This is a genomic window from Streptomyces sulphureus DSM 40104, assembly GCF_000381025.1.
In the GTDB taxonomy this organism is placed as follows: Bacteria; Actinomycetota; Actinomycetes; order Streptomycetales; family Streptomycetaceae; genus Streptomyces; species Streptomyces sulphureus.
Genome location: NZ_KB905822.1, coordinates 221,898 through 266,554, shown reverse-complemented (window position 1 = coordinate 266,554; position 44,657 = coordinate 221,898). Strand labels below are relative to the sequence as shown.

Genomic DNA, 44,657 nt, shown 5'->3' with positions numbered 1-44,657 from the left:
ACCGCAGGAACACCGGGAACACGGAGGCCACGACCACACGCACGGCGAAGGGTGCGGACATGTGGCCGTACCGCACGGCGACCACGTGGACTACGTGCACGACGGCCACCGGCACGCCGCACACCAAGGCCACTGGGACGACCACTGACCCATGGAACGCGCCCTGCATTCCTGGTACTTGGCGCCGCCGGCTCTTTCCTGGAAACGGGCCGCTAAAAACGGAGGGTTACCGATCCTCTCTCGGCTGCGCGCAAAGCACGGCCTACCGCAAAGGCACCTCTCCCCCATCGGCAATCGCCTCGACCCGCTTCCGAGTCGGCACGCCGGAATACCGGCCGCACTCGTCACCCAGGAGTAATCCCCGGGTTTCGAGCGGGCGCACGAGGACCGTGGTATTCGGCCCTCGTGCGCCCTGCCGCCCGTCAGGACTCCGACCGTGGCGAGCACCGGCAGCGAAACGGATCGGTCCGGGTTGCGGGTCACCAGGAGGACTTGGTCACTCCCGGCAGGTGACCCTTGTGCGCGAGTTCGCGCATGCGCACACGTGAGAGTCCGAACGCCCGAAGATGCCCCCGCGGTCGACCGTCGACCGCGTCGCGGTTGCGCACCCGCGTAGCACTGGCGTCGCGTGGCTGACGGCGCAACTCCCGCTGCGCGGCCTCCCGTTCGGCCTCCGTCGTGGAAGGGCTGCGAAGGATCTCCTTCAGTTCGGCCCGACGGGCTGCGTACCGCTGGACGACAGCCTTTCGCTTCTCGTTCTTGGCGATCTTGCTCTTCTTCGCCATCAGACCTTCCCTCCTCGTGCGCGGATGCGTGCGACGGCGGCCTCGATCCCGATCGCGTCGACCGTCTTGATCCCCTTGGTGCTGAGGGTCAGCCGCACATGACGACCCTCGCTCGGCAGCCAGTAGCGCTTGCGCTGGATGTTGGGATCGAAGCGCCGCCGGGTCCGACGGTGGGAGTGGGAGATGGTGTTGCCGAACGCGGGTCCGGCGCCTGTCAGTTGGCAGCGAGCGGGCATGAGTGGCCTGCCTCTCGTAGTGCGGGCATCGTGGTGTTAATGGAAATCATTTCCATATGCTACATGCGCGCCGCTCCCCCAGCCGCGTCGGATGGCTCGCACCCGGCCACCGCATCGCGTCGACGAGGACAGCGCTCGCACAGCCTCTCGTCACAACGCCTGCTCGTGCGCCGAGAGTTGGCGGAGCAGAGCGTTCTTGTCGACCTTGCCGAGCGGGGTGCGGGGCAGTGCCCGCAGTACGCGCACCTCGTCCGGGATCTTGAATCGCGCCAGCCCCCTCCCTCGGAGATGGGCGGACACCTCGGCGTAGGTGGGCGGTTCCCCCTGGACTATGAGGCAGGCACAGCTCCGCTCCCCCAGCGAGGCATCCGGCAGGGGAAGGAGCGCCACGTCGGAGACGGCCGGGAGGCTCAGCAGGTCGTTCTCGACCTCTTCGACCGGTATCTTCTCGCCGGCCCGGTTGATGACTTCCTTGGTCCTTCCCTCCACGACCAGATGGCCGCTCGGAAGTCGGCGCACCAGGTCCCCGCTGCGGAAGAAGCCGTCCTCGGTGAAAGCCGTCGCGTTGTGCTCTTCGGCGCGGTAGTACCCGCAGAGCGTGTAGGGGCCGCGGACCTGGAGCTCACCGATCTCTCCGGCCGCGGCCTCGGCACCGTCCGGCCCCACGACGCGTACCTCGTCGTCCGGGGACAGGGGGCGGCCCTGCGTGTGCAGCACGAGGTCCTCGGGATCGTCGAGACGGGTGTAGTTGACCAGTCCTTCCGCCATACCGAAGACCTGCTGGAGACGGCAGCCCAGAGCGGGAGCGACGCGGACGGCCACCTCCGACTTGAGTTTGGCCCCGCCGACCTGGAGAAGGTCCAGGGAGCTGAGGTCGTCGTCGCTCCACTCGACAGCCTCCAGCCAGAGCAGCACCAGCGAGGGAACGAGGGCCGTGCTCGTCACTCGCTCCGCGGCGATGAGGGGAAAGGCCGCGTCGGGACTCGGGTGCGGACACAGCACGACAGTGCCTCCGCTGAACAGCGTGCCGAGGATTCCCGGACAGGCGAGGGGGAAGTTGTGGGCGACGGGCAGGACCGCCAAGTACCGGGTGTGCGCGTCCACTCCGGCGACCCGGGCGCTGGCCGTCGCGTTGTAGAGGTAGTCGTCGTGCGTGCGGGGGATGAGCTTCGGGGCTCCCGTGGTGCCGCCGGACAGGAGGAGCAGCGCCACGTCGCTCGCCGCCGGACCGGCGGGAGGCTCGCGATCGGCGTACACCTCGGCCAAGTCCGTGAATTCGGCTGCGTCGCCGTGCACGAGCACGTGCTCGAGGCTGGGCGCGCGGTCGAGCAGCGTGCGGGCGAGGGGGAGGTAGTCGAATCCGGCGTGGGTGTCGGCGACAGCGAAGGCGACGGCTTCTGAAAGGTCGGCCAAGTGTCGCAGGTCCGCTTCCCGGTGGGCGGGGAGCGCCATGACGGGTACGGCGCCGAGTCGGAAGAGTGCGAAGGACAGCACGACGAACTCGGCCGAGTTCGGCATCTGCACCAACACCCGGTCCCCTGCACGCAGACCGAGGCGGTACAAGCCCGCCGCCTGCCGGTCGGCGGCCAGATCCAGGTCCGCGTACGACCACCGGCGGCCGCCGTCCACCAGGGCGACGGCGTCCGGTGTGGTGAGCGCTGTCTCGTGCAGCGCGCTTCCGAGAGTGCGACCCTTCCAGTAGCCGCGCTCGCGGTAGGTCCGGGCCCTCGTTTCGGGCCAGCCGGTAAAGCCTTCCATCATGCTCACTCCTGCTCCTCCGGCCGGCGCACGGCGCCCTCTCCCTGTTGGTGTCCTGCGACGACGTAGGGGGCGACGCTGGCGAGCTTCTCGCAGGTCTCCTCGTACTCTCTCTCGGGCCGTGAGGGGGCCACCACGCCTGCTCCGGCGCGGAGCCAGGCGTGCCCCTCGTGTTGGTAGACGGCTCGTAGCACCAGTGCGGCGTCCAGTGCACCGTCGGCGGTGGCGCGCAGCACCGTGCCTGCGTACAAGTCCCGCGGCTCTTCCTCCAGTTCGTGGATCAAGGCGAACGCGGCCTGCTTGGGGATGCCGGAGGCGGTCACGGGCGGGAAGACGGCTCCCAACGCCTCCCAGCTCGTGCGCCCCTGCGGCAGGCGCGTGCTGACGCGGGAGGCGAGGTGCTGGACGCTGCCGCGGGGCTTGACCGTGAGGAACTCCTCGACATGGGTGTGTTCCGGACCGCCCACCGACGACAGTTCGTCGAGGGCGACGCGGACCGAACTCGCGTGCTCGTAGACCTCTTTGGGGTCGGTGAGGAGGTCCTCGCGTGCGGCGCGGTCGCGGAGCGGGTCGGCGCTGAGCGCGCGGGTTCCGGCCAGCGGCTGTGTGGTCACCCGCCCCTCGGCGGAGACCTCGATGACGGTCTCGGGGCTGAACCCGGCCGCTTGCCGGCCGTCGAGGTCCAGGAGGAACGAGCGCGCGGGCGCGTTGTGGGCACGGCCGAGGGCGTAGGTGGCCGGCATGTCCACCTGGTGGGGTATCGGCACGGTGCGAGAGACGATCACCTTCTCCAGTGCTCCCCTGCCGATCTCGGAGACCGCGTGCGCCACGTCAGCCTGGTAAGTGCCCGCGTCCGTCCGGACGTTGACCGGGCTGGGCGGGCGGGGCGCCGCCTGGGCGGGGACGCCCGTCAGCGTCTTGTCGAGTCGCGCGGGAAGGTCCGCGTCGAGAGTGCGTACGTCGATTCCGTCCGTCGTGACGGTCAGCTCGGTGGCCGGAACGATGAGGTGGCCCAACAGGCCGTCGCCTGCCGGGGGCCCGCCGCTGGCCAGTTCGAAGGAGAGCCATCCGTAGGCGCGCCAGTCATGGACGGGGAGATCGGTCAGCGCGTCGGACAGCGCGCCCCAGGGGCTCGCAGTCCAGGGCAGAACGGTGCGGGTTCCCGCGACCGCCGACTCGACACGGTCGCTGTGCACCCGGAGGTCGACGACCGGGTCGCCGGCCAGGTACCAGCGGTTCTCGCATTCGTAGACGACGTAGTCGGTGAGGAGGCCGGCGGTGGCCAGATGCGTGAGGACGGCCAGGGGGTCGAACGGCCCCTGAACATGGTGGCGTTGGTAGTGCGGTGTCATGGGTTCTCCTGCTGGTCCGGTTCAGTCCTGCGGGGCTGCGGTGCGCAGCGGGGAGGAGACGAGGTCGGCGACGTGGGCCACGTGAGGCTCCTCGATGCAACTGAAGTGGTTGCCTTCGATCGCTGTGAGGGGCAGGTCGCCGAGGCACACGTCACGCCAGAAGTCGAGAGTGGTCTCGTCCATGCCGGGGGCGAACCCGGACTCACCGCGCGGGAGCAGGAAACGCACGTCTCCCGCGTACGGCGGCGGCGTGAACCGGGCGGCGAGGAAGCTCTGCCGGAAGACCGTGAACATCGACTCGACCATCTCGACCGGCATCTCCCTCCCGTCCGCCGCACCGGCGGCACGGGCGTACTCGGCGAACCTCTCCCGCCGCGTCCATCGCGAGAGGCTGCGGAAGTAGTCGCCCGCTCGGTCGAGGTCCGCGTCCCCGCCGACCTCGGCGAGAGAGCCGGCGGGCACCTTGCCGTCGTTGCGTGCCAGAACGTCCATGAAGCCTCGGGTGAGGAGATCCCCGTCGATGCCGCCGAACGCCGTCTGCTCCAGGGAGATGTGCAGGTTGGGGACGAAGAGGATCTCGATCATGAGATCGTCCTCGACGTCGTAGACGACGGGGTGGCTGCTGATGAGGATCAGGTCCGCCACCTCGATTCCGCGCTCGTCCAGGCGGCGGGCCACTTCCGTGGCGTACAGCCCGCCGAGGCAGTAGCCGACGAGCTGCACGCTGTCGTGCCCGAGAGCCGCCAGGCGCTCGGCGTAGTCGTCGGCGGCGCGCTCGACCACGGTGGCCGGGTCTGCGGCGCAGTACCGCTCGGTGTCGTCGATGACCACACCGATGACCGGGCCGAGGTCCTGAGCGACGAGCCGCGCGGCCAGCGGACGGTAGCAGTCCATGGTGCCCAGCCCCGCATGGAAGAGCACCCGCAGCGGGCCTTCGCCCTCGGAACTGAACGGCAGGAGTGCGGCGTTCCCCCCGCCCGCGTGCGGGAGCGCGGGGACCGCGTCGGATCGGTCGGCGGCGCTCTCCAGGTACGCGGCGAGCTGCGCGATCGTCGGGTGGTTGAGCAGGTGTCTGAGCACCTGCTCGAACGGGAACTCCCTTGCCTCCGGCAGCTCTTCACGGAGCCGCCCCGCCATCCTGGCCATGATCAGTGAGTCGGCGCCGTGGTCGTAGAAGCTGTCGTGGCGGCCGATGCCCGGGGCCGAAAGCGCCGTGCCCCACAGGTCGCCGAGCCTGGTCTCCAAGGCGTTCGCCGGTGGCTCCGCCGTCTCCCGGCGCTGCTCCTCGGTGGCGGCCGGTCGCCACTCGCGCAGCGTGCGCCGGTCGACCTTGCCGTTGGCCGTGAGCGGCAGCCGGTCGGCGATCTGGAGGTGGGAGGGGATCATGTGTGCCGGAAGCCGCTCGGCGAGGAACGCGGCCAGTTCCGACTCGGTGACATGGGCCCGGTCGGTCTTGAGGCGGGCGGCGAAGAGGTGCATGCCGTGCGGGTCGAGGTCGTGGCCGTCCTCGGGGAGGCACAGGACCTCCTCCGCGCCTGCCCGGGTGAGCAGGTCGATCCATGCGTCCCGGTCGTGGTACGAGGAGCCGCCCAGCGACCGACTGTCCTCGGGCTCGGTCATCATGAACGCCTGCGAGGCGAGGACCCAGGGGTGCTCCCGAGTGGGTTCGGTGATCACCAGCCAGCCGCCGGGGGCGGTGAGCAAGGCGAGGCGGGCCAGTGCGGCCGGGATGTCGCGGGCGTTCTCCAGCACCCCGGCCGCGAGCACCACGTCGTGGGCGTTGGGCGCCAACCCCTGTGCGCGTGGCTCGGTGTCGACGTCGAAGACGCCGAACCGCATTCCGGGTCGCTCGCCGAAACGACGTCGCGCCTCGGGGAGGAAGAACGGAGCCGCGTCGGTGAAGAGGTACTCCCCCGCTTCCCCTGCCTCGGCGGCCAGGACCTCCAGGGCCCCTTCCGTAGTGGCGCCGGTGCCCGCGCCCACCTCCAGTACGCGCGGTGGCGACTGGGGCGGAAGGGAGCGCGCGATGTTCTCCAGCAGGGTGGCGACGGCCCGGTTGAGGTAATGGGCCATCGCATGGTGCCGGTACAGGGCGTCCGCGGTCTCCAGCGCTCCGTCCGGGAAGAGCAGAGCGACCGGGTCCTGACGTCCCGTGAGAAGTTCGGGGAGCACGGCCGTGTTGGCGCGTACGTAGGCGAGGAAGGCAGCCGAGCCCTCGGTGAGGTTCCAGGCCTTCTCGGCTTCGGCCCAACGCCGTTCGACCGTCCGGGCGTCGGCGTCGAGGATTCCGCGCTCGGTCAGGACGGCGTACCAGCGTCGCACCAGCCAGTGGTGGCGCCGGTCGATCCCCGCCTTGTCCAGCAGCGCGTCGGCCGGTGCCTCGCCGGACGGCGGCAGTCCGAGCCGGCCCAGTGCGTACGCCATGGAGGTCAGAACGGCGTCGTCGAAACGGGTCGCCCGCTCCCGTACGCCGGTGCGCTCCACCTCGGGCACGGCCGCGTCGGCCGCGGCTCCCACCGCGCCGCGCAGCTCGGCGAGCGGCGCGGTCCCGTCCGGCTGTACGTCCGGAGCGGTTTCGACCACGGCCAGCAACGCGCGGGAGTCGCCCTCGCCGTCGACGACTGCTCCGGCAGCGGCGACGGCGGGGTGGTCCAGCAAAGCGGACTCGATCTCGCCGAGCTCGATGCGGTGCCCGCGCACTTTCACCTGTGTGTCCTCGCGGCCGAGGAACTCGATCTCGCCGCCCGGCAGGTAGCGGCCCAGGTCGCCGGTTCGGTAGAGCCGCTCTCCGTCGTGCGGGTGGAGGACGAAGCGATGTGCCGTGGTCTCCGCGTCGCCGAGGTACTCCAGGGCGAGGCCGGCGCCGCTGATGTACAGCTCTCCCGGTGTCCAGACGGGGCGGTCCCGCATCGCCGGGTCGAGGACGCGGAAGCCCTGGTTGCTGAGCGGTGTGCCGTAGGGGACGCTCGTCCGTTCCCGCTCCGCGCCGTCGCAGACGTGGTGGATGGACCAGATCGCCGCCTCCGTCGCACCGCCGAGCGAGACCGTGCGGGCCTGCGGCATGGCGGCGGTCACCTGCCCGGGGAGGGTTGTGGGAACCCAGTCGCCGGAGAGCAGCACAAGGCGCATCGTGGGCAGTTGATCATCGCGTTCGGCATCGAGGAAGGCGACGAGCATCTGCATGAGCGCGGGAACGGAGTCCCACACCGTGACACCGTGCCGGCGGATGAGTTCGGCCCAGTGCGAGGGGTCGGTACGCCGTTCGGCGTCGGGCAGGACGAGCGCCGCACCGACGGACAACGGGCCGAAGAGGTCGAAGACGGAGAGGTCGAAGCTCAACTGGGCCAGACCGAGGACTCGGTCGCCCTCGCTGAGGGCGAAGCGTTCGTTGATGTCGGTGAGGGTGTTGAGGGCCGCGCGATGGCTGACCACCACGCCTTTGGGCCTGCCGGTCGATCCGGAGGTGTAGATGACGTAGGCGGGGTCGTCGGGACCGGCTTCGGTGACCGGTTCCACCGGCTCTCCGTCCGGCGCCAGTGTGTCGACTGCGATCACGGATGCCTCGTCCGTACCGGTGGCCCCTGTCCAGGACTGGGTGAGGACATGCCGCGCCCCGGCGTCGGTGAGAAGCGCAGCGCGGCGCAGGGCGGGGAGGTCGGGGTCGACGGGCAGGTACACGCCGCCTGCCAACAGGGTGCCGAGCACGGCGGGGACCTGTTCCGGTCCCTTCTCCATGAGGATCGCCACCCGGTCGCCCGGTACGCAGCCGCCTGCGCGCAGCGCCGCGGCGACGGCCCGCGTCCGGCCCGCCAACTCCCCGTAGGTCAGCGTTCCTTGGGGGCTGAGGACGGCGGCCCGGTCGGGGGTGCGGGCGGCCTGCGCGAGGACCGTCTCGTGGAGCAGTGCCTCCGGCAGCGGGGTCGAGGTCGCGTTCGCCAGGTCGCGCTCGCGTCGCTGCCAGTCGGGGAGCGGCAACCCGTCCTGCGTGTCCCAGGCTTCGTCCGTGTCGGCGAGGCGCTCGATGAGGGACTCGAACGCCGTGAACATGTCGTCGACGAGCCCGTCGGGGAAGACCCCTTCACGTACGTCCCAGTTGATCTGGAGCCCGTGGGCGTTGTCCATCGCCTGGCAGTCGATGAAGACCTGCGGGGTCTGCGTGATGCCGAAACCGTCCAGTTCGCCCTCGGCGCGCCCACCGGTACCGTCCGTACCGAGCCCGATGGCGCTGGTGAACACCACGGGCATCAGGGCGTGTTCGCGGCCCTTGCGTCGAGCCAGCTCGCGCAGTACCTCGACGCCCGAGTAGAGCCGGTGATCGAGATCGTCGAAGAGCTGTGCCGCCAGCGTGCTCGTCTGCTCGCCGAACGACGTGTCCGGCTGCCAGTCAACGGCGAGCAGGTCGACCGAGGTGAAGTCGCCCACGACACCGTCGATGCCGGGGTGGAGGGGAAGACGGTTGAGGACGGTGAGGTTCAGGCAGAAGCGGGACGATCTGCTCCAGCGCTCGACGGTAGCCGCGTAGGCAGCGAGGACGGCGCTGGAGGGGGTCAGCCCGCGCTGCTGGGCACGCTCCTTGAACCGCTCCCAACTGGAGGTGCCGAGAGTGAGGAAGCGGCGGCGGAAGCGCGGAGGGCCGCTGTCCGCTCGCGCGTTCCGGCTCTCCCCGCCGTCGAGGAGCGGCAGGTCGGGTGCGGGAGGAAGGGCGTCGATCCGCTCGGACCAGTACGCGCGGTCCCTCTGGTACGCGTCCGACTCGCGCAGCCCGCGCTCTGCCAGCAGGTAGTCGCGGAACTGGACCTGTACGGCGGGCAGTTGCTCCGCGGGGTTGTCGTGCAGGCGCTCGAACTCGGCGAGCAGCAGCCAGATGCTGGCCCAGTCCGCGATCAGGAAGTCCACCGACAGGTGCAGCACCGCACGCTCCGCGGTGCGGGTGAGTCGGACGTCGAAGAGCGGCCACCGCGTGGTGTCGTAGACGCGGTGTCCCATCTCCTCCCGGGCTCGCTCCAGGACGTCCTCGACGGAGGAGCCGCGGGCTTCCGCCGTGCGCAGGTCGCTGACGGAGATCTCCAGCCGCGGAACGTCGCGCAGGACGCGCTGATGTCCGTCCGGATCGACGACGGCGCGGAGCATGTCGTGGCGCTGGATGAGGAGGTTCCACGCCTCCTCGACCCGATCGGGCTCGAGATCCGGGTAGTTGACCTCGAGGTAGACGTGGCAGGCCACCCCGCCGTACTCGAACGCCTCGTTGCGGCCGAGCAGGTAGGCGGACTGCACGTCGGTCAGCGGAAACGGCTCATGGCGGGCGGCGGGGTCGGCGACGAGGGCACCGGAGGCGTCCTCCGCGCGCAGGCACTCCAGTAGCTCTGCCTTGTGTTCCCTGAGTGCGCGTATCTCCTCGTCGCCGACGACGCCCTTGGGCGCCCGGTAGCGCAGCGCGCCGTCTTCTTCCCACAGGCGTGCCCCCGCCTGCCGGAGCGTGGCGAGTAGTTCGGAGGCCGTTGTGCTGGTCATCAGTCGTTCTCCTTGGCCGGTGCAGGGGGGATGTTCGCGTTGAACCGGAAGAGGTTGCCCGGGTCCCAGACGGCCTTGAGGCGCCGCAGCCTCGCGTACGTCTCCGTGCCGTAGGCGGCGCGCACCCAGTGGTTCTCCGGATCGGGGAGCAGGTTGAGGTAGGGGCCCCGGGTGACGTCCTGGAGGGCCTGCCATCCCTTACGGGCGGGTTCCAGGTGTGCGGAGCTGTCGGGGTCGCCGAACCACTGGGCGCAGATCTCGACGAACCACCGCGCGTCGCGGTGGGTGAAGGCCGTGGGGCCCGCCGGGGCGCGGCCGATGGCGCCACCGAGCGCGCCGAGCACGACGGAGTAGTTGGGTCCCGAGGTCTGCCAGTGCGAGACGAGGCCGTCGATCGTCGCGTCGGTCAGTTCCGGCAGCAACTCTCCTCGGTTGTAGACGTGTTGCAGGGTGTGGTCGGGGTGGGACGGCAGGAGACGCTGGTAGGCGCGGTAGCTCAGTTCGGTCACGGTGTCGCGGACGGGCGCCGGCTCGCCCTCCCGCAGCGGCGCGAGCACCTCGTCGGCCTGCGCGGCCGGGCCGAACCAGGTGGGGATCACGGTGACGCAGCGCTCGAAGTGCAGCTCTTCCGGGAGGAACGGCAGGGGAGGCGCCGTCCAGAGGACGGCGATCACGGAGGCCGCGTCGGGGGCTGTCACCAGCCAGTCCCTGACCTGCCGGAGTACCCGGCCCGCTCGTGCCGCGGGGTGGGCGAGGGTGCCTGCGACCACGGTGCGGACCGGGTGCAGGCGGAAACCGAACCGGGTGACGACGCCGAAGTTCCCGCCGCCTCCCCGCAGGCCCCAGAACAGCTCGGCGTGGTGCGCCTCGTCGACGCGCACCTGATGGCCGTCGGCGGTGACGAGGTCGAAGAACTCGACGTTGTCGCTGGTGAGTCCGTACTGCCGGGAGAGGTCTCCGACGCCGCCACCGAGTGTGTGCCCGGCGATGCCGACATCGGTGTTCCGCGCCCCGGGCAGGGCGAGCCCGTGCCGCTGCGTGGCGGCGTCGAACTCGCCCCAGGTGACGCCCGGTTCGGCAGTCGCGGTGCGGGCGGCGGGGTCGGTCTCGATGGCTTTCATACCTCCGAGGTCGAGGACCAACCCCCCGTCACAGGTGCCCCACCCCGCGACGCCCGCGCCGCCGCCCCGGACCGCGACGGGCAGTCCTTGCTCTCTCGCGTGCGCGAGCGCGGCGACGACGTCCTCGGCACCGGTGCATCGAGCGACCGCTGCGGGACGACGGTCGACGCGGGCGTTCCTGACTCGGCGGGCACGGTCGTACCCGGGTTCTCCCGGTGCGAGAAGACGCCCCCGGAAACCGGGGATACGGGACGGATGTGCGCTCGGGGCCACGGCTCACTCCTTCCGTGCGGCCGCGGTGAGAACCGCACCGTGAACGGGGGTGTCGGGGACGGGATCGGTGAGACCCGACAGTTCGACGGAGACCACCCGGGTACGCGGCCCGGAAGCGACTCGGAGCACGTCGTCCGCGGGCAGAGCCGCGGCGTGCGTCATCGTGTCGAAGGCCGGCCTGTCGGCCTCGGCCACCTCCATGTGGACGGCGCTGATCCGTCGGGCTCCGTTGGCGTGTCGGATTCCCAAGGGGCGCTGGGGCGGGTCGTAGGAGCTGACGACGAAGGGGAGCCGGTCCGGCGAGGCCGCCAGGAACTGGTAGCGGACGAGCTGCCCGTCCGGGCGGGTGCGTTTGCCTCCCATCGCGCGAGAGACACGCACGCCCCCCGCGCGCAGCGCCGCCCGTGCGGCGTCGAGCCGGGTGTCGGAGGTCTCCAGGGCCAGGTCGCACCACCCGGTGCCACGGCGCGCCCAGCGGGTCAGCCGCGCCCCGGCGGGCGAGCCGCCGTACACGCTCATGGGCCACTTCAACAGACGGAAGGCCGGGGGGAGTTGGAAGAACTCGATGAAGGGGCCCTCGGGGAACCACAGAAGAGCGTTGTGGGCGCGTTCGGGGGCGCTGCCGTACTCGACGGTGAAACCGAGCTTCTGGTAGTCGCGTACGACGGCTCGAACGTCGTCGACCTTGCACAGGATGTGACTGGTTCTCAGCATCTCGGACACGCCTACTTGTCGGAACGGGTGCGCAGGGCAGGGGCGGCGAAGAGCCGCTGGCCGAGCGGCGCCAGGGGATGGTCGTCGGCGGGGGCGGCCACCACGGGGCCGAGGCCCGCGCCGGTGAACACGTCGCGCCATTGGTTCTCGGTGAGGAAGGAGGTGCCGGAGGCGGCACGGGCATCCTCGGGCGGCGTCATCATGAAAGCCTGCGAGGTGAGGATCTCCAGGTGCTCCCGGACGGGTTCGGTGACCAGCAGGTGGCCGCCGGGGGCGAGCAGACGGGCCAGTGAGCGCACTGTCGTGTCCGTGTCCCGGGCGTTGTTCAGCACACCGGCGGCGAGGACGACATCGGCACTGCCCGCCGTCAGGTTCTGCTCGGCCGGTTCGCGGTCGATGTCGAAGAGTTGCTGGCGCAGCCAGGGCACCGCGCCGAAGCGTTCCCGGGCGGTCAGGAAGAAGCGGGAGACGTCCGTGAAGAGGTAGTCGACGGGGGCCGCGGGTCCGAGTGCCGCGATGACGGCCTCGGTGGTCGCACCGGTGCCTGCACCGACCTCGACCACACGGAGGGGGTCCTGCGGTGTGCGGGACGCGGCGAGGCCGCGGACGAGGGAGGCGACTGCGGTGTTGAGGTACCTGGCCGTCACGGTCTCCCGGTAGACGGAGTCGGCGAGTTCGGTCCGCCCCTCCGGGAAGAGCAGCAGCGCCGCCTGCTGCTCGCCGGTCAACAGCTCGGGGAGCCGCTGAGCGTTCCGGCGCAGGTAGCCGACGAACTCCTCCGTGCCCAGTCCCTTCTGCCAGGTCCGGTTCGCCTCTCGCCAGAGACGTTGCTCGTGTGCGGTGCCGACCGTGGGTGCGCCGGCGTACCCGGCGTCCGTCGCCGTCAGACGTCCTCGCTCGACGAGGGTGCGGAGCCAGTGTCCGACGAGTGCGTGATGGCGTGGTGCGACCCGGGCGGTGGCGAGGATGTCGGTGAGGGAGTGGCTGCGCGCCGGATCGTCGAGAAGCCCGGGCCGTTGGAGTGCCCTGAGCATGGAGGCCAGGACGGCGTCGTCGAGCTGCTCCACGAAGTCCCGCACCTGCCGGGGGTCGACCGGGCCCACCTCGCGGTCGGCCTCGGCGGCTGCGCGTCGGACGAGTTCCGCCGTCTCCGTTTCCGGGGGCGCGGGCTCTCCCTCTCGTCCGGCCGGGCCGGTCTCGGGAACGGGTGGCTGCCGGGGCGTGAGCAGCGACGGGTAGCCGAGTTCCCCGGTCAGGTCGCGCCACATCCGGGTGAGGGCCAGGTGGTACTGGTCGGGGCGCTTCTCGCCCGTCTCACCCGCCACTTGGGCGCGGAGTGCGCTCAAGTCCCGTGCGATGGCGGCGGGCCACTGCGCACCGAGCGCCTCCCGGTAAGGGGGTGCGGTCTGCGGACTGAGGGACACGGTGGTGGCTTCGCCGAGGTGGCGGCTGTCCGGTGCGTCGAAGTCGAAGTCGCTCTTGACCGAGTCGGATATGTGCAGCCGGGGGCTCCACAGCACGGGTCCGTGCGGGTCGTGCAGCGTCAGGCTGCCCGAGTGCGTGCCGACGGTGATCCGGTGGAGGAGGTGCAGATGGTTGTCCGGGTCTTCGGGGTCGATCTGGTTCTGCACGCGCAGCGTCAGGGGAACTCCGCCGATCACCCCCGTGAGCACGCTGAACGGTGCCCCTTCCGTTTCGGCAGCGGCCGTCACCTGCCAGGGGCGCACCGCGCCGAGAGCGTCGCCGAGTATGTGCAGCAGCGGGAAGGCGACCTGTGAAGCACAGGCCGCGTCCACGTACACGGGCCGCTGCCCGTCGAGCCTGCGCCGAAGTGCGGAGACGAACCTGCGCACCTCCGGCAGTTGCGCGTACAGATCGCCCAACCGGTAGTGCACGTGGTTCCGTCTCGCCTCGCGGAGGCAGGCCGCGAGGTCGTCGTGGTGGACGGGCTGTTCCTGCAGAACGTGGATGCCGCGCCCCAGCAGGTCGAGCGCGAGGCTCGTGCCCGTCCCGCCCATGACGCCGGAGCGCACGACGACGCAGGCCAGGTCGATGTCGTCGGGCAGGTCCTTCGGGTGCGCGTACAGCGGCACTCCGTACCGCTCCGCACAGCGACGCGACCGCTCGCTGCCACGGGCGAGGAGCCCCACCGTCTCGAACCGGTCGGGGCGGGAGGCGAGGGCCGCCAGATAGAACTGCCCGAAGGTGCTGCCGCACACGAGCGTCTTGAGTTTTCCGTCGTTCACAGGGTGCCGTCCTCGGCGGTGGTGAGTTCGTCGACAGAGGCGTCGTGGACCGTCAACCGGCACACCTCGGGTTCCTTGAGGAGGTACTCGAGGACCGTTGACGGGTCGAGGGCGTCGGCCGCCTGGTGCAGGCCGGTCGGGGCCACGCCCTCGGTCACCGCTCGGGCGGCCGCCGCAGCGACGCCGCCGGTGAGCGCGGAGATCCCCGGCGCGCTCAGCACCGCGGTCCTGGTGCCGGGGCCGTCGCGGGTGACGCCGTCGAGCTGGAGCAACAGGGTCACGTACGGCCGGCGGCCCGCTGCGTCCAGGCCGGTGGCCCGGCACAGGGCCGCGACGGCGTCCGAGGTGGAGAGGGTGGGTGCGGCGTCGAGGGCGCCGAGGAGGTGGGCGCCGTCCACCACGGAGTACCAGGTGCCCCGCGTCAGCGACAGTGCGCGCGCCACGGCCGCGGCCTCGTTGTCCAGGTAGGGGCACGCCGTCATCGGGCGGGGGAAGAACGGCAGGCGTATGTCCGACCGGCGTCTGAGGGCTCCGGGCCGCGCGGCGCCGTACCGCCACGCGGCGAGCGGTGCGTTGCCGGCGCCGAACACGCCCGCGAGGTAGTCCTCGGCTCCGGTCGCGGTGAAGCGGTCCAGCACTCCGGCGTACGAGGTGAGGCCGTGCACGCTGTCGAAGTGTCCGGCGAGGTGGCGAGGCAGCAGACCCGTCATTCCCGGCAACGCCCCTGCCGAACAGAGCACGGTACGACCGCCGACCGCGGGACGCACGGCTTCGAGCTCGCCGGCCCCGGCGTCCACGATGTGGCAGCCGGAGAGCAGCGACGCGAACGCGACGCGCTGCGACGTGCGCACCGAAGGGCCCGCGCAGTTGACGAGGAGGTCGCAGCCACGCAGGAAGCCGGCGAGCGAGGCGGAGTCCTCGAGGTCCACCTCGGCCGGCTCCGCGCTGCCCGGGGGGAGCTCGCCACTCACGAACCGCTGTGCGCTCGCCAGGTTCCGCCCGCCGACGCGCAGCGGCCCGAGGCCCCAGCCGACGAGCAGACGAGCCGCCTGCCCACCGGCTGCTCCGTATCCGCCGAGTACCGCTATCACAAGGCGCCCTCCTCGGTCTCCTGCCGACCCTCGGTGCTTCCCGAGGCCGCCAACTCGCGTTCCAGGGCCTGTGCGACGCGAGCCACCGTCGGTGCGGCGAACATCTGCCGCAGGGGCAGCTGCACCCCGAGACGCTGTTCGACGCGGGAGAGGAAGCGCGTGGCGAGGAGGCTGTCTCCGCCGAGTGCGAAGAAGCTCTGGGACCTGCCCACCGCCTGAGCACCGAGTAGGTCCGCCCACAGAGCGGCGACCGTCCGTTCCAGCTCGCCCGACGGCGGTTCGTCCGGGTCCTGCGTGGGCGCCGCCGCTGCGGACGCGACCGTCCGCCGGTCCAGCTTGCCGTTGGTGCTCAGGGGCAGCCGGGGCAGGACTTCGACGTGCTCGGGCACCATGTGCGCCGGAAGGTGCCCGGCCACGTGCGCGCGCAGGACCTCGGGGTCCAGGTCGGTCGCCGAGGTGGGGCGCCGCGCGGTCAGCAGCTCCGAGAACGAAGCCCCGAGGCTGTGGTGCGCGAAGTCGTCGAAACCGGCGCTGCTCAACAGTCGGGCCCATGCGTCGGGTGGGAGCAGCGGGGTTCCGGCTGCGCGCCGTCCCCGGTCGAAGTCGGTGTAGCCATGATCCAGCAGGGCGGCCGTCAGCAGGGCGACGGGCGTGAGTTCGGCGCGTTCGACGGCGAGCAGCGTGCCGCCGCTTCGGACGAGGAGCGCGGCGAGCGTCGGCCCGTGGGACGGGTCGGGGAACCGGTGCAGCGCCTGGTCGGCCACGACCACGTCGAAGGCGTGGCGCAGTTCGGCAGGCACGGTGAGGGACGGCTGCCGTATGCAGTGCACCTCGTGGCCCAGCCCGGCTAGGCGCGCAGCGGCCTTGTCCAGCATGTCGGGGTCCGGGTCCAGGATGCTCAGACGTACCCGGCCGGGAGGCAGCGACTCCAGGAGCTGCTCCGCGCTGCGCCCCTCGCCGCCGTTCATCTGGACCACGTCTGCGGGCCGGCCGGCTCGCTCGCTCAACTCCGCGATCCGCTGCGCCAGCTCGTCCGCTGCCCGTGTGCTGCCGGGGTCGGCCGCGGAGAGTCGACTGGGCGCGAGCACGTCGTCGTCGAGGAGTGCGCGAGGGTCGAGCCGGCCGCGCAGGACTGCTCGGAAGTCCTCCAGCCGTTCGGTCAGCCGCATGCGCGCCGCATCGAGGAGTTCGAGGTACGGATCGACGTCGCGCGGCGTCTCCGGACCCGCGAGCGCCTGCCCGGCGCGCGAGCCCGAGAGGTACGCGGCCCCCTTGCCGCGCAGCACGTCGCGTTCGACCAGCCAGGCCAACCACAGTCGCAGTACGGGGAGATGGGCGTCCTCGATCCCCAGCCGCTCGGCCCACTGCGCTTCCGTGAGCCCCTCCCGGAAGGTGGCTCCGTCGAGTCCGAGGAGCCGCGCCAGGAAGGACTCGGCTACGCGGGCCTCGGCCTCCCCGGCCCGGGTGCGGAACGCCGAGGTGCTCGGGTCGGGCCGGCGCACGGTGACGGCGGCGTCGGGTGCTCCGGCCTCGGGTACGACGGCGGCCACCAGGTGACGGGCCGTTCCCTCCCCCGCGACGGCGGCCACGGCCCTGCCCACTCCCGGCGCGTGGCCGAGCACACTCTCGACCTCGCCGAGTTCGATCCGGTGCCCCCGGATCTTGACCTGCTGGTCGGCTCGGCCGAGGAACTCCAGGGTTCCGTCCGGCCAGTACCTGCCCAGGTCGCCCGTGCGGTACCAGCGCTCGTGGCCGTAGGTCACGAACCGGGCGCCGGTCAGCTCCGGAGCGCCTCGGTAGCCTTGCGCCACACCCGCGCCACCGATCCACAGTTCTCCGGGGACCCAGTCCGGGCAGTCCCTTCCGTGCGGGTCGACGACGCGGTAACGCTGTCCGCGCAGCGGCGTGCCGTAGGGAATGGAGCGCCAGGCGGGGTCCACCTCCGCCACTTCGTACGCGTTCGACCAGATCGCCGCCTCCGTTGCGCCGCCGAGCGCGACCATCCGGCACCAGGGCGACTGCTCGGCCAAGCGGCCCGGCAGGTCGAGCCCCACCCAGTCGCCGGAGACCAACACCAGGCGCAGCGACTCCGGGGCGGCAGCGGACTCGGCCGAGACCAGCAGCATGTCGAGCAGGGCGGGGACGGAGTTCCACACCGTCACGCGGTGGCGGCGCACCAGTCGGAGCCACTGCCGGGCGTCCCGCCTGTCGTCCTCCCCGATGAGAACGACGGCGCCTCCGGCGGTGAGGGGGCCGAAGACGTCGTACACCGACAGGTCGAAGTCGAGTGCGGAGACGGCGAGGGCGCGGTCGCTCTCCCCGACTCCGTAGCGCTCGTTGACGTCCCGCACGGTGTTCGCCGCGGCCTGGTGGGTGATCTCGACGCCCTTCGGCTCGCCGGAGGACCCGGAGGTGAAGATCGTGTACGCGAGGGCGTCGGGTGAGGTGGCTACCGGGGTGCGGAAGAGATCGCTCCGCGGGACGGCGTCGGGCGAGACGCTCCTCGCCTTCCGGCCGTCCGCGGGCTCCGTCTCGCCCTCCTCGATCACGAGCCGGGCGTCGGCGAGTTGGAGGATGCGGGCACGACGAGCGGCCGGCTGATCCACCCCGACGGGCAGGTAGGAGGCGCCCGCCGCCAGGACGCCGAGCACGGCGACGATCTGTCCGGGGCCCTTGGGGAGCGCAACCGCCACGGTGTCGCCTTCCCGCACGCCGTTCTCGGTCAGCACCGTGGCCAATCGCAGCGCGCGGTCGGAGAGTTCGCCGTAGCTCATCCGTCCCGCTTCCTCCTCGCCCCAGAGGAGGGCGCTGCGCTCCGGGTCCCGCTGCGCGTGCCGGAAGAACTCGTGGTGCAGCGTCGCGCGCGTCCCCGAGCCGGTGGCGTTGACGGCCTCGCGCTTTCGTGCCTGCGATGTCGGAAGGAGCTCGGGCGGCTCGGAGTCCCAGGGCGCGTCGCACAGCCAAGCGAGCAGTTGCTGGTAGGCGGCGAACATGTCCTCGACGAGCCCCTCGGGGAAGAGCCCGTCCACGACGTCCCAGTTGAGCAGCACTCCTCCGTCCGCGCTCTCGGTGACCTGGTGGTCGAGCCACACCTGCGGTGTCTGCGAGATGCCCCAGACGTGTCCGTCGAAGGGTGCGGGCGGGGTCTGCTCCCCCAGCCCGAGAGCGCTGGTGAAGACGACGGGCATGGTCGCCTCGGCCTCTCCGGCGCGGCGGGCCAGCTCTCGAAGGACCCAGACGCCCGAGACCTGCCGGTGGTCCAGGGAGGACCACAACTCGTCCTGCACCCGCCGCGCACGCCGAAGCCATGTCTCGCCCTGCTCCGGCACGGAGGGGACGAGCATGAGCGAGGTGAAGTCGCCCAGGACGTTGCCGATGTCCGGGTGGACCTCGCGCCTGTCGAACAGGGTCAGGTTGAGCGTGAGGTCGGGTCGGGCGCTCCATCTGCCCAACACCTCGGCGAACGCGGCAAGAAGCGTTCCGGACGGCGTGAGCCCGGCACGGCGCGCCCGTTCCGTGATCCGCTGCCACCGCTCCCCGGTCAGCCGGCTCTCGTGTCGGACGAAGCGGGGCCGCTCGATGAGGGCCGGGTCCTGGGCGAGCGGCAGCGCAGGCGACGGAGGGAGCTGCGCGAGCTTCGCGTTCCAGTAGGCGCGGGCTGCCTCGATCGACTCCGGTTCTGGCTGTGCCTGGAGCACGTAGTCCCGGAAGGAGACGCCGAGCGGCGGCAGTTCGGCCTCCGGGTCGGCGTAGAGCGTGGCCAACTCGGTGTAGAAGACGAGGATGCTCAGGGCGTCGAGGGCGATGTTGTCGATGCCGATACCCAGCCGTGTGACGCGGCCCGTGCGCACGCCCTGGACAGCGAAGAGCGGCCAGGTTCCCGGGTCGAACACACGGTGTGAGGCGGTGGCGCGGAGCTCCGCGAAAGCCTCCTCCGGATCTCCTGCCGCGTCGGTCAGGGAGAGCGTGACCGGAGGCGCCTGCGGCAGGATGCGCTGCCGTCCGTCCTCGTCGACGACGGCACGCAGCATTTCGTGACGCTCCACCAGCCGCCCCAGCGCGTCTTCGAGTCGTTCGGGGTCGAGATCGACGATGTCGTACTCGCGGTAGAAGTGGCATCCGGTGCCGCCGAGGGTGAAGTCCTCGCCTCGACCGAGCCAGTAGGCGCGCTGCACGTCGGTCAGCGGGAAAGGCTCGCCGCGTTCGGCGGGAGCGGGTGCGAGGCCGGCGGGTGCGTGGTGGGCCGAGGCGAAGTCGATGTGGGCGGCGAAGTCGGCGAGCACGGGGCGGCGCAGCAGTTCGGAGAGTCTGACGTGCCCGCCACCGCGCTCGCGGAGGGCGGCGATGACCCGAGTGGCCACGAGGGAGTCCCCGCCGAGTGCGAAGAAGTCGTCCTTGCGTCCGGGCCGCCGGACGCCGAGGGTCTCCGCCCAGACGTCCGCGACGACGTGCTCCCGCTCATCCGCGGGGCCGTCGTCGGCCGGTGGCTCGTCCGTACCGCAGTCGGCGAGCCGCTTGCCGAGGGCTGCGCGATCGATCTTGCCGTTGGCTGTGAGGGGCAGTTCGTCCAGCACGAGCACGCGTTCCGGGACCATGACGGAAGGGAGCGCGGCGCCGACATGCGCCCGTATCTGCGCAGCGTCGCCGCGGCCGAGGACGGCGGCGCCCAGGCGCCGCTCCCCGAACAGGACGGCGACCGCCTGCGCGACGCCGGGAACATCGCGCAACGCAGCCTCGATCTCGCCGAGTTCGATCCGGTGACCGCGTACCTTGACCTGGTGATCGGCGCGGCCGAGAAACTCCAGGACGCCGTCGGGCCGATAGCGAGCGCGGTCGCCCGTCCGGTACCAGCGCACTCCGCCGTCCTGGAGGAAGCGTTCGGCAGTACGCGCTCCGTCCCTCCGGTATCCGAGAGCGACCGAAGCGCCGCCGATCCAGAGTTCGCCCGGTGTCCAGTCGGGGCAGTCCCGGCCGAGCGGGTCCACCACCCGGCAGCGCACGCCCCGCAGCGGCGTCCCGTACGGCACGGACAGCCAGTCGTCCGGAACCCTCCGGATCTCCTGCACGGTGGAGTGGATCGCGGTCTCGGTGGTGCCACCGAGCGCTACGCACCGGCTGTCGGGCGCCGCCTCGCGCAGCCGGTCCGGAAGGTCGAGAGGCACCCAGTCCCCGCCGAGCAAGGCGAGCCGCAGCGTACGCAACTCGCCCTCGCCGGCACCCGTAACCAACATGTCGAGCAGCGCCGGGACGCAGTTGACGACGGTGGCGCCGTGGCGCTGCGTCAGCAGGGACCACACCACCGCGTCCCGTCGGTCGGTCTCCTCCACGCAGACGAGGGAGCCGCCGACGGCGAGGGGCGCGAAGACGTCGAAGACGGACAGGTCGAAGTCGAGTGCCGAAAGCGCCAACGCGCGGTCGTCGGCGCACAGCGCGAACCGGTCGACGAGGTCCTCGATGGTGTTCATCGCAGCCGCGTGCGGTACTTCGACGCCCTTGGGCTCGCCGGTCGACCCGGAGGTGTAGATCACGTACGCGAGGTCGGCCGGGTCTCCCGGCACCGGCGCGGGCAGCGGCGTCACCCCGTCGGGTACCGAGGTGTCGTCCAGTACCAGTCGCACGTCCGCCGCGTCGGTGATCCGAGCACGGCGTGCCGCGGGCTGGTCGATGCCGAGCGGCAGATAGGCGGCGCCCGCGGCGAGGACGCCGAGAACCCCCACGATCTGTTCAGGACCTTTCGGGAGGGAGACCGCCACGAGATCACCTGGCACCACTCCGCGCTCCCGCAGACCGCCCGCGAGGGCGAGGGCCCGCTCCCTCAACTCGCCGTAGCTGAGCCGCCCTTCCCTCCCCCACAACAGGGCCGGAGCCTCCGGAGCAGCAGCGGCCCGTTCGAAGAAGCCGTCGTGGAGCCGACGTGTCGTCGAGCCAGGGCCCGTGTCGTTGACCGCGTCCCGTACCTGCCGCTGCCGCTCGGAAAGCAGAGCGGGGACGCTGCTGTCCCACGCCGCGGCCTTCGTCAACAGGCGGTCGAGCAGGGCGCGGTACACGTCGAACATCGCGTCCAGGACTCCCGGGACGAACGCGTCCTCACGCGCGTCCCAGTTGACCAGCAGACCGCCGTCCATCTCCGTGACCTGGGCGTCGAGCCAGACCTGCGGCCCCTGCGAGATGATCCAGGAGGGCTCGCCGAAGCTGTCGCGCACGGTCTCGGGGAACAGCTCGCCCAGGCCCAGGGCGCTGGTGTAGACGACGGGCGCCAGCAGCCGCTCGCCCCGCAGCCGGGTGGCCTCCCGCAGGACCTCCACACCGGAGCAGCCGCTGTGCGCCGCGTCCTGGTGGAAACGGTCCTGAAGCCGCACCGCGCGTTCGGCGAAGGAGCCCGGTCGGGCACCCTCCCAGGCGAGCAGCACCGATGAAGTGAAGTCGCCCACCATGGAGTTGACGTCGTCGTGCAGCGGCTCACGATCGAAGAGCGGGAGGTTCAGCAGAAAGTCGGGGTCCGCGCTGAACGCCTGGACGGTCTCGGCGAAGACGGTGGCCAGTGCCATGGCGGAGGTCACGCCGTGCTGTCGCGCCGCCTCCTCGAACTGCCGCATGCGCGAGGCGTCCAGGAACAGGTGCCGGCGCACCACTCGCGCTCGACGCGGATCGGGTTCGGTGCCGAGGACGGGCAGTTGCGGGGCGTTGGGCAGCTCCGGCAGCCGTTGCCGCCAGTACTCCAAGTCCGCCTCCAACCCGGTCGCACGCTCCGGGGACGCCCGCAAGGCGCGCCGCTGGGCGAGGTATTGGGGGAAGCTGCAACCGAGCGGCTCGCGGGGGGCTTCGGGGTGCGCGTAGGCGTGGGCCAGGTCAGCCAGGAGTACGCGAAGACTGAGCGCGTCCGCGGCGATCATGTCGAGGTTGATGTGCAGGCGAGTGCCTGCCGGGCGGATCGACTCGGGCAGCAGGCTGAGCCGCACATCGAGCACTCCGGCGTTCCCGCCGTCCCTGCCGTGTGACAGGTCGTCACGCATCTGCCCCAGCAGTTCCTCGGCTTCCCCGCGCGGCAGATCGCGCAGATCCTGCACGGGCAGTCCTGACCACGCCGCCTCGGGGTGAATGCGCTGGCGTCCGTCGTCCAGGATCTCGACGCGCAGCATCCCGTGCCGCCCGAGAACCGCGCGCACCGCGGACTCGAGGCGTTCCGGGTCCACGTCCGTGCCGTCGAACTCGTGGTAGAAGTGCGCCGGTACGCCGCCGAGCAGCTCCTCTTCCTGACGCCCTGCCCAGTACGCGTGCTGCATGAGGGCCAGTTCGAAAGGCTCGTACTCGTCGACCGAAGCGGCGGGTTGGGCCACCGGGTCCGGCTTCGCGCGCCTCGCCGCCAACTGCTTCCAGGCGCCCAGGTTCGGGGCGCTGACCAGGTCGGCGAAGGTGATGTCCAGACCTTCGCGTCGACATCGTCCAGCCAGGCGCATCATGGCGAGCGAATCCAGTCCGAGCTGGATGAGGTCCGCCTCGTCGGTCAGGTCCCCCACCGCGCAGCCGAGTGTCCGGCTGACCGCCTTCGCGAAGTCCATCGGCTGCTCAGCACTGTCCTGGGTCATCCGCGTCCGCCTTCTCTCCACGTCGTTCAGAACAACCGCTCGCCACAGTATTGGATATGATTTTCATTTACAATAGAGGGGTGGGTCGTCTAGCGTCCTGAGCAACAGCCCACCCATGCCGCCCACCCCGCACTCGGCGGAAGACCCCGAAGGACAGCCCCATGGCCCACGCGCCGGACGCGCATCCCCCCGCGACAGCCCGCTGGCTGCGCCGTCCCCGCCCCTCCCCGAACCCGGCGCTGCGGCTGATCTGCCTTCCCCACGCCGGAGGTTCACCTGCGCTCTATCGCGAGTGGGCGGCGCTGCTGCCGCCGCGTATCGAGCCGGTGCTGGTGTGCCCGCCCGGACGTGCGGACCGCCTGGAGGACGCGCAGCCACGCGACTTGGACGCCCTCGTGGAGGACCTCGCCCCGGCCCTCGCTCCACTCCTCGACCGGCCCTGGGCCCTCTTCGGCCACAGCATGGGGGCGACCGTCGCGTACGAACTCGCGCTCCGCCTCCTCAAGGAAGGCCACCGGGACCCGGCCCACCTCTTCGTCTCGGCTCGGGAAGCTCCCCAGTTCCACCATCGGGGCACCGTCCACCTCCTGGACGACGACGCCCTCGCGGCCGAACTCGTACGGCTGGGCGGGACACCGCCGGAGCTGTTGGCGTCTCCGGAGGTCCGCACGGTGCTCCTGCCTGCCGTCCGCGGCGACTACCGGGTGATCGAGACGTGGGAGCCGTCGCCCCGTGGCGCGCTTCCCTGCCCGATCACGGCACTTGTCGGCACGGAGGACGGCGAGTTGACGCGGGAGGAAGCGCAGGGCTGGGAGAGCCGGACGACCGACACGTTCCGGCTGCGCGCCTTCCGCGGAGGCCACTTCTACCTCGCCGACCGGCCCGCACCCGTCGTCGCCACCGTGCACGGGCTTCTGACCGGGAACTGACCGTGCGCCATCGACCGCGCCCCGTCCGAACCCCCGCGTCACCTCCCGAAGGGAGACCGATGCCACGCGTTCTGCACACCGCACGCAGGACGGCACACACCTTGGTGGTCACGCTGTCGCAGCCCCTGGCGAGCCCGCCGACGCCCGGCCGCCGTCCCCCCTCGACGTCGCAGAAGGGAAAGAGACTTTCATGAGCCTGCCGGCCGAACGCCTGCTCCTCGACAACGACTTCATGCACGACCCGCACACGGCCGCCGCCGCACTGCGGGAGAAGGGCCCGGTCCTTCCCGTGGTCCTGCCGACGGGCCTTCCCGTCTGGCTGGTCACCGGCCACGAACAGGCGCGGACGCTGCTCATGGACGCGCGGCTGAGCAGCCACGGCGTCTATGACCGGCTGGAACGCCTCAGGGAGCTGTCGGATGGCAAACCCAGCACGTTCTCCAGCGATCTGGCCCGTCACCTGCTCAACGTGGACCCACCGGACCACACTCGGCTGCGCAAGCTGGTGAACAAGGCGTTCACCCCGCGGACCATCGCCGGGCTGCGTCCCCGGATCGTCCAGATCGCGGACGAACTGATCGCCGAGTTCCGCACCGAGGGACCGGTGGAACTGCTGGAGGCGTACGCCTACCCACTCCCCATCAGGGTGATATGCGAGCTGCTCGGGATTCCGGCCGACGACCGGGAGTCCTTCTCCACCTGGTCGAGCGTGCTGGTCTCCGCCGCCTCGCCGGAGGAGATCGGGCGAGCCTCCGCGTCGATGGCCCAGTACCTCACCGAGCTGCTGGAGCGGAAGAAGAACGCTCCCACCGACGGCCTGCTCTCCGCGCTGCTGGAGATCAGCGAGGACGGTGACCGGCTCACTGTCAGCGAACTGGTCGCCATGACCTTCGTCCTCCTCATCGGCGGCTACGAGACCACGGTGAGCCTCATCGGCAGCGGCCTGTTGGCGCTGCTGCGCAACCCCGACCAACTCGCCGCGCTGCGGGCGGACCCGGGCCTCCTGCCGGACGCGGTGGAGGAGTGCCTCCGGTACGAGACCCCCAACAACCTCTCCTCACCGAGGTACACCACCGCGCCCGTCGACATCGACGGTGTCACCATCCCGGCAGGGGAGTTCGTGATGGTCTCTCTCCTCGGCGTCAACAGGGACGGCTCCCAGTTCGATGACCCCGACCGCTTCGACATCACCCGCTCTGCCGGCGGTCATCTCGGCTTCGGACACGGCATCCACTTCTGTGTGGGAGCGCCCCTGGGCCGCCTGGAGGGGGAGGTCGCACTCGGCCGTCTGCTGGCTTCCTACTCCCGGATCGAACTCGCCGTGCCCGCCGGGAAGTTGAAATGGCGCGCCAGCACCGCCATGCACGGTCTCGAGTCCCTGCCCGTCCTTCTGGACTGAGCGGCCCACTGCGCTCCGGCCGAACAACCCTTGCAACCGAGGAAGTGGACACATGTGCGGAATCGCCGGCTGGGTCGCGTTCAACGACGACCTGACCGCCCACCAGAAGACCGTCGACGCCATGACCGCCACCATGTCGGACCGGGGTCCCGACGCTTCCGGCACGTGGGTGCGCACCCACGTGGCCCTGGGACATCGGCGCCTTGCGGTGATCGATCCCCCGGGCGGCATCCAGCCCATGACGGCCACCACCCCCCGGGGCGAGGTCACCCTCGTCTACACCGGGGAGACCTACAACTTCGCGGAACTGCGCCACCGTCTGCGCGGACTCGGCCACCACTTCCGCACCGAAAGCGACACCGAAGTGGTTCTCAACGCCTACCTGGAGTGGGGCGAACAAGCCGTCGACCGGCTCAACGGCATGTACGCCTTCGCCCTCTGGGACGCGCGCAAGGACACACTCCTCCTCGTGCGCGACCGGATGGGCGTCAAGCCGCTGTACCTCTACCCGACGGCGGACGGTGTCCTCTTCGGCTCGGAACCGAAAGCGATACTCGCCAACCCCCGCGCACAGCGGGTGGTGGACCTCGACTGCCTGCACGAACTGATCGGCTTCACGAAGGCCCCCGGCTGGTCGCTGTGGAAGGGCATGAGCGAGGTGGAGCCCGGCACCGTCACGACGGTGGACCGGCAGGGCATCCGGCACCGCACGTACTGGTCCCTCCCGACGAGGGAACACACCGACGACCGGGAGAGCACTGTCGAGCGGGTACGGGAGCTGCTCGGCGACACGGCGCAGCGCCAGTCGGTCTCCGACGTGCCGCTGTGCGCGCTGCTCTCGGGCGGCCTCGACTCCAGCGCCGTCACCGCGCTGACCGCCCCGCACGTACGGGAACTCGGCGAGCAACTGCGCACCTTCTCGGTCGACTTCCTCGGCCAGGAGTCGTCCTTCGCCCCGGACGAGATGCGCGAGACCCCGGACACCCCGTTCATCCGGGACGTCGTCGCCCACGTCCGTACCGAGCACCGCGACGTGGTTCTCGACCCCTCCGAACTCGTCGATCCGGAGCTGCGCAGGGCCGTTGTACGGGCGAGGGACATACCGGTGGGCCTGGGGGACATCGACTCCTCCATGTACCTGCTCTTCCGTGCGATACGGGAGCACTCCACAGTGACGCTCTCCGGGGAGTTCGCCGATGAACTCTTCGGTGGCTACATCTGGTTCCACCACCCTGCGGCGCGGGACGCACCCACCTTCCCCTGGCTGGCCTTCCAGAACGCGCACACCACCGACCGCACTGCGCTGCTCCACCCCCGAGTGCGGGAAAGGCTGGACATCCCCTCGTACATCGCGGACCAGTACGCGGAGGCCGTCGCCGGGGTGGAGCATCTCGACGGCGAGTCCGAGACGGAACGCAAAATGCGGACCATCTCCCATCTGCACCTGACCCGGCTCGTCCGTGCGCTGTTGGACCGCAAGGACCGGCTGTCCATGGCCGTGGGCCTCGAGGTGCGCGTTCCGTTCGCCGACCACCGGCTCGTGGAGTACGTCTACAACGCTCCCTGGTCGATGAAGAGCTTCGACGGCAGGGAGAAGAGCCTGCTGCGGGAAGCGGTCCGGGACGCGCTGCCCGCGTCCGTCGTCGACCGGACGAAGAGCCCCTACCCGACCACCCAGGACCCCCGTTACGCCAAGGCCCTCCAGGAGCAGGCACGCGAGGTCCTCGCCGAGCGCGGGTCGCCGGTCTTCGAACTCGTCGACCGGGACTGGCTCACCGAGCGGGTCGCCACCGAGCCCGAGTCCCTGCCCAGCGACGGTCGGCTCGGACTGGAACGCGTCCTCGACCTCCACCACTGGTTCGACCTCTACCAGCCCGATGTGGACCTCTCCTGACCCGGCCGGCCAACTCGCGCTCGTCGGCTCGACAGGCACCGAACCTGCGGGCACGCCCAGAATCAGAAGGAGCACAGTGGAAAAGACACCCCTCTCCAGACTCTCCCGGCGCGCGGTGCTCTCCCGCGGAGCCGGCGGGGCCGCCGCGCTCGCCGTCGGCGGTCTCCTCACCGGCTGCGGCAACGACGGGACTCCCGCAGCCGAGGAGTCCTACTCCGGAAAGCCGCGCAAGGGCGGCAGACTGCGCGCCGCCTTCGCCGGAGGAAGCGCCGAATCGACGAGCGTGGTCCAGGCGACCGCGACCGTCGTGGACTACGTGCGGGCGCGCATAGTGTGGGACACCCTCGGAGAGCTGGAAGGCAACAAGCCGGTGTGGCGGCTGGCCGAGTCGGTGGAGCACAACGCCGACGCCACCCAGTGGACGATCAGGGTACGCAAGGGCGTCCGCTTCAGCGACGGCGCCCAACTCGATGCACACGACGTGCTCTTCAGCCTGCGCACCATCGCGAAACACCCCGGCGGCCAGGCCGCGCTGCTGGCCAACGCCGACCTCGCCAAGGCGCGCGTACGCCACGACCGCACGCTCGTCCTCCCGCTCAAGCAGCCGGACGGATCCTTCGATCTGGCCCTGGCGCAGTCCATGTTCATCTTCCCCGACGGCACCGAGAACCTGAACAAGGCCCCGGGAACCGGGCCGTTCGTGCTGAAGAAGTGGTCGCCGGGCAAGAGCAGCCTGCTCGAGGCCAACAAGGAGTACTGGGACGCCGACAGCGGTGGCCCGTACCTGGACGAGGTCGAGCTGTTCTCGGTCGGCGACGCCGCAGCCCGACTGAGCGGCCTCAAGTCGGGCCAGTTCGACTACGCGGGCGGCGTCTCCCTGGCGACGGCGCGAGCCGAGAAGGCCAACGAGAGGCTGCGCATCCTCCTGCCGCCGAAGGAGCTGTGGACGGAACTCGCCTTCGCCATGAACCTGGACGTGCCTCCGTTCACCTCCGCGGCGCTCGCCGAAGCCGTCAAGTACGCCATCGACAGGGAAGCCATGGTCAAGACCGTGACCCTGGGCTTCGGAGAGGCGGCCCACGACGCTCGCGGCATGCACCAGCCCTGGTACGCGGACGACCTGCCCGCACGCGAGCACGACCCGGACCGCGCAAAGGCTCTGCTGAAGAAGGCGGGACTCGGCGGGAAGGGCGTCACCCTGCGCACAGCCGCCGTCGCGTACGGCACGGTGGAGAGCGCCTCGGCGTTCGTCCAGCAGGCCGAAGCGGCGGATCTCCGCGTCGAGTTGGACAAGGTGCCGGCCGCCGACTACTACGGCGACACCGACAAGCTGCTGCACACGCCGATCCAGTCAGCGGCGTACTCCCCCATGCCACTCCCTCTCGAACTGTCCAACTACTACGGCAGCAACGCCAGTTACCCCTTCACCGGCAAGGCACCCCGGCGCCTGGAGAGCCTCCTCGACGACATGCGGCGAGCGGTCTCGGAGACCGACCGGAAGCGAGCCGTCTCCGACGTCCAGCACTACCTGCACGAGAAGGGCGGAGACGCCGTCTTCGCCAGGCTGCCCAGTGCGGCTGCCGCGACCCCCGAGGCCCAGGGCGTCAAGGCGCTCGGATGGGCCGAGTATCCGTCCCTGCGGGACGCCTTCCTCGCCCCGTGAGTAGGGTGCAGGACCGCCGTCCCCCGGCGGCGGACCCCCTTCCCGAAGCGCGCACCTCACGGACCCGGGGTCTCGCCGTCCTGGTCGTACGCCGGCTCTTCGCCTCGGTCGCCGTGCTCCTGCTCGTGTCCGTGCTCGTCTTCCTCGCCACGGACCTCGCGCCGGGGGACGCGGCCACGGCGCAGCTCTCCCGGCAGGGCGGAGCGACTCCCGAGCGGGTCGAGGCGCTCCGGCACGCGCTGGGGTTGGACGCTCCCTTCCCCCAGCGCTACCTCCGGTGGCTCACGCACGCCCTGCGAGGCGACCTCGGCATCTCCTACGCCCAGGGAGGCGAGGTCTCCCGGCTCGTCAGTGAACGTGCCCTCAACTCCCTGCTGTTGGGGACCGTCGCCATCGCCGTGCTCGTCCCGCTCGCTCTCACGCTCGGGCTGTGGTCCGGATTGCGCGCCGGCAGGCGTGCGGACCGGATCGTGTCCGCCTCCGTCCTCACGCTGGTGAGCGTCCCCGAGTTCGTCGCCGGGACAGTGCTCGTGCTGTGCTTCGCGACGTGGCTGGGCTGGCTGCCGGCCGTCTCCACGCTCTCCGCAGGAGAGCACCCGATGGGCCGGCCCAGTCTGCTGGTGTTGCCGGTGGCCACGCTCGTCTCCGCGTGCCTGGCACAGAACGTGCGCCTCATCCGGGCAGCCACTGTCGAGGCCGCGCACGGTGAGGCCGTGCAGGTCGCGCGGTTGAGCGGCGTACCGGAGTGGCGCGTGGTGCTGCGCTGGGTCGTGCCGGGCGCCGTCGTCCCCGCCGTCCCCGTGCTCGCTCGGCACGTCTCCTATCTCCTGGGCGGGACGCTCATCGCCGAGACGCTCTTCGGATACCCGGGGATCGCCGCGGCACTCGTGGAGGCCGCCGCCGCGAGGGACGCGCCCGTGGTCCTCGCCGTCGCCATGCTCACCACGTGCGTCACCGTGGCGCTCAACCTGGTCGCCGACGTCCTGTCCGCGATATTCCAGCCCGTCCGTGGAAGAGGAACATGACCAGCCCCCGTCTCGGCGTACAGGCCACGCCCCAGGACTCTCCGACGTCGCTCACACCGCCCCCGCGCGGAAAGGCGTCCGGAGCGCGACAGCGCAGGCGCGCCCGGGTGAGCGCCCTGGTCCTCGCTGCCGGCCTGCTGCTCGCCCTCGTCGGCCCCTGGCTTGCGCCTCACGATCCCGGTGCGACCGTCGACATTCCCTATGCCTCCCCGAGTGGGGAAACCCCGCTGGGTACCGACCACTTGGGGGCGGACGTGCTCAGCCGTGTCCTCAGCGGCGGTCGAGGGTTGATCCTCTCCGCGTGCGGTGTGCTGGTGGCCGCGTATCTGCTGGGCGCGGTGGCGGGGATGCTGGCCGCGCTGCGGCGGGGCTGGGTCGATTCCGTGCTGATGCGCACCGCGGATCTGCTCATGAGCATGCCCGCCTTCATCCTTCTCAGCGTGCTCGTCGTGGCCGTGGGTCGCGGTCCGGTCGGCGTCGCCGTCGCGACGGCCGTGATCCTCGTCCCCGACATCGCCAGGATGGTGCGCGCCGCGACCGCGCAGGCCCTCGAACACGACTATGTGGAAGCTGCGCAGGCACGCGGAGAGCGCACCCCGTCGATCCTCTCCCGGGAACTGCTGCCCAACCTGCTCCCGCTGCTCTGCGCCGACGCCGGCGTGCGCTTTGTCGCCGCCGTGTTCACCATCGCGACGGCCGCGTTCCTCGGCTACGGCACCCAACCGCCGGAAGCCGACTGGGCCCTGATGCTCCTGGAGAACCAGCCGGGACTGGCTCTCCAGCCGCTCGCCGTCCTGGCGCCCGCCGTCCTGCTGTTGGCCATCCTCGTGTCCGCGAACATGCTCGTCGACCGCCTCACGCCCGGCGTTCGCCAACCCACAGGACCGGCGGACGAACACCGGCACACCCCTGCACAGACCGCGGTCCCCGCCACCACTTCCCACCACGGCGAAGTGCTGGCGCAGGCCCGCGGTCTGTGCGTCGCCTCGGCCTCCGGCCACGTGCTGCACGAGGTCGACGTCGACGTGGCGCCGGGGCAGATACTCGCGCTGGTCGGCGAATCCGGCAGCGGCAAGACCACCCTCGCACTGGCCCTGCTCGGCGGGTTCCGACCCGGACTGACGCACACCCGCGGCGAGTTGACGCTGAGCGGCAGCAAGCTGCACACACTCGGCCCTCGCGCCCTGCGGTCCCTGCGCGCCCGCAACACCGCGTACGTACCGCAGGACCCCCGTACCGCGTTGTCGCCCACCATGCGGATCGGAACGCACCTGGCCGAACTCCTCAGAGCAGCCGAGGTCCCCGCTGCGGAGCGCACCACCCGGGCACGCGAGGCTCTGCGACTGGTCGACCTCCCTGACGACGACGCGTTCCTCAGGCGCTGGCCGCACCAGTTGTCCGGGGGACAGCGGCAACGTGTGGCCCTCGCAGGCGCCCTCGCCCCTCGGCCCGGTCTTCTGGTCATGGACGAACCGACCAGCGCCCTCGATCCGGTCACGGCTGCCGCTCTGCTGAGGGACCTCTCGACGCTGCGCGACCGCACCGGCGTGGGAATCCTGCTGGTCACACACGACTTGGCTGCCGCCGCCCGCGCAGCGGACCGCGTCCTGCTCATGGCACACGGCCGGATCGTCGAGGCCGGCACCGTCTCCGACGTGCTCGACCAGCCGGTGAGCGAGCCCGGCCGAAAGCTGGCCGAGACGGCCCTCGTCGCGCACTCCGCTTTCCGCGAGCTGTCGGGGGCAACGGAGGGCGACAGCGCCGTAGTTCGCACGACCGAGCGCGAGGCGCCCGAGACAGGTCCCCTCCTCCGAGTGCGCGGCCTGCGCGCGGGACACTCCCGGCAAGGCCCGGCCGTGCTACGGGAGCTGGACCTGGATGTCCCACGGGCCGGCTGCCTCACCGTCGTCGGTCCCTCGGGCAGCGGGAAGAGCACCCTGCTGCGCTGCCTCGCGGGCCTACACCCGGAATGGCACGGCGAGCTTCTTCTCTCCGGGAAGGCCGTTCCGCATGCGGTCGGGGACCGCACGCGGGAAACGCTCCGTACCCTCCAGTTCGTGCCGCAGGACCCCTTCGACTCGTTGAACCCCGCCCACACAGTCGACGAGATCCTCCGCCGGCCACTCCGCCTGTTCGCACCCGCGGGACGGCTTCCCGCACCGCACGCCCCGGAGGAGCTGCTGGCGAGGGTGGACCTCCCCTCTTCGACGGCCGGGCGGCCACCTTCCGCGCTCTCCGGCGGTCAGCGACAACGCGTCGCCCTGGCACGGGCGTTGGCCGCCCGGCCGGAGGTCCTGCTCTGCGACGAGATCACCTCCGCACTCGACGCAGCCACGGCGGCTTCCATGGTCAAGCTGCTGGCCTCCCTGCGGTCCGAGGACGGGATGACGCTGGTGGTCGTCACCCACGATCTGTCCGTCGCGGCCCGACTGGGAGGAGACATAGCGGTGCTGCGCAACGGCGAGGTGTGCGAGTTCGGCCCCGTGGCAAGGGTCCTCACCGCCCCCGCCCATCCGGCCACTCGCGGAATGCTCGACGCTTCCCTCGCAAGACAACTCGACAGAAGGGGAAGCCCGTTGCGCACTGCCGATCAAAAGGGTGGATGACTGCGCACGTGCGGCGCACCGGGGAGAACCCGCGCGACCGGCCCACCACGCCACCCCGCGCCGCACAGCCAGCAGGCGGGGCGACGCTCAGAGAGGCACGGGAGGAGACGACGGCACGAGCGCTTCGCGCAGTGTGCCGAGCGCCGTGCGTGCCTGCTCCTCACTCGCCGCCGACTGCCACTGGACGAGTTCCACGCTGAGGCGCCCGGCGTAGGTCTGGGCCATGTATATGGGAACGGGTACGGGCTGGGAGTCGTAGAACCGCAGGTCCCTGATGGCGACGCCGTCCGGGACCTGCAACGGGGGAAGGACCCCGAGGTTCGTCAGCAGAAAGCGCGGCGGAGAGACGGAGGCGAACGCAGCACCCACCACCTCCCCCAGCCGCAGCGCCAGCTTCTGCGGTGTCCGCGCCGCGAGTTGGGAGTCGAGCTGCCGCTTCACCCGCCGTGCGAGCTGCAACGGGTCGGTGTCGCGAGCGACGTCCAGCTCGCTCTTGGCGCCGCTGGTGAAGTTGGTGACGCCGAGGTCGGAGACGTGCGGCGTGACCCGACGCCGCAGATCCACCACCGACCAGCCCGACAGCAGCAGCGGCGCCCCCTCGTCAGCGTCCGCCCTGCGGCCGGCGCTCAGGAGCGCGGCGCAGAGAAGTGCGTGCACGGACACCTCGGCCCTCCGTGCGGTGGCGAGCAGGGAGTTGGTCTCCGCACGGTCCAGCAGGAGGCGCCGTACCCGCACCGCGCCGTCGTCGCCGACCCCGGCCGCCGGTCCCTTGGGAAACCCGTGGAAGGCGCCTCGGTACGCACGCACCGCGGCCTCTACCTCTTCGCGAGTGAACAGGTGCGAGAGGAACGGCTCGGCGCCCGGTCGGAGTCCGCCTCGGGGAGCGACGTGCTCCCCCTTTCCCGAGAGCACAGCCGTGTAGCGCTCCCACAGCAGGGCATAGAGCGCCGCTGCCGCCCGCCCGTCTGCGACCGCGTGATGGATGGCGAGCCCGACCCTGTAGCCACCCTCGCACGGAGTGACGACGAGACGGGCCAGAGCTGTCGCAGGGTCGAGGGCGGCGGCGAGCGCCTCGCGGTGCTCCGGGGTGGTCGTGGCCGTGCGCGCCTTCGACCGTGCTGGTGCCCGCGCCGACAGCACGTATCGCCCCTGTTGCTGGCTGATGGTCCCGGCCAACGCGGGGTCGAGGGCGAGCAGTTCCGCCCACGCTCTCTCCATGGCGTCGACGTCCACCGGGCCTTCCACCAGGGCATCGAAGACGATGCCCTGGTCGGAACGCATCAGCAGGGATTCGCTGGGTTCGAGGGGGCGCTGTTCGACCACGGGGGCCTCCGGGGTGAGAGAGCGGCTTGAGCCTGTCAGCCGCGGCGAGTGGTAGTGATCTTGCAGCCGCGGGCGGGGACGAGGATCACGTGGCGGGCACGCGGTTCCTCCGGCCGGTCACCGCACGGGGAGAGCCGATAGCGCGTCAGGATCTCCCGCAGCACGAGAGCGGACTCCATCAAGGCGAATCCGGCCCCCAGGCAGTAGCGTGGCCCGCCTCCGAACGGCAGCCAGCTACCACGTGGGACCCGACCGTCGAGGAAGCGCTCCGGCCTGAACGCGCCCGGATCTTCGTGGTGTTCGGCGTCGGTATGGACCTGGCCGATCATCGGCATGACCACGGCGCGGGCGGGGACACGGAAGCCGCCGATCTCCACCTCCTGCGTCACCTTGCGGGCGATCTCCGAGATGACGGGATGAAGCCGCAGTGCTTCCTTGACTATCGCCTCCAGGTACTTGCGATCGTCGGAGACAGCAGCGGCGGCGGCCTTCTCCTGGAGAGCGCTGTCCCACGCCAGGGCGTGCAGCGACCAGGCGAGGGCGGTAGCGGTCGTCTCGTGCCCGGCGAGCAGCAGACTGACGAGCTGGTCGCGCAGCTCGGCATCGGTCAGCGCGTCCGACTCCGCCGGCACGGACAGGAGTTGCGAGAGCACGTCATGCCGTTCCGCGGTGTCCTTCGCGGCGCGGCGTTCGGCGATCAGAGCCTGGATCAGCTCGTCGAGCCGACGCTGCTGGGCGAGCTTCCGCCGCCAGCGTCCTACCTTCTGGAGGGCGGGCATGTGCCAGCCCAGGAAGTCGAGCGGCTTCACCTTAACGAACTCACCCATCAGATGGCGCAGTTCGCCCAGGTGAGCTCCTTCCGCCACCCCGAAAACGACCTGCATGATGATCTCCAGGGTGAGACCGTTCATGCGGTCGTGCGCCCTGAAGGCCACGCCCGGCCGCCACTGCTCCGCCTCGCGGGCTGCGAGACGGCCCACCATGTCCTCGTAACCGCGCAGCGCCGCGGTACGGAAGGCCGGCATGAGCAGTCGACGTGCGCGCCTGTGCTCCGCCTCGTCGGCGAGCATGAGGGAACCGGACCCCAGGATCGGCTCCACGATGGCGTTGCCCTCGCCGCCGTGGAACACCGCGTCGCTGCCCTTCAGCAGTGCCTGGATGTGCTGCGCGTCGGCGAGTTGGACGACGGTTCCTTCCGGGAAGAGGCGCAGCAGGACGATGTCGCCGTATGTGCCGCGCAACTTCGGGGTCAGGCGGTAGGGCACGCGTCGGTACAGCGCGGTCTGCACCACTCTGGGCAGTCGGGGGCCGGGTGGAAGCGGCAGCCTCCTGATGCGGGCCGCTTCCCGGGCCGTGGGTTCCGACGTCATCACGCTCCCTTTCGCCTGCACGGTCGACCACACCTGTGGCGTCACCCGCCGGCCTCCCGGCTGACGTCAACTGCCGCGGCTCTCCGTTGACTCCACGCAGAGCGCTGCGTAACCTGCCACGCAAAATGAATATAATTTCCAATTCACGAATGGCACCCCCCGTCAGCAACAAGCCCGAACCGGGCCGGCAGCGCTTGTCGGCCTTCCGGAACTGCTGCCGGGCACGTGCGTTCACGGAGCCAGACGTGGCCTTGTGTGCTCCGTCGCAGCTCAGGACGGATGACGACAGATGACGCAAGAACCCGCTCCCGGCGGACAACCACCGCTGGTCGACACGGGAGCGCTCAAGAACCTGGTGCGGCCCGTCAGAGGCAAGTTGCTGCTCGGGGTGGCCCTGGCAGGGCTCTCCTCGGCCTGCGCGCTCGTGCCGTACGTGGCCGTCGCCGAGCTGGGGCGGACGTTGCTGGAGCACGGGACGAGTGAGTCGACCCTGGTGTGGTGGTGGGTGCTCGCGGGCATCGGCGGCGCGGTGCTGCGCAGCCTGCTCTACATCGGCGCCACCCAGCTCTGCCATTACGCCGACGCCGACTTCCGGTACCTCACCCGGTCCCGTATCGCCCGGCACCTGGGCAGGCTGCCGTTGGGCTGGTTCTCGGCCAACGGCTCGGGCGAGGTGAAGAAGGCCGTCGCGGACGACGTGAAACAGGTGCACACCCTCGTCGCTCATGCCGCAGCCGACATGACCTCCGGCATCGTCATGCCGCTGGCCGCCGTGGTCTACATGCTGACCGTCGACTGGCGCGTCGGGCTCCTGGTCGTCGGCTACGTATGCGTCGTCCTCGCCGTACTGGCCCCCCGCATCCAGCAGGGCTACCAACGCAACATGGACGCATTCAACACCGCCCAGGCGGAGTTGACGAAGACGACCGTGGAACTCGCCGACGGCGTCGAGGTCATCAAGACCTACGGGACCGCCTCACGGAGCTTCGGAAGGTTCGCCGAGGCGACCGACCGTCTCTCGGACGTGTGCATGCGGTGGATGGCAGGCATCGGACGCCCCACCAACCTGATCAACACGCTCCTCTCGCCCGCGTCCATGGTGGTCTGGATCGCCGCCGTCGGCTGTACGTTCATCGCCTTCGACTGGACGGCGCCGGGAACGCTGCTGCCTTTCCTCGCCGTGGGCGTCGGGCTGCCGAGCACCGTACTGAACGTCGCCCAACTCGGCTACGCCATCCGGGACGCCCAGCTCGGGGCCACCCACATCGCCCGAGTCCTCAGCGAACGCCCGCTGCCCGAACCGGAGTCGGCAGCGGTACCGAAGAACAGCCGCGTCACCTTCGAGGGGGTGACCTTCGGCTACGGAGAGGGCACCCCCGCACTGCGCGACATCGACGTCGTCCTGGAGCCGGGCACGGTCACCGCGCTCGTGGGGCCGTCTGGCTCGGGCAAGACGACCTTCGCCCGTCTGGTGCCGCGCTTCTGGGACGTCGACGCCGGGAGCATCAGGATCGGCGGCTCGGACGTCCGCGACATTCCGACCCAGAAGCTGCTCAGCATGGTCGCGTTCGTCTTCCAGGACGTGATCCTGCTGCGCACATCGGTGCGGGACAACATCCGGCTCGGACGCCCGGAGGCTACCGACGAGGAAGTGGAGTCGGCGGCGCGGGCAGCCCAGATCCACGACGTCATCACCACGCTCCCCGACGGCTACGACACCGTCCTCGGCGAGGAGAACGGCGAGCTCTCCGGCGGAGAACGCCAGCGCGTCACCATCGCCCGCGCCATCCTCCAGGACGCCCCGGTCGTGATCCTCGACGAAGCCACGGCGCACGCCGACCCCCACAGCGAGGCCGACGTGCAGCGGGCCCTGGGGGCGCTGAGCCGGAACCGGACGCTGCTGGTGATCGCGCACCGGTTGCACACCATCGCAGGTGTCGACCAGATCGTGGTGCTCGACGAGGGCAAGGTCGCCGAACGCGGCACACACGGCGACTTGTTGGAGAGCGGCGGCCTGTACTCGCGGCTGTGGAAGGCTCAACAGACGGTTCAGGAGACCGGAAAATGATCATTCGGCAGGCCGAGCGGCTGCTCGGCGCACCCACCGGCATGCGCGGCCAGATCCTCGGCTACGTGACCGCCGGGGTGTGCCAGGGCGTCACGTTCGCCACCCTCGTCCCCGTCCTGCGCGCCGTGCTCACCGGCGATGTGCGGGGCGCGCTTCCGTGGCTGATCGTCGCGGCCGTTGGCGCTCTCGCCTCCGGCGTCGCCATGTGGATCACCTCCAACAAGGGCTACGCCATCGGAGTCGAACGCAGCAGCATGACCCTGGCGCGGAAACTCGCCTCTCACGTCGTCCACCTGCCTCTCGGCTGGTTCACCAAGGCGAGGACGGGCGAACTGCTGACCGTCATGGGCGCGGCACAGAGCTTCGGCAACTTCCCCGGCATGGTCCTTCAGCAGATCACCGTCACCGTGACCGCCCCCGCTACGGTCGTGGTCGTCACCGCGTTCGTCGACTGGCGACTGACGGTGGCCTTCCTGGCGCTGACTCCGCTGGGGTATGTGTTCTACCGCCGGGTACAGCGGACTTCCGCCGGCTCGCAAGCGGAGGAGGGCGCCTCGCTCTCCGACGTGTCCAGCCGAGTGTTGGAATTCGCGCACGCCCAGGCGGTGCTGCGCGCCGCGGGGCGTACCGAGTCGGGTTGGGAGTCGCTGGACTCCGCGCTCCGCGCGGACCGTTCGGCCACCGTGCGCAGCCTCAACAAAGGCAACGCCCCGATGGCCTGGTACATGGTGGTCGTCGAAGCCGGCTTCGCCTTGGTCAGCGTGGTCGCGGCTTGGCTGGTACTCGACGGGCAGACGCGGATCGCGGACATCGTCGCTCTCCTGATCCTCGCCGTCCGCTTCACCGAGCCCGTCTCCCTGCTCGCCCCCTACGGCACCGGCGTACAACTGGCCGCCACAGCGCTCGACGGCGTGGACCGCATCCTGACCACCCCGCCCCTGCCCGAGCCCGCAACTCCCCGACCACCGCGGGACGCCCGGGTGGAGTTCCGCGACGTCGCATTCGACTACGGCGACAAACCGGTCCTCAGCGGACTCACACTGGATTGCCCCCCTGGCACCATGACCGCGCTCGTCGGCCCGTCCGGAGCCGGCAAGACGACCGTCACCCGGCTCGCGGCCCGGTTCTGGGACGTCGACGCAGGTGCGGTGCGCATCGGCGGTGTGGACGTACGCGAGATGGACAACGAGACCCTGATGCGCCAGATCGCGATCGTCTCGCAGGACGTCTACCTCTTCGACACCACGGTGGAGGAGAACGTACGCATCGGCCGCCCCGACGCCACCGACGCCCAACTCCGCGCGGCGGCAGAGTCCGCGCGCCTCACCGAGGTCGTCGCACGCCTGCCTCTCGGCTGGGCAACCCCGGTCGGAGAGGGCGGTTCCAACCTGTCCGGCGGGGAACGGCAGCGCGTCTCCATCGCGCGCGCCCTCCTCAAGGATGCCCCGGTAGTCCTCCTCGACGAGGCGACCGCCGCGCTGGACGGGGAGAACGAAGCCGCGGTGAGTGCTGCGCTTCGGGAGATGTCCGTGGACAGGACCGTCCTGGTCGTGGCGCACCGCCTGTCCACCATCGCCTCCGCCGACCAGATCGCGGTCCTCTCCGACGGTCGCATCCAGGAACTCGGCACACATCCGGAACTCCTCGCGAGCGAAGGCGCGTACAGCGCCTTCTGGGCAGCACGCAGCCAGGCTTCGAACTGGCAGATCGCGCCCTCCCCCTGAGCACGGGGGGCTCCCCTTACCAGCCGGCGTCAACTGTCCCGTGGGAACGCAGAGTTCCCACGGGACACGCGCGTCGGCCGGCAGAAGCGTCCTCTCCTCGCCTCTCTGTCACCGTCCGGCTCGCTCAGTCGCCGGCGGACGCCACGACGGACTCGCCGTGCGCGGGGCCGCCCGCCGGACCGTCATCCCGTGCGAGCGGTCCGGTGCGGCGCACACCCAAGTAGAGGAACGCGCTCGCCAGCACCAGCCCCGCGTCCACGTAGACCGCGGTCGACCAACTCCCCGTGGTATCCCGCAGAGCGCCCGAGACCACGGGGCTGGCGACGGCGCCGATCTCCGCGATCAGGTTCCACATCCCGAAGGCGGCGCCGCGGGACTCGTCGCTTACGAGGTCGGCCGTGAGCGCCTGGGACATCGGCTGCACCGCGTTGAGGAAGAGCCCCGTTGCGAAGAGCAGCAACCCCATCACCCACAACGAGGGCTGCTGGACGTGCTGGAGGTAGACGCCGAAGAGCAGGACCAGCGTGCCCTGCGCGACGGTGGCGGCGATGAGCAGGTTGCGCCGACCCCAACCACGTTGCAGGGCGCGGTCGGAGAGCCAGCCGCCGACGGGGAAGCCGATGATGCCGGCACCCGCGTTGAAGGCCGCGGTGAGGCCCGCCTCGACGAGCGAGGAGTCCGCCGCCGACGAGACGATCGCCACCGACCAGTACCCGAAGAGCCAGATGCTCCACAGGATGGCGATACCGGCGACGTAGATAAGCAGCGTCTCCCTGTCGATGACACCGCTACCGCCCCGCCGGGTCCGCGACTGCCCGAAGGCGCCGCGGCGGCGCATCACGAAGACAATCGCCAGCGCCAGCACCACCTGTGCCAACGCCGAAGCCCACTCCGGGAGTCCGAGGCTGTCGCTGGCCCAGAACAGGGCCATGATCAGCGCGCAGAAGACCGCCGAGACACCGAGCAGCCGCAGCGCCGGCACCCCGGGACGCAGCCTGCCGACGAGGCGTCGCAGGAACCACCACATCACGGCGGAGACAAGGAGCGTGAGCACGCCGAAGATCAGGAACGGCATCCTCCATCCCTGTTCCTTGCCGAGGACCGAGGCGCCGAAATCGAGCAGGGGCGGCGCTGCGATATTGGCGACGGTGAGCCCGAACGCGAGCCCGGTGATGGCGACCCCGAGCCCCAGACTGCGCTCGGGCGCGGGGGTGTGGGCGACGATCAGGGCGCGGTCGTTGGAGTAGAACGCGCCCTCGCCGAGCCCTGTCAGCACGCGCATCGCGACGAAGACGAACAAGCCCGTGATGGCACCGCTGATGACCGTGGCGACGCCGGCCCAGACGAACGAGACGACGAGCATCGTGGCGTGTCCGTACCGGTCGCCGAGGCTGCCGCTGGGCAGTTGCGTGAGCATGTAGCCGGCGAAGAAGAGGCTGCCGATGAGGCCGCCGAGCGCGTGCGGGTTCTGCGCCGCGTGCATGAACGAAACGTCGTTGTCGATCATCCATGTGACGACAGGGCCGGTGATGGCGCGATCGGCGTAGGCGAAGAGCCAGCCGCCGAAGAGCATGATCCACAGCATCCGGTAGGAACGCACGCCTGCTGTGGGCGGACGGTCCCGGTCCGCGTGGTGGGTTTGCGACATGTCGGTCTCGCTTCCGCAGAGGGGGCGGTTGCGTGCAGGGAGTCGGTGAGCCCGTCAGCGATCGGCGGCACCGCCGGCCGCCATGAGTCGACGGGGGCTCGTGGCGGCACCATCAATGCATACTTAATACGGAGGCTGTCAACGGTCATGCCGAACTCAGTCGACCCGACACCTCTGACCCGGCTCGCGTCACCGTGCAATCACCCCTGCACACGGGCTGTTTGAGGGCGCGAGGCCGGTCACTCGTCGACTTGGACACCGGGAACCCAAGGCAACTGCGCCTACCGGTTGACGGCAGATTTAATTAAGTTTCTCATGGGAGCTCGGACCGCACCGTCCGTACCAACTCGGTGTTCCGCAAGTGGTGTTCACCGACGGTGCCCTGACATTCCGCCCCGTCACCCCCTCCCCGAGAGGTGCCTCCCGTGACCGACCCCCACCTGCTCGACCGCTACAGGAGCGCCGGTTTCGGCAGCAGCGCCCACCGCGGCGTGCGTCCCGCCGTCGTCGTGGTCGATCTCCAACTCGGCTTCACCGACCCCGGCCTGCCCACCGGCGCGGACCTCCGTCCGCAGCTCGACGCCACCGCGCGACTGCTCGGCGCCGCCCGTGCCGCCGGCGCACCCGTGCTGTACACCGCCATCGCCTTCCCGCCCGGCGTTCCGCACGCCTGGCTCGACAAGTCGCCGGGACTCGCCGCGTTGCGCAGCGGAACGCCCGCGGTGCAGATCGATCAAGCGGTCGCGCCCGGGCCGAACGAACCCGTGCTCACCAAGGCATCGGCGAGTGGCTTCTTCGGCACCGGGCTCGCCTCGGCGCTCGGCTCCCTGCGTGTCGACACCGTCCTGGTGTGTGGCGCCACGACGAGCGGCTGCGTACGGGCCACCGCCGTGGACTCGGTACAGCACGGCTTCGCCACGCTCGTCGTGGCCGACTGCGTGGGCGACCGGGCCCAACCACCGCACGACGCCGCCCTCTTCGATCTCCAGCAGAAGTACGCGGATGTCGTCGGGCTCGACGACGCCGCCGAGTACCTGAGCCGCGCCCGGAACGCCGCACCGTCCGAGGGGTCCACCGCACACAAGGGGGCAGCATGACGGCGCACCGCGTGGGACTCGTCGTCCCCAGCTCCAACACCACGATGGAGACCGAGGTCCCCAAGCTCCTGCGCGAACACACCGCCCTGCACGGCGAGGAGTTCACCTTCCACTCCAGCCGCGCGGAGCTCCACACCGTCGAGGCCGCCGCGCTGCACGCCATGGTCGAGGAGGGGGACCGCTGCGCCAGGGAGCTCTCCGACGCCCAAGTGCGTGTCCTCGGCTACGCGTGCCTGGTGGCGCTGATGGCGGAGGGGCCGAAGGCGCACGAGCGGATCGAGCCGTGGCTCGCGGACGTGACGGCAGGCAACGGCTGCGAGGCACCCGTGGTGAGCAGTGCGGGAGCACTCGTCCGCACGCTCGATGCACTCGGGCTGCGCAAGGTCGCGGTCGTCGCCCCGTATGCACCGGAGTTGACGAGGACCGTGCTCGCCTATCTGGAGCAGTACGGGGTGGAGGTCGTCGACTCGGTGAGTCTGGCGGTGACCGACAACAGTGCCGTCGGCCGCCTCGACCCCGGGGATCTCTCCGCGCACGTCGCCGGCTTGGACCTCACCGGGGCCGAGGGCATCGTTCTCTCCGCCTGCGTCCAAATGCCCTCGCTCGACGCCGTTCCCGAGGTGGAGCAACGCTTCGGACTCCCCGTGGTGACCGCCGCGACCGCCACGACCCGCGAGCTCCTGGAGGCGCTCGGCCTGCCGCTCGGTCTCTCGACCGGCGGCGCCGCTTTGACGGGCGGTGACCGCCGATGAACGCCCCCTACGGTCCCCGCGGTACTGAACTCCGAGTCGACGCACGTGGATTGAGCCACAGGGTGCTCCGCTACGGTGAGCCGGGCAGCCCGGACCTGCTGCTGCTGCCCGGCATCACCAGCACCGCGCTGGCACTCGACTTCGTGGCGCACGCGTTGTCAGGGGAGTACCGGGTGTACGTGCCCGACATCCGCGGTCGAGGCGGCACCGTGGCGCCCGACGGCGGTTACACGCTGCGCGAGTACGCCGCGGACGCCGTCGCGCTGGCCGAGGCACTGGACTGCGAACGTCCCGTTCTCCTGGGCCACTCGATGGGGGCGCGCATCGCGGCCGCGACCGCTCGGCTGCTTCCGCACGGCCCGCTGGTCCTCGTCGATCCGCCGCTCTCCGGCCCGCACCGCCCCTATCCGACCTCGGCCTCCTCCTTCGCCGAGCAACTCACCGAGGCGCGCAGGGGAACCGACGCGGAGGGCGTGGCGCGGTGGTACCCGCACTGGCCGCAGCGCGAACTGGCCATCCGGGCACAGGAGTTGCCGACCTGCGACCCGACGGCCGTGGCAGAGACGCACGGCGACTTCGAGCGCGAGCGGTTCGAGCCGTACTGGGCCCGGCTCCCCGCGCCGGTCACGTTGATCCGAGGCGCCGAGAGCCCGGTCGTCACCGACGCCGACGTCCCCGCTCTGCGTCGGCTGAATCCGCAGGCGCAGATCCTCGAGGTGCCCTCGGCCGGCCACATGGTGCCCTGGGACAACCTCGACGGCTTCCTCGACGCCGTACGCACAGCCCTTGACGGGAAGCGCGCGGCTCTCGGCCCCCCGCCCGCACCGGAGAGCCCGGACGACGGCGCCGAGCCGACCCCGTCCCGGCCCGCCGACGCGCAGCAGACGGCGACGCGCCCCGCACCGCACCCGCCCGGCGGACCCGCCGGGCGATCCGTTCCAGGGAGGCAATCGTGACCGACCAGGCATTCCTCGCAGACCTGTGCACCGACTACCTGAAGCTCTGCGCCGTGGAGGACGGCCAGACCGTCGCCGTCCTGTCCCAGGGGCACGAACGCCTCGCCTACGCTGACGCGTTCCTGGCCGCCGCGCGTCGACTCGGCGCCCGCGCGTACCACGTCCGGCTCCCCGAGCCGCCGCCGAGCGGCGGCTGGGAGGTGGGCGGCGGACTCGCCGGGCAACGCGAGGTGGTGGAGACGGCCAAGCAGGCGGACATCCTCATCGACCTGGTCTTCCTGCTCTTCAGCCCGGAGCAGATGGAGATCCAGGCGGCCGGCACCAGGATCGCCCTCGCGGTCGAACCGGTGGAACTCCTGGCACGGCTCTTTCCGACCGTCGAGCTGCGCGAGCGGGTCGAGGCGGCCCAGCACCGCCTCGCCGGCGCGGAGTCGCTCCGCATCACCAGTGAGGCGGGCACCGACATCACCTACAGGCTCGGCGTCTACCCCACGGTCTCGGAGTACGGCTACACCGACGAGCCGGGGCGCTGGGACCACTGGCCGTCCGCCTTCGTTTTCACCGGCGGCGCCGACGACGGCGTCGACGGACGCATCGTGATGTCCCCTGGCGACGTCCTGCTGCCGTTCAACACCTACACCACCACCCCGGTCGAACTCACCGTGGAAAAGGGGTTCATCACCGACATCCGCGGCGGCCTCGACGCGGACCTGCTCTCCTCCTACATCCGCTCTTTCGACGACCCGCGCGGTTACGGCATGTCGCACGTCGGCTGGGGCCTCGACCCGCGCGCGCACTGGCACGGTCTGACGCAGTTCCCCGGCGGCATGGGCATGGAGCTGCGTTCCTTCGAGGGCAACGTGATGTTTTCCATCGGCCCCAACAACGAACTCGGCGGCGCCAACGACACTCCCTGCCACTTCGACATCCCGATGCGGGGCTGCGACCTCCTCCTCGACGACGAGCCGGTGGTCCGCGGCGGTCGCGTCGTGGAACCGCACCGCGCCGACTGACACCTGCCGCGCAGGCCGCGGCGGTCTGCTGCGGCCTGCGACTGCGGGTGCGCGCTGCCCCCGCCCTCACCCATCTCGCCACCGAACGTAAGGAGGGCCGAATGGCCCGGGAAATCGAGTCCCGCCTCGCGATCATCGGCGCCGGCCCCGCCGGGCTGACTCTCGCCAATCTGCTGCAACAGCGCGGAGTCCCCACCGTGGTCCTCGACAAGTTCAGCCGCGCGCAGATCCTCGGCCGTGCCCGGGCCGGCCTGCTGGAGCACCGCACCGTCGAACTCCTGGAGCGGCACGGACTCGCCGAGAGGCTGCACGCGGAAGGCGCGGTGCACCACGGCTGCGAGTTCCGCAGTGACGGCGAAAGCTTCTTCACCGACTACTCGGCTCTCTACGACGACACTCCCCACTACGTCTACCCCCAACAGGAAGTGGTGGCCGACCTGTTGGACGCCTACGAGGCGGGCGGCGGAACCGTCCACTACGAGACCCGCGCCCACCGCGTCACGTCCCTGGAGCACCG

26 protein-coding genes (1 of these 26 only partly in view) are annotated in these 44,657 nt (G+C 70.8%); 13 read left to right on the top strand and 13 right to left on the bottom strand.

The window, feature by feature from the left end; all coding sequences use genetic code 11:
• Nucleotides 1-479: 479 nt before the first annotated feature.
• The 10 genes from rpsN to F603_RS32915 all read right to left on the bottom strand — a co-directional run bounded on the left by rpsN (nucleotide 480) and on the right by F603_RS32915 (nucleotide 22,673).
• Nucleotides 480-785, bottom strand: a complete 306-nt coding sequence (rpsN, locus tag F603_RS0125470) for a 30S ribosomal protein S14 (protein ID WP_019548772.1) — start codon at nucleotides 783-785, stop codon at nucleotides 480-482.
• Nucleotides 785-1,021, bottom strand: a complete 237-nt coding sequence (gene rpmB, locus F603_RS0125465; RefSeq protein WP_019548771.1) for a 50S ribosomal protein L28 — start codon at nucleotides 1,019-1,021, stop codon at nucleotides 785-787. The genes rpsN and rpmB overlap by 1 nt, the downstream gene beginning before the upstream one ends.
• A gap of 150 nt (nucleotides 1,022-1,171) precedes the next feature.
• Nucleotides 1,172-2,782 carry a (2,3-dihydroxybenzoyl)adenylate synthase gene (locus F603_RS0125460; protein WP_026328704.1) on the bottom strand — a complete coding sequence of 537 codons (1,611 nt, stop codon included), beginning with the start codon at nucleotides 2,780-2,782 and terminating at the stop codon, nucleotides 1,172-1,174.
• Between the two features lie 2 nt (nucleotides 2,783-2,784).
• Nucleotides 2,785-4,131 carry a salicylate synthase gene (locus F603_RS32925; protein WP_019548769.1) on the bottom strand — a complete coding sequence of 449 codons (1,347 nt, stop codon included), beginning with the start codon at nucleotides 4,129-4,131 and terminating at the stop codon, nucleotides 2,785-2,787.
• 21 nt (nucleotides 4,132-4,152) lie between these two features.
• Entirely contained in the window at nucleotides 4,153-9,642 is a 5,490-nt protein-coding gene (locus F603_RS0125450; RefSeq protein WP_019548768.1) for a non-ribosomal peptide synthetase, read from the bottom strand.
• On the bottom strand, nucleotides 9,642-11,036 hold the full coding sequence (locus F603_RS0125445) for an FAD-binding oxidoreductase (protein ID WP_019548767.1): 1,395 nt from the start codon (nucleotides 11,034-11,036) through the stop codon (nucleotides 9,642-9,644). The genes F603_RS0125450 and F603_RS0125445 overlap by 1 nt, the downstream gene beginning before the upstream one ends.
• 3 nt (nucleotides 11,037-11,039) lie before the next feature.
• Nucleotides 11,040-11,750, bottom strand: coding sequence for a VOC family protein (locus tag F603_RS32920; protein ID WP_019548766.1), 711 nt, complete (start codon nucleotides 11,748-11,750; stop codon nucleotides 11,040-11,042).
• An 11-nt stretch (nucleotides 11,751-11,761) separates the two neighbouring features.
• A complete protein-coding gene (locus tag F603_RS0125435) occupies nucleotides 11,762-13,996 on the bottom strand; it encodes a bifunctional Gfo/Idh/MocA family oxidoreductase/class I SAM-dependent methyltransferase (protein WP_019548765.1) in 2,235 nt (744 codons plus the stop codon).
• Nucleotides 13,993-15,087, bottom strand: coding sequence for a saccharopine dehydrogenase NADP-binding domain-containing protein (locus tag F603_RS0125430; protein WP_019548764.1), 1,095 nt, complete (start codon nucleotides 15,085-15,087; stop codon nucleotides 13,993-13,995). The genes F603_RS0125435 and F603_RS0125430 overlap by 4 nt, the downstream gene beginning before the upstream one ends.
• On the bottom strand, nucleotides 15,084-22,673 hold the full coding sequence (locus F603_RS32915; protein ID WP_019548763.1) for a non-ribosomal peptide synthetase: 7,590 nt from the start codon (nucleotides 22,671-22,673) through the stop codon (nucleotides 15,084-15,086). Before F603_RS32915 ends, F603_RS0125430 begins: the two co-directional genes overlap by 4 nt.
• Before the next feature lie 161 nt (nucleotides 22,674-22,834).
• Between F603_RS32915 and F603_RS0125420 the strand changes: the two genes are divergently transcribed.
• The 6 genes from F603_RS0125420 to F603_RS0125395 all read left to right on the top strand — a co-directional run bounded on the left by F603_RS0125420 (nucleotide 22,835) and on the right by F603_RS0125395 (nucleotide 32,189).
• Nucleotides 22,835-23,602, top strand: coding sequence for a thioesterase II family protein (locus tag F603_RS0125420; protein ID WP_019548762.1), 768 nt, complete (start codon nucleotides 22,835-22,837; stop codon nucleotides 23,600-23,602).
• Nucleotides 23,603-23,792: 190 nt separating this feature from the next.
• Entirely contained in the window at nucleotides 23,793-25,001 is a 1,209-nt protein-coding gene (locus F603_RS0125415; protein WP_019548761.1) for a cytochrome P450 family protein, read from the top strand.
• A 52-nt stretch (nucleotides 25,002-25,053) separates the two neighbouring features.
• Nucleotides 25,054-26,895, top strand: coding sequence for an asparagine synthase (glutamine-hydrolyzing) (gene asnB / locus F603_RS0125410; RefSeq protein ID WP_019548760.1), 1,842 nt, complete (start codon nucleotides 25,054-25,056; stop codon nucleotides 26,893-26,895).
• Nucleotides 26,896-26,971: 76 nt separating this feature from the next.
• Nucleotides 26,972-28,558 carry an ABC transporter substrate-binding protein gene (locus F603_RS32910; RefSeq protein WP_019548759.1) on the top strand — a complete coding sequence of 529 codons (1,587 nt, stop codon included), beginning with the start codon at nucleotides 26,972-26,974 and terminating at the stop codon, nucleotides 28,556-28,558.
• Nucleotides 28,555-29,583, top strand: a complete 1,029-nt coding sequence (locus F603_RS0125400) for an ABC transporter permease (protein WP_245600899.1) — start codon at nucleotides 28,555-28,557, stop codon at nucleotides 29,581-29,583. Before F603_RS32910 ends, F603_RS0125400 begins: the two co-directional genes overlap by 4 nt.
• Nucleotides 29,580-32,189 (top strand): ABC transporter ATP-binding protein/permease, encoded by a 2,610-nt coding sequence (locus tag F603_RS0125395; protein ID WP_106431387.1) that lies wholly within the window; start codon nucleotides 29,580-29,582, stop codon nucleotides 32,187-32,189. The genes F603_RS0125400 and F603_RS0125395 overlap by 4 nt, the downstream gene beginning before the upstream one ends.
• Before the next feature lie 87 nt (nucleotides 32,190-32,276).
• On the opposite strand, the gene F603_RS33625 is transcribed toward F603_RS0125395, so the two are convergent.
• Together F603_RS33625 and F603_RS0125385 are read right to left on the bottom strand one after the other, a co-directional pair.
• The gene (locus F603_RS33625; RefSeq protein WP_019548756.1) at nucleotides 32,277-33,512 is read right to left on the bottom strand and encodes a phthiocerol/phthiodiolone dimycocerosyl transferase family protein; all 1,236 of its coding nucleotides are present in this window, start codon (nucleotides 33,510-33,512) and stop codon (nucleotides 32,277-32,279) included.
• A gap of 35 nt (nucleotides 33,513-33,547) precedes the next feature.
• The gene (locus F603_RS0125385) at nucleotides 33,548-34,882 is read right to left on the bottom strand and encodes a cytochrome P450 (protein WP_026328703.1); all 1,335 of its coding nucleotides are present in this window, start codon (nucleotides 34,880-34,882) and stop codon (nucleotides 33,548-33,550) included.
• 289 nt (nucleotides 34,883-35,171) lie between these two features.
• Between F603_RS0125385 and F603_RS0125380 the strand changes: the two genes are divergently transcribed.
• Both F603_RS0125380 and F603_RS0125375 read left to right on the top strand, forming a co-directional pair.
• Entirely contained in the window at nucleotides 35,172-36,950 is a 1,779-nt protein-coding gene (locus tag F603_RS0125380; protein ID WP_019548754.1) for an ABC transporter ATP-binding protein, read from the top strand.
• Nucleotides 36,947-38,674, top strand: a complete 1,728-nt coding sequence (locus F603_RS0125375) for an ABC transporter ATP-binding protein (protein ID WP_019548753.1) — start codon at nucleotides 36,947-36,949, stop codon at nucleotides 38,672-38,674. The genes F603_RS0125380 and F603_RS0125375 overlap by 4 nt, the downstream gene beginning before the upstream one ends.
• A 124-nt stretch (nucleotides 38,675-38,798) precedes the next feature.
• Here the strand turns inward: F603_RS0125375 and F603_RS32900 are convergent, their stop codons facing one another.
• On the bottom strand, nucleotides 38,799-40,322 hold the full coding sequence (locus tag F603_RS32900) for an MFS transporter (RefSeq protein ID WP_019548752.1): 1,524 nt from the start codon (nucleotides 40,320-40,322) through the stop codon (nucleotides 38,799-38,801).
• 425 nt (nucleotides 40,323-40,747) lie between these two features.
• Between F603_RS32900 and F603_RS0125365 the strand changes: the two genes are divergently transcribed.
• From F603_RS0125365 to F603_RS0125345, 5 genes are all read left to right on the top strand, one after another.
• Nucleotides 40,748-41,419, top strand: coding sequence for an isochorismatase family protein (locus tag F603_RS0125365; RefSeq protein WP_019548751.1), 672 nt, complete (start codon nucleotides 40,748-40,750; stop codon nucleotides 41,417-41,419).
• Nucleotides 41,416-42,171: a maleate cis-trans isomerase family protein gene (locus F603_RS0125360; protein ID WP_019548750.1), complete on the top strand. Its 756-nt coding sequence runs from the start codon at nucleotides 41,416-41,418 to the stop codon at nucleotides 42,169-42,171. The genes F603_RS0125365 and F603_RS0125360 overlap by 4 nt, the downstream gene beginning before the upstream one ends.
• 50 nt (nucleotides 42,172-42,221) lie before the next feature.
• A complete protein-coding gene (locus F603_RS0125355; RefSeq protein ID WP_211231121.1) occupies nucleotides 42,222-43,127 on the top strand; it encodes an alpha/beta fold hydrolase in 906 nt (301 codons plus the stop codon).
• Entirely contained in the window at nucleotides 43,124-44,140 is a 1,017-nt protein-coding gene (locus F603_RS0125350) for a 2,5-dihydroxypyridine 5,6-dioxygenase NicX family protein (protein ID WP_019548748.1), read from the top strand. The genes F603_RS0125355 and F603_RS0125350 overlap by 4 nt, the downstream gene beginning before the upstream one ends.
• Before the next feature lie 101 nt (nucleotides 44,141-44,241).
• On the top strand, nucleotides 44,242-44,657 hold the 5' portion of the coding sequence (locus tag F603_RS0125345) for a 4-hydroxybenzoate 3-monooxygenase (protein ID WP_019548747.1). It continues 844 nt past the right edge of the window; only the first 416 of its 1,260 coding nucleotides appear in the window; it begins with the start codon at nucleotides 44,242-44,244; its stop codon lies beyond the right edge, outside the window.

Excerpts from the sequence above, each read along its gene's own strand:
- rpsN (WP_019548772.1), bottom strand. The coding sequence starts at position 785 with ATGGCGAAGAAGAGCAAGATCGCCAAGAACGAGAAGCGAAAGGCTGTC.
- rpmB (WP_019548771.1), bottom strand. The coding sequence starts at position 1,021 with ATGCCCGCTCGCTGCCAACTGACAGGCGCCGGACCCGCGTTCGGCAAC.
- F603_RS0125460 (WP_026328704.1), bottom strand. The coding sequence starts at position 2,782 with ATGATGGAAGGCTTTACCGGCTGGCCCGAAACGAGGGCCCGGACCTAC.
- F603_RS32925 (WP_019548769.1), bottom strand. The coding sequence starts at position 4,131 with ATGACACCGCACTACCAACGCCACCATGTTCAGGGGCCGTTCGACCCC.
- F603_RS0125450 (WP_019548768.1), bottom strand. The coding sequence starts at position 9,642 with ATGACCAGCACAACGGCCTCCGAACTACTCGCCACGCTCCGGCAGGCG.
- F603_RS32920 (WP_019548766.1), bottom strand. The coding sequence starts at position 11,750 with ATGCTGAGAACCAGTCACATCCTGTGCAAGGTCGACGACGTTCGAGCC.
- F603_RS32915 (WP_019548763.1), bottom strand. The coding sequence starts at position 22,673 with ATGACCCAGGACAGTGCTGAGCAGCCGATGGACTTCGCGAAGGCGGTC.
- F603_RS0125420 (WP_019548762.1), top strand. The coding sequence starts at position 22,835 with ATGGCCCACGCGCCGGACGCGCATCCCCCCGCGACAGCCCGCTGGCTG.
- F603_RS0125415 (WP_019548761.1), top strand. The coding sequence starts at position 23,793 with ATGAGCCTGCCGGCCGAACGCCTGCTCCTCGACAACGACTTCATGCAC.
- asnB (WP_019548760.1), top strand. The coding sequence starts at position 25,054 with ATGTGCGGAATCGCCGGCTGGGTCGCGTTCAACGACGACCTGACCGCC.
- F603_RS0125395 (WP_106431387.1), top strand. The coding sequence starts at position 29,580 with ATGACCAGCCCCCGTCTCGGCGTACAGGCCACGCCCCAGGACTCTCCG.
- F603_RS0125385 (WP_026328703.1), bottom strand. The coding sequence starts at position 34,882 with ATGACGTCGGAACCCACGGCCCGGGAAGCGGCCCGCATCAGGAGGCTG.
- F603_RS0125380 (WP_019548754.1), top strand. The coding sequence starts at position 35,172 with ATGACGCAAGAACCCGCTCCCGGCGGACAACCACCGCTGGTCGACACG.
- F603_RS0125375 (WP_019548753.1), top strand. The coding sequence starts at position 36,947 with ATGATCATTCGGCAGGCCGAGCGGCTGCTCGGCGCACCCACCGGCATG.
- F603_RS32900 (WP_019548752.1), bottom strand. The coding sequence starts at position 40,322 with ATGTCGCAAACCCACCACGCGGACCGGGACCGTCCGCCCACAGCAGGC.
- F603_RS0125360 (WP_019548750.1), top strand. The coding sequence starts at position 41,416 with ATGACGGCGCACCGCGTGGGACTCGTCGTCCCCAGCTCCAACACCACG.